At 71.6% G+C, this 56317-nt stretch carries 50 protein-coding genes, 1 tRNA gene and 2 pseudogenes (2 of these 53 running past the window's edge); 32 read left to right on the top strand and 21 right to left on the bottom strand.

Annotated features, from left to right (window positions below; translation table 11 throughout):
• Together pabB and A8W25_RS15305 are read right to left on the bottom strand one after the other, a co-directional pair.
• A protein-coding gene (gene pabB / locus A8W25_RS15310; RefSeq protein WP_067161783.1) for an aminodeoxychorismate synthase component I crosses the window boundary here: on the bottom strand, positions 1 to 59 show its 5' end (the start). It extends 2047 nt beyond the left edge of the window; the window shows 59 of its 2106 coding nt (coding positions 1-59); its start codon is at positions 57 to 59; its stop codon lies off the left edge, out of view.
• Complete coding sequence (locus A8W25_RS15305; protein ID WP_067161780.1) at positions 56 to 763, bottom strand: 50S ribosomal protein L11 methyltransferase; 708 nt, start codon at positions 761 to 763, stop codon at positions 56 to 58. The genes pabB and A8W25_RS15305 overlap by 4 nt, the downstream gene beginning before the upstream one ends.
• A 137-nt stretch (positions 764 to 900) precedes the next feature.
• On the opposite strand from A8W25_RS15305, the gene A8W25_RS15300 reads away from it, so the two are divergent.
• Complete coding sequence (locus A8W25_RS15300; protein WP_067164091.1) at positions 901 to 2868, top strand: helix-turn-helix domain-containing protein; 1968 nt, start codon at positions 901 to 903, stop codon at positions 2866 to 2868.
• On the opposite strand, the gene A8W25_RS15295 is transcribed toward A8W25_RS15300, so the two are convergent.
• Complete coding sequence (locus A8W25_RS15295) at positions 2847 to 4019, bottom strand: transposase (RefSeq protein WP_067161778.1); 1173 nt, start codon at positions 4017 to 4019, stop codon at positions 2847 to 2849. The two genes, A8W25_RS15300 and A8W25_RS15295, sit on opposite strands and share 22 nt — an antisense overlap.
• Positions 4020 to 4536: 517 nt before the next feature.
• On the opposite strand from A8W25_RS15295, the gene A8W25_RS15290 reads away from it, so the two are divergent.
• The 11 genes from A8W25_RS15290 to A8W25_RS15240 all read left to right on the top strand — a co-directional run bounded on the left by A8W25_RS15290 (position 4537) and on the right by A8W25_RS15240 (position 15720).
• A complete protein-coding gene (locus tag A8W25_RS15290; protein WP_067161775.1) occupies positions 4537 to 5709 on the top strand; it encodes a 3-deoxy-7-phosphoheptulonate synthase in 1173 nt (390 codons plus the stop codon).
• A gap of 75 nt (positions 5710 to 5784) precedes the next feature.
• Positions 5785 to 6444, top strand: a complete 660-nt coding sequence (locus A8W25_RS15285) for an isochorismatase family protein (protein ID WP_067161773.1) — start codon at positions 5785 to 5787, stop codon at positions 6442 to 6444.
• Positions 6441 to 8387 (top strand): anthranilate synthase family protein, encoded by a 1947-nt coding sequence (locus A8W25_RS15280; RefSeq protein WP_067161770.1) that lies wholly within the window; start codon positions 6441 to 6443, stop codon positions 8385 to 8387. The genes A8W25_RS15285 and A8W25_RS15280 overlap by 4 nt, the downstream gene beginning before the upstream one ends.
• Complete coding sequence (locus tag A8W25_RS15275) at positions 8384 to 9481, top strand: chorismate synthase (RefSeq protein ID WP_079126103.1); 1098 nt, start codon at positions 8384 to 8386, stop codon at positions 9479 to 9481. The genes A8W25_RS15280 and A8W25_RS15275 overlap by 4 nt, the downstream gene beginning before the upstream one ends.
• On the top strand, positions 9478 to 11055 hold the full coding sequence (murJ, locus tag A8W25_RS15270; RefSeq protein WP_067161767.1) for a murein biosynthesis integral membrane protein MurJ: 1578 nt from the start codon (positions 9478 to 9480) through the stop codon (positions 11053 to 11055). Before A8W25_RS15275 ends, murJ (A8W25_RS15270) begins: the two co-directional genes overlap by 4 nt.
• A gap of 30 nt (positions 11056 to 11085) precedes the next feature.
• Complete coding sequence (locus A8W25_RS15265; protein ID WP_067161764.1) at positions 11086 to 11865, top strand: exodeoxyribonuclease III; 780 nt, start codon at positions 11086 to 11088, stop codon at positions 11863 to 11865.
• Positions 11866 to 11938: 73 nt separating this feature from the next.
• Positions 11939 to 12373 (top strand): DUF6278 family protein, encoded by a 435-nt coding sequence (locus tag A8W25_RS15260; RefSeq protein ID WP_067161761.1) that lies wholly within the window; start codon positions 11939 to 11941, stop codon positions 12371 to 12373.
• Between the two features lie 156 nt (positions 12374 to 12529).
• Positions 12530 to 13273, top strand: coding sequence for an amino acid ABC transporter ATP-binding protein (locus A8W25_RS15255; protein ID WP_067161758.1), 744 nt, complete (start codon positions 12530 to 12532; stop codon positions 13271 to 13273).
• A gap of 19 nt (positions 13274 to 13292) precedes the next feature.
• Complete coding sequence (locus A8W25_RS15250) at positions 13293 to 14198, top strand: glutamate ABC transporter substrate-binding protein (RefSeq protein ID WP_067161755.1); 906 nt, start codon at positions 13293 to 13295, stop codon at positions 14196 to 14198.
• A gap of 8 nt (positions 14199 to 14206) precedes the next feature.
• Complete coding sequence (locus tag A8W25_RS15245; RefSeq protein ID WP_067161754.1) at positions 14207 to 14851, top strand: amino acid ABC transporter permease; 645 nt, start codon at positions 14207 to 14209, stop codon at positions 14849 to 14851.
• On the top strand, positions 14848 to 15720 hold the full coding sequence (locus A8W25_RS15240; RefSeq protein ID WP_067161751.1) for an amino acid ABC transporter permease: 873 nt from the start codon (positions 14848 to 14850) through the stop codon (positions 15718 to 15720). Before A8W25_RS15245 ends, A8W25_RS15240 begins: the two co-directional genes overlap by 4 nt.
• A 34-nt stretch (positions 15721 to 15754) precedes the next feature.
• On the opposite strand, the pseudogene A8W25_RS32400 reads toward A8W25_RS15240, so the two are convergent.
• Both A8W25_RS32400 and A8W25_RS15235 read right to left on the bottom strand, forming a co-directional pair.
• Positions 15755 to 15959 (bottom strand): annotated as a pseudogene (locus A8W25_RS32400) (acyl esterase); the annotation flags it as partial.
• A 17-nt stretch (positions 15960 to 15976) separates the two neighbouring features.
• Positions 15977 to 17200, bottom strand: a complete 1224-nt coding sequence (locus A8W25_RS15235) for a L,D-transpeptidase (RefSeq protein WP_067161749.1) — start codon at positions 17198 to 17200, stop codon at positions 15977 to 15979.
• Positions 17201 to 17422: 222 nt separating this feature from the next.
• Here A8W25_RS15235 and A8W25_RS15230 point away from each other — a divergent pair, with 222 nt between their 5' ends.
• The 6 genes from A8W25_RS15230 to A8W25_RS15205 all read left to right on the top strand — a co-directional run bounded on the left by A8W25_RS15230 (position 17423) and on the right by A8W25_RS15205 (position 24315).
• Positions 17423 to 18586, top strand: coding sequence for a lipid II:glycine glycyltransferase FemX (locus A8W25_RS15230; protein WP_067164089.1), 1164 nt, complete (start codon positions 17423 to 17425; stop codon positions 18584 to 18586).
• Positions 18583 to 20220 (top strand): murein biosynthesis integral membrane protein MurJ, encoded by a 1638-nt coding sequence (gene murJ, locus A8W25_RS15225; protein WP_067161744.1) that lies wholly within the window; start codon positions 18583 to 18585, stop codon positions 20218 to 20220. The genes A8W25_RS15230 and murJ (A8W25_RS15225) overlap by 4 nt, the downstream gene beginning before the upstream one ends.
• Positions 20221 to 20340: 120 nt before the next feature.
• Positions 20341 to 21021, top strand: coding sequence for a response regulator transcription factor (locus A8W25_RS15220; protein ID WP_067161741.1), 681 nt, complete (start codon positions 20341 to 20343; stop codon positions 21019 to 21021).
• A complete protein-coding gene (locus A8W25_RS15215) occupies positions 21018 to 22475 on the top strand; it encodes a sensor histidine kinase (RefSeq protein ID WP_234386466.1) in 1458 nt (485 codons plus the stop codon). The genes A8W25_RS15220 and A8W25_RS15215 overlap by 4 nt, the downstream gene beginning before the upstream one ends.
• Positions 22472 to 22954 carry a hypothetical protein gene (locus A8W25_RS15210; RefSeq protein WP_067161738.1) on the top strand — a complete coding sequence of 161 codons (483 nt, stop codon included), beginning with the start codon at positions 22472 to 22474 and terminating at the stop codon, positions 22952 to 22954. Before A8W25_RS15215 ends, A8W25_RS15210 begins: the two co-directional genes overlap by 4 nt.
• Before the next feature lie 65 nt (positions 22955 to 23019).
• Entirely contained in the window at positions 23020 to 24315 is a 1296-nt protein-coding gene (locus A8W25_RS15205) for a cytochrome P450 (protein WP_067161735.1), read from the top strand.
• On the opposite strand, the gene A8W25_RS15200 is transcribed toward A8W25_RS15205, so the two are convergent.
• Entirely contained in the window at positions 24263 to 24997 is a 735-nt protein-coding gene (locus tag A8W25_RS15200) for a hypothetical protein (RefSeq protein WP_067161732.1), read from the bottom strand. The two genes, A8W25_RS15205 and A8W25_RS15200, sit on opposite strands and share 53 nt — an antisense overlap.
• A 104-nt stretch (positions 24998 to 25101) precedes the next feature.
• Here A8W25_RS15200 and ggt point away from each other — a divergent pair, with 104 nt between their 5' ends.
• Both ggt and A8W25_RS15190 read left to right on the top strand, forming a co-directional pair.
• The gene (gene ggt / locus A8W25_RS15195) at positions 25102 to 26898 is read left to right on the top strand and encodes a gamma-glutamyltransferase (RefSeq protein WP_199831759.1); all 1797 of its coding nucleotides are present in this window, start codon (positions 25102 to 25104) and stop codon (positions 26896 to 26898) included.
• Between the two features lie 170 nt (positions 26899 to 27068).
• Positions 27069 to 27773 (top strand): glycoside hydrolase family 75 protein, encoded by a 705-nt coding sequence (locus A8W25_RS15190; RefSeq protein ID WP_067161729.1) that lies wholly within the window; start codon positions 27069 to 27071, stop codon positions 27771 to 27773.
• 62 nt (positions 27774 to 27835) lie between these two features.
• Here the strand turns inward: A8W25_RS15190 and A8W25_RS15185 are convergent, their stop codons facing one another.
• The 3 genes from A8W25_RS15185 to A8W25_RS15175 form a co-directional block, all read right to left on the bottom strand.
• Positions 27836 to 28492 (bottom strand): DUF4360 domain-containing protein, encoded by a 657-nt coding sequence (locus tag A8W25_RS15185; RefSeq protein WP_067164082.1) that lies wholly within the window; start codon positions 28490 to 28492, stop codon positions 27836 to 27838.
• A gap of 250 nt (positions 28493 to 28742) precedes the next feature.
• Positions 28743 to 29510, bottom strand: a complete 768-nt coding sequence (map, locus tag A8W25_RS15180) for a type I methionyl aminopeptidase (protein WP_067161726.1) — start codon at positions 29508 to 29510, stop codon at positions 28743 to 28745.
• 71 nt (positions 29511 to 29581) lie between these two features.
• Entirely contained in the window at positions 29582 to 30751 is a 1170-nt protein-coding gene (locus tag A8W25_RS15175; RefSeq protein WP_067161723.1) for a thiolase family protein, read from the bottom strand.
• Positions 30752 to 30905: 154 nt separating this feature from the next.
• Here A8W25_RS15175 and A8W25_RS15170 point away from each other — a divergent pair, with 154 nt between their 5' ends.
• From A8W25_RS15170 to A8W25_RS15160, 3 genes are all read left to right on the top strand, one after another.
• Positions 30906 to 32048 carry a P1 family peptidase gene (locus tag A8W25_RS15170; protein WP_158942555.1) on the top strand — a complete coding sequence of 381 codons (1143 nt, stop codon included), beginning with the start codon at positions 30906 to 30908 and terminating at the stop codon, positions 32046 to 32048.
• A 102-nt stretch (positions 32049 to 32150) separates the two neighbouring features.
• Positions 32151 to 33431, top strand: coding sequence for a L,D-transpeptidase (locus tag A8W25_RS15165; protein WP_079126100.1), 1281 nt, complete (start codon positions 32151 to 32153; stop codon positions 33429 to 33431).
• A 167-nt stretch (positions 33432 to 33598) separates the two neighbouring features.
• Positions 33599 to 34360 carry a DUF6227 family protein gene (locus A8W25_RS15160; protein ID WP_234386465.1) on the top strand — a complete coding sequence of 254 codons (762 nt, stop codon included), beginning with the start codon at positions 33599 to 33601 and terminating at the stop codon, positions 34358 to 34360.
• Between the two features lie 87 nt (positions 34361 to 34447).
• On the opposite strand, the gene A8W25_RS15155 is transcribed toward A8W25_RS15160, so the two are convergent.
• Entirely contained in the window at positions 34448 to 35986 is a 1539-nt protein-coding gene (locus A8W25_RS15155) for an MFS transporter (RefSeq protein ID WP_067161717.1), read from the bottom strand.
• A 62-nt stretch (positions 35987 to 36048) separates the two neighbouring features.
• Here A8W25_RS15155 and A8W25_RS15150 point away from each other — a divergent pair.
• Together A8W25_RS15150 and A8W25_RS15145 are read left to right on the top strand one after the other, a co-directional pair.
• Positions 36049 to 36468, top strand: a pseudogene (locus A8W25_RS15150) (helix-turn-helix transcriptional regulator); the annotation flags it as partial.
• A 171-nt stretch (positions 36469 to 36639) separates the two neighbouring features.
• Positions 36640 to 36713, top strand: a tRNA-Met gene (locus tag A8W25_RS15145).
• Positions 36714 to 36778: 65 nt separating this feature from the next.
• On the opposite strand, the gene A8W25_RS15140 is transcribed toward A8W25_RS15145, so the two are convergent.
• From A8W25_RS15140 to A8W25_RS15125, 4 genes are all read right to left on the bottom strand, one after another.
• Positions 36779 to 37534 carry a dienelactone hydrolase family protein gene (locus tag A8W25_RS15140; RefSeq protein ID WP_067161714.1) on the bottom strand — a complete coding sequence of 252 codons (756 nt, stop codon included), beginning with the start codon at positions 37532 to 37534 and terminating at the stop codon, positions 36779 to 36781.
• A gap of 273 nt (positions 37535 to 37807) precedes the next feature.
• A complete protein-coding gene (locus A8W25_RS33445; RefSeq protein WP_067161711.1) occupies positions 37808 to 38713 on the bottom strand; it encodes a hypothetical protein in 906 nt (301 codons plus the stop codon).
• Between the two features lie 116 nt (positions 38714 to 38829).
• Positions 38830 to 40236 carry a 3-carboxy-cis,cis-muconate cycloisomerase gene (pcaB, locus tag A8W25_RS15130; protein WP_067161709.1) on the bottom strand — a complete coding sequence of 469 codons (1407 nt, stop codon included), beginning with the start codon at positions 40234 to 40236 and terminating at the stop codon, positions 38830 to 38832.
• Positions 40233 to 42200 (bottom strand): FAD/NAD(P)-binding protein, encoded by a 1968-nt coding sequence (locus A8W25_RS15125; protein ID WP_067161706.1) that lies wholly within the window; start codon positions 42198 to 42200, stop codon positions 40233 to 40235. Before A8W25_RS15125 ends, pcaB begins: the two co-directional genes overlap by 4 nt.
• 356 nt (positions 42201 to 42556) lie before the next feature.
• On the opposite strand from A8W25_RS15125, the gene A8W25_RS15120 reads away from it, so the two are divergent.
• Complete coding sequence (locus tag A8W25_RS15120) at positions 42557 to 43339, top strand: maleate cis-trans isomerase (RefSeq protein WP_067161704.1); 783 nt, start codon at positions 42557 to 42559, stop codon at positions 43337 to 43339.
• Between the two features lie 85 nt (positions 43340 to 43424).
• Here A8W25_RS15120 and A8W25_RS15115 read toward each other — a convergent pair whose 3' ends face one another.
• The gene (locus A8W25_RS15115) at positions 43425 to 44399 is read right to left on the bottom strand and encodes an NADP-dependent oxidoreductase (RefSeq protein ID WP_067161701.1); all 975 of its coding nucleotides are present in this window, start codon (positions 44397 to 44399) and stop codon (positions 43425 to 43427) included.
• A gap of 147 nt (positions 44400 to 44546) precedes the next feature.
• On the opposite strand from A8W25_RS15115, the gene A8W25_RS15110 reads away from it, so the two are divergent.
• Positions 44547 to 44912, top strand: a complete 366-nt coding sequence (locus A8W25_RS15110; protein ID WP_067161698.1) for a winged helix-turn-helix transcriptional regulator — start codon at positions 44547 to 44549, stop codon at positions 44910 to 44912.
• Between the two features lie 209 nt (positions 44913 to 45121).
• A complete protein-coding gene (locus A8W25_RS15105) occupies positions 45122 to 45586 on the top strand; it encodes a hypothetical protein (protein ID WP_067161696.1) in 465 nt (154 codons plus the stop codon).
• Between the two features lie 23 nt (positions 45587 to 45609).
• Here the strand turns inward: A8W25_RS15105 and A8W25_RS15100 are convergent, their stop codons facing one another.
• Positions 45610 to 46062 carry a winged helix-turn-helix transcriptional regulator gene (locus A8W25_RS15100; protein ID WP_067161693.1) on the bottom strand — a complete coding sequence of 151 codons (453 nt, stop codon included), beginning with the start codon at positions 46060 to 46062 and terminating at the stop codon, positions 45610 to 45612.
• A gap of 62 nt (positions 46063 to 46124) precedes the next feature.
• Here A8W25_RS15100 and A8W25_RS15095 point away from each other — a divergent pair, with 62 nt between their 5' ends.
• Positions 46125 to 46814, top strand: coding sequence for an NAD(P)-dependent oxidoreductase (locus tag A8W25_RS15095; protein ID WP_199831758.1), 690 nt, complete (start codon positions 46125 to 46127; stop codon positions 46812 to 46814).
• Between the two features lie 16 nt (positions 46815 to 46830).
• On the opposite strand, the gene A8W25_RS15090 is transcribed toward A8W25_RS15095, so the two are convergent.
• The 3 genes from A8W25_RS15090 to A8W25_RS15080 form a co-directional block, all read right to left on the bottom strand.
• Complete coding sequence (locus A8W25_RS15090) at positions 46831 to 47331, bottom strand: GNAT family N-acetyltransferase (RefSeq protein WP_067161691.1); 501 nt, start codon at positions 47329 to 47331, stop codon at positions 46831 to 46833.
• 85 nt (positions 47332 to 47416) lie between these two features.
• Positions 47417 to 48673, bottom strand: coding sequence for an ATP-grasp domain-containing protein (locus A8W25_RS15085; RefSeq protein WP_067161688.1), 1257 nt, complete (start codon positions 48671 to 48673; stop codon positions 47417 to 47419).
• Between the two features lie 545 nt (positions 48674 to 49218).
• Positions 49219 to 51486 (bottom strand): (Fe-S)-binding protein, encoded by a 2268-nt coding sequence (locus A8W25_RS15080; RefSeq protein ID WP_067161685.1) that lies wholly within the window; start codon positions 51484 to 51486, stop codon positions 49219 to 49221.
• A 268-nt stretch (positions 51487 to 51754) separates the two neighbouring features.
• Between A8W25_RS15080 and A8W25_RS15075 the strand changes: the two genes are divergently transcribed.
• Both A8W25_RS15075 and A8W25_RS15070 read left to right on the top strand, forming a co-directional pair.
• A complete protein-coding gene (locus A8W25_RS15075) occupies positions 51755 to 52783 on the top strand; it encodes an MraY family glycosyltransferase (RefSeq protein ID WP_067161682.1) in 1029 nt (342 codons plus the stop codon).
• The gene (locus tag A8W25_RS15070) at positions 52780 to 53343 is read left to right on the top strand and encodes an FkbM family methyltransferase (protein ID WP_067161679.1); all 564 of its coding nucleotides are present in this window, start codon (positions 52780 to 52782) and stop codon (positions 53341 to 53343) included. Before A8W25_RS15075 ends, A8W25_RS15070 begins: the two co-directional genes overlap by 4 nt.
• On the opposite strand, the gene A8W25_RS15065 is transcribed toward A8W25_RS15070, so the two are convergent.
• Both A8W25_RS15065 and A8W25_RS15060 read right to left on the bottom strand, forming a co-directional pair.
• The gene (locus A8W25_RS15065) at positions 53340 to 54425 is read right to left on the bottom strand and encodes a branched-chain amino acid aminotransferase (protein ID WP_067161677.1); all 1086 of its coding nucleotides are present in this window, start codon (positions 54423 to 54425) and stop codon (positions 53340 to 53342) included. The genes A8W25_RS15070 and A8W25_RS15065 overlap by 4 nt on opposite strands.
• A 240-nt stretch (positions 54426 to 54665) precedes the next feature.
• Complete coding sequence (locus A8W25_RS15060) at positions 54666 to 55706, bottom strand: 3-isopropylmalate dehydrogenase (protein WP_067161675.1); 1041 nt, start codon at positions 55704 to 55706, stop codon at positions 54666 to 54668.
• Between the two features lie 221 nt (positions 55707 to 55927).
• Between A8W25_RS15060 and A8W25_RS15055 the strand changes: the two genes are divergently transcribed.
• Positions 55928 to 56317, top strand: the beginning of a protein-coding gene (locus A8W25_RS15055) for a purple acid phosphatase family protein (RefSeq protein WP_067161672.1). The gene runs 1182 nt beyond the window's last position; the window shows 390 of its 1572 coding nt (coding positions 1-390); its start codon is at positions 55928 to 55930; its stop codon lies off the right edge, out of view.

Here is a 56317-nt window from a genome sequence, read left to right as displayed (position 1 = left end):
AGATTGAAGGTAAACGAGTCGTAGTTGTCGACGAGCAGGGTGCGTACGGCTTTCTTCATGGCGCGGTTATCCCGTAGAGAATGTGCTCGACGGTCTCGGTGCCCTCGCCGATGCGGCGGCTGCCCAGCACCTGAAGGGCACGGCCGCACTCGGCCGCGATCGCGTGCAGCGCGTCGATGTCCCCGCGGTCGCTGAAGTGGAGCAGCACCCTTCCCCCCTCGGCCGCGAAGGCCGGGGCCTCGGCGAGATAGCGACGGTGGGCGCGGTAGCCCGGGTCCACGTACGCCTGTTCGTGGACGGTCTCGTGGCGGTACGTGGGCGGGGCGAGCACGAACGGGGAGTGCCAGTAGACGGTGTCGTAGCGCTCCTCGGTCCCGAGCGCGTCGAACAGGTCGCTGTGCACGGCGGTCAGCCTGTCCGTGACGCCGTGCCGCCGCGCGTTGAGCGCCGTGTTGCGCACGGCCTGCTCGTTGATGTCCAGGGCCGTCACCGGGTCGCAGCCCGCCAGTGCGGCGCAGATGGCGATCACGCCGGTGCCGCTGCCCACTTCGAGCAGGGAGCCCTGCCAGGAGGCCCGTTCCGGTCCGGTCAGCCCGAGCAGCTCCATGGCCGCGCCGGTCGACGCGGAGAACGGCGGAGCGAACACCCCGTCCAGCAGATCCCACTCGCGCCCGGCCAGCGCGAAGGTGCGCGGCCGGTCCTTGCTCCGCAGCGCCGCACGGCTCCGCTCCAGCGACCGCAGATAGTTCTTGATTTCGGTCATCCCGCCCCCTAATTGTTTCGCGGCGGGCTCCGCTCGGGGCGGTGCCGTCCGCTGGTCAGCAACTTGACCCACCCTACGGAGGAACGTAAGTTCGATGAGGGCTTGCGCCCTGGTTCGAGCCTATGGGGGGCGGCGACATGGTGGATGACAAGGCATTCCTGGATGCCCCGGCACTGGCCGTTCTGGAACTGCTCGCACTCGATTCACCCCCCGGGCACTTTCAGGAGTTGCTCGACCGCGCCCACCGCGAAAACCTGCCCCGGTCGCCGCTGGAGGAACTGGAAAGAGCGACCCGCCTCGCCCTGAAAATCCAGGCCTCCAGTCATCAGCGCCGGCAACGGGAGTCGGTCATGGCCGACTTGGTCAACACCGTTCACGACATGACGATTCCCTACGACCCCGACACGCTGCTCAAGGTCATCACGAGCCGCGCGCGACGGCTCCTCGGGTTCGACATGGCCTACATCAGCCTGCGCAAGCCCGGCGGCGGCTCGTACGTGCACAGTTCGGACGGCGACACCACCTCGCTCAACGTGGGGCTGGTGGTCGAGAAGAGCCGCGGCCTGGGCGAGATGGCGCACGAGACCGGCGCGCCCTACTGGACCTCGGACTACCTCAACGACGACCGGATCCCGCACGGCGACCAGCTCGACGCGGTCGTCCGGGCCGAGGGGCTGCACGCCATCATGGTGGTGCCGATCCGCCAGAGCGGTGTGCCCATAGGGGCGTTGTACGGGGCGGACCGGGTGGTGCGGCACTTCACCCCCGACGAGATCAGCTTCATGCGGTACCTGGCGGACTTCGCCGCGGTCGCCCTGGAGAAGGCCCGGCTGCTCGACCGCTCCCAGAAGGAGATCGCCGAGCTGGAGTCCGCGGGCGTGCGCGCGGACGCCACCATCGCGCGGATGCGGCAGCTGGCCGGGTCCATGGCCTCGCTGGTCGGCCTGGTGCTGGGCGGCGGCGATCTGCACGAGCTGGTGAAGGCCGCCGCGCAGGCGCTCGACGCCGGGCTGGTGGTGAGCGACGCCTGCGGGCACACCCTCGCCTGTGCGGGCGAGCCGCCGGACCTCGACGAGGCGCGCACCCGCGAGGTGGCCCTGGAGACCCATGCAGTGGGCGGCCCGGTGGAGATCGCCGAGAACGTCTGGGCGGCCCCCGTCAGCGCGGGCGAGGAACCCGTCCTGGTGCTGCTGCGGGCCGACCGCGCCCTCACCGAGGACGAGCGGGGCTTCCTGGGCTCGGTGGGGCAGGCGGTGGCGCTGCTGTTCGCGGTGCGGCGCAGCACGGCCGTGGCCGAGGGGCCGCTGCGCGACGAGTACTTCGACGGGCTGCTCACCGGCGTCGCCCAGTCACCGGGCCAACTCGCCCGCCAGGCACATCAGTTGGGCATCGACGCGGACGCCCCGCACGTCGTGGTGGTGGTCCGGCCGGAGGGCGCGGAGCACGGCAAGGCGGTGGTGTGGTGCTCCTCGTACGCCTATCGCGGCTCCGGCCTGATGAAGGTGCACGAGGGCGACATCGTGCTGCTGCTGCCCGGCACCGACGCCTCGGCCGTCGCCCGCGCGGTGTCCGGTGAGCTGTCGCCGCTGCTCGCCGAGCCCGTCACGGTGGCCTCGGCGGGTCCCGCCGCCTCGCTCGCCTCGGTGGCCCAGGTGTACCAGGAGGCGCTGCGCTGCTTCGACGCGCTGATCGCGCTCGACGGCGTCGGCAGCGCCGCCTCCATCGACGACCTGGGCTTCCTGGGGCTGCTGCTCTCCGACGACCACGACGTCGACGGGTTCGTCGCCTCCGTCGTCGGGCCGGTGCTCGACCACGACGCCGAGCGGATGACGCACCTGGTGCCGACGATGGAGGCGTACTTCGCCGCGGGCAGCAGCCCGACCCGCGCGGCAGGCGGGCTGCACGTCCACCCCAACACGGTGACCCGCCGCCTGGAGCGGATCACCGAGCTGCTCGGCCCCGGCTGGCAGCAGCCCGAGCGCGCCACCGAGGCGCAGCTGGCGCTGCGGCTGCTGCGCGCCCGGGAGGTGCTGCGCCGCCGGCGCGAGGCGGTCCTCGGCCGGCGGGAGGCCGCCGCCGGCCCTCAGGACACCTTGGGGAAGTAGCCCTCCTCCTGGCGGCGGCCCGCGGTCAGGGCCTCCAGGGCGTGGGCCGCCGAGGCCAGCGTCATATGGCAGTGCCAGCCCCGCAGGGACCGCCCCTCGAAGTCCCGCAGCCCCGCCCGGTCCCCGTGGTCCGCGAGGTCCCGGCCGACCCGGTCGGCCAGCCGGGTCAGGCTCAGCAGGGTGGACGTGGGCACGCTGCCCATGTTGGTGAGCCACAGCTGGGTGGGCGCGCGGTGCTGCTCCTCCCACTCCCCGAGCAGCGCGAGCCCGCCCTCGCGGGCGTCCCGGAGCACGTGGGTCCCGCCCGGCAGCCCGACCCGCACCTTGACCGCGGCGGCGTGCCGTACGCCCGAGGGCGCGCTCGGGTCGAACCTGCCGACGCGCTGGCGGCGCCCCTTGACCGAGTCGAGGATGCGCTGCACCGGCAGCGGGCCCGTGCCGAACCGGGCCAGCGCGGGCTCCTCCACGGTGAACCGGGCCCCGGCGCCCACCCGCGCGAGCACCGGCACCCCGGCCGCGCCGAACCGCCGTACCAGCGCCTCCGGGTCGCGCACCGGCAGATCGAGCACCACGGGCAGCAGCGGGGCGCCGTGCAGTCCCGCGAACTCCAGGGCCGCGGTGGTGGCGCACTCCTCGGGCGACTCGACGGTGTGGTCGGAGTACCTTCCGCCGGAGGCGCCGGAGGGCGTACCCTCCTCCTCGCCCCGCTGCTCGGGCAGCACCAGCCGCCAGTTCACCGGCGCCGCGGCCTCCTCCGAGGCGCACCACACGCCGAAGGCCTGCTGGCCGTGGAACATCTGGTTGCGGTAGAGGTCGAAGCTGCGGCCCACGCCCACCGAGTGGCGGCCGGACTTGGGTATCGACATCTGCCGCACCACCCAGGCCTGCGGCGAGATGACCTGGCCGAGCCAGCACGCCAGCGCCTCGCGCACCGGCTGCCATTCCCAGGTGGAGTTGCAGATGAAGTGGTGGAGGGTCTGTTCCAGGGTGGGATCGCCCAGGCAGGCCGCCACGTTCCTGATCGAGCGGCGCCCCTTCGCCGTGAGCAGCCCGCGCAGATACTGCTCCCCCTTGTGCCGCTGGTCCCGCCTGGGAAGGGACGCGAACAGCGCGTTGCTCATGTCCCTGAGCATGAACTCACGCTCGTACATGACCGCAGGTGAAGTGCGCTGTGACGGCACGGCGCGGCGACTGGGTACAGACCTGATACTGCCAGCGGGAACGCTCACAGAAACCCCCTAAAATCTCTGAGCGGCTCGTTGGAGCCACCTCTTCGAGAATGGCCGGGACTCGACGTGAGAGGCGAGGTGCAGGGGGCACCCCATCGCGCCCCCGCGTGGGTGGCTCGTCACTGCGGCCCCGCCCGCGCCCCCGTTCACGGGGGGCCGCCACGGGGTACCGTGCCGCCCGATGGTGGCTGCGCCACCGCGCTCCCGGTGGGTGCGGGCGCAGGGGGCGCGCGCAAGCCACCGGGGCCCGGCGCGGCCGGATCCCGTCGGCGGCGCCGGACCGACACTCCGTCAAGTCCGGCCCAGATTCCGCCCGCATTTCACGGAGTCCCGCAAACCGGCTTCGGTTTTCCTCCCGCCGTCGGCGAGAGTCGGCGTCCAGCCGCTTCCTGATCCGCCCTTCGGGTGAGCGGTGCCACGCCACCCTGGGAGGTATCAGGTGCACAGCGTCCACACGTTCCTCCGCTCGTTGCCCGCAGTGCAGCAACCGGACTGGGACGGCCACGCGGAACTCGTACGGGTGCGGCAGGAGCTCGCCGCGCTGCCGCCGCTCGTCGAGGCGGACGACGTCGACCAGCTGCGCGCGCGGCTGGCCGAGGTCGCCGCCGGACGGGTCCAGGTCGTCCAGACCGGCGACTGTGCCGAGGACTGGGCGGAGGACAGTCACGGCGACGTGGCCCGCAAGGTCGGGCTGCTCGACATGCTCGCCGGGGTCATGCGGATGACCTCGCACAAGCCCGTGCTGCGCGTCGGCCGCCTGGCCGGCCAGTACGGCAAGCCCCGCTCCCGTCCCACCGAGACGGTCGCCGGGGTCGAACTCCCCGTCTACCGGGGCCATATGGTCAACGCCCCCGAGCCCGACCCCGAGCTGCGCAAGCCCGACCCCACCCGCATGCTGACCGGCTACCGCTCGGCGCGCGGCATCATGGAGCTGCTCGGCTGGAGCGGCCCGGCGCGCGGGGCCCGCCACGAGGCGCCGGTGTGGACCAGCCACGAGGCGCTGCTGCTCGACTACGAGCTGCCGATGGTGCGCCTGCAGGACGACGGCCGGCTGCTGCTGACGTCCACGCACTGGCCGTGGATCGGTGAGCGCACCCGCCAGGTGGACGGCGCCCATGTGGCGCTGCTCGCCGCCGTGGCCAACCCGGTGGCCTGCAAGGTCGGCCCGGGGATGACCTCGGCGGACCTGCTCGCGCTGTGCGAGAAGCTCGACCCCGAGCGGGTGCCCGGGCGCCTCACGCTGATCTCCCGGATGGGCGCGGACACCGTGGGGGAGAAGCTGCCGCCGCTGGTGGCGGCGGTGCGCGCGGCGGGCCACCCGGTGATCTGGCTGACCGACCCGATGCACGGCAACACCGTCAACGGCCCCGAGGGGCTCAAGACGCGGCTGGTGAAGACCGTCGTACGGGAGGTCGTGGAGTTCCACCGCGCGGTCACCACGGCGGGCGGCACCGCCGGCGGCATCCATCTGGAGACCACCCCGGACGACGTCACCGAGTGCGTCACCGACCACGACCGGCTGCACGAGGTCGGCGACAAGTACACGAGCTTCTGCGACCCGCGCCTCAACCCGCGCCAGGCGGTCTCGGTGGCCTCGGCCTGGCTCGGCTGAGGCCGACCAGCGCTCCGTAGGCGCACGCCGCGCACGACTCCGTACACGTACCGGCACAGCGAAAGGACGACCCCCATGGCGGGCCTGCCCTCCATCGACCCGTATCCGATGCCCTCCGAGGGCGACCTGCCCGCCAACACCGCGACCTGGACGGTCGATCCCGACCGGGCGGTGCTGCTCGTCCACGACATGCAGCGCTACTTCCTGCGGCCGTTCCCGGCGGACCAGTCGCCCGGCGGCGCCCTGGTGCGCAACGCCGCGCTGCTGCGCGAGAGCTGCGCCGCGGCCGGGATCCCGGTGGCCTACACCGCGCAGCCCGGCGGGATGAGCGAGCAGGAGCGCGGGCTGCTGAAGGACTTCTGGGGACCGGGCATGCGGGTCGCCCCGGAGGACCGCCAGGTCGTCGACGAGCTCGAACCGGGCGCGGACGACTGGGTGTTCACCAAGTGGCGCTACAGCGCGTTCTTCAAGTCGGACCTGCTGGAGCGGATGCGCGCGGCAGGCCGCGACCAACTGGTCATCTGCGGGGTGTACGCGCACGTGGGCGTGCTGATGTCGGCGGTGGAGGCGTTCACCAACGACATCCAGCCCTTCCTGGTCGCGGACGCGGTCGCGGACTTCTCCGAGCAGTACCACCGCATGGCCCTGAACTACGCGGCCGAGCGCTGTGCCGTGGTCACCACCACCAAGTCGGTCCTCGCCGAGCTCGCCCCCGCGGACGGAGCGGGCCGATGAGCGACGGCCGACTCCCCGCGGACCGGGACCTGCTGGGCCGGGTGCTGGAGCAGGGCCCCGCCGCGTACGCCCTGCTGCACCGGCCCGAGACCGTGGACCGCGACGTCCTCGAAGTGCTCCTCGGCGAGGTCTCGGCCGTCGACGCGCTGGCGGAGATACCCGTGCCCGAGTCGCCCGCCGGGCCGGGCGCCCGCCACGAGGTGCTGGCGGTCGTCCCGTACCGGCAGATCTCCGAGCGCGGCTTCACCAGCACCGACGACGGCGAGCCGCTGCTCGTGATGTCGGTGGCCGAACAGGGCGAACTGCCGCTCGCCGAGGCCCTGCGACGGCTGCCGAACGAGCCGGTCACCCTCACCGACGGCCGCTTCGACGTGAACGACGACAGCTACGCGCAGATCGTGCGCGAGGTCATCGAGCACGAGATCGGCAACGGCGAGGGCGCCAACTTCGTCATCAAGCGCGCCTTCGTCGCGGACATCACGCCCTACACCCCGCACAGCGCCCTGTCGTTCTTCCGGCGCCTGGTCGAGCGGGAGTCCGGCGCGTACTGGACGTTCCTGGTGCACACCGGCGGGCGCACCTTCGTCGGCGCCAGCCCCGAGCGCCATGTCAGCCTGCACGGCGGCACCGCCGTGATGAACCCCATCAGCGGCACCTACCGCTACCCGGCGGCGGGTCCCGACCTGCCCGGGGTGATGGCGTTCCTGGCCGACCGCAAGGAGGCCGACGAGCTCTACATGGTCGTCGACGAAGAGCTCAAGATGATGGCGCGGATCTGCGAGGGCGGCGGCCGGGTCGTCGGCCCGTACCTCAAGGAGATGGGCCGCCTCGCGCACACCGAGTACTTCATCGAGGGCCGCACCGACCACGACGTACGCGACATCCTGCGCGAGACGATGTTCGCCCCCACCGTCACCGGCAGCCCGCTGGAGAGCGCCTGCAAGGTGATCACCCGGTACGAGCCGGAGGGGCGCGGCTACTACAGCGGAGTCATGGCCCTGATCGGCCGCGACGAGCACGGCGGGCGCACCATGGACTCCGCCATCCTCATCCGCACCACCGACATCAGCGACGAGGGGCGGCTCAGCATCGGCGTCGGCGCCACCCTGGTGCGCCACTCCGACCCGGTCAGCGAGGTCGCCGAGACCCGGGCGAAGGCGGCGGGCCTCCTCGCCGCCCTGGACGCGGGCACCACCGGCGCGCCCGGCGCGGGCGCCGTCGAGCGGTTCGCCGGGCACCCGCAGGTGCGCGAGGCGCTGGAACGGCGCAACGACCGCATCGCCCACTTCTGGCTGCGCGACCCCGCCGAGCGGTCCGCACCGGTGGAGGAGCTCGCCGGACGCCGGGTGCTGATCGTCGACGCGGAGGACACCTTCACCTCGATGATCGGCCATGAACTGGCCTCGCTGGGCGTGCAGGTGACGGTCCGTCGGTTCGACGAGCCGTACGACATCGACAGCCACGACCTGGTCGTCATGGGCCCCGGCCCGGGCGACCCCCGGGAGACCGGCCACCCCAAGATCGCGCATCTGCGGGCCACGGTGACCCGGCTCCTCGACGAGCGGCGCCCGTTCGTCGCCGTCTGCCTCAGCCACCAGGTCCTCTCCACGCTCCTCGGCCTCGGCCTGGCCCGCCGCGACACCCCCAACCAGGGTGTCCAGAAGGAGATCGACCTGTTCGGCGCGTACGAGCGGGTCGGCTTCTACAACACGTTCGCCGCCCGCAGCGCCGACGACAAGCTCACCCACCCCGACCACGGCGTCATCGAGATCAGCCGCGACCCGGACACGGGCGAGGTGCACGCGCTGCGCGGGCCGGGCTTCGCCTCGATGCAGTTCCACGCCGAGTCGGTGCTCACCGAGGACGGCGTACGGATCCTCGCCGAGGCACTCACCGGCGTCGTCCGCTCCTGTGTGGGACCGCTTGCGGGTGAGGTGCGTTGAGCAGGCTGCGCTGGCTGACGGCGGGGGAGTCGCACGGCCCCGCACTGGTGGCCACGCTGGAGGGCCTTCCCGCCGGTGTGCCGGTCACCACGGAGCTGGTGGCGGACCAGCTGGCCCGGCGGCGCCTGGGGTACGGCAGGGGCGCGCGGATGAAGTTCGAGCGCGACGAGGTCACCTTCCTGGGCGGCGTCCGCCACGGCCTCTCCATGGGCTCGCCGATCGCGATCATGGTGGGCAACACGGAGTGGCCCAAGTGGGAACAGGTGATGTCGGCCGATCCGGTGGACCCGGAGGTGCTGGCCGATCTGGCCCGCAACGCGCCGCTGACCCGGCCCCGGCCGGGGCACGCGGATCTGAGGGTCGGCGATGTGCTCGCCACCGAGGTGGACTCGCTGGGCAGCGCCGTCGCCGAGCGGCTGCGGGCGCGCGGCTGGCGGCGGTGCGGCGGGGACGGCGACGACGCCGACGCCCAGCCCCGCTATGTCTTCCAGGTCCCGCTGGCCGGGCGGAGCCCCGAGCAGCTGTGGTCCGGGCTCAACCAGGAGTGGCGCCGCAATGTGCGCACCGCCAAGAAGGCGGGCGTCGAGATCGTCACCGCGGGCGCGGCCGACCTGCCCGAGTTCTACCGGCTGCTGAGGATCACCGAGGAGCGCGACGGCTTCCGGCTCGGCCGGTCCCTCGCGTACTACGAGCGCCAGTACGCGGCGCTCAACGCCGAGCAGCCCGGCCGGATGCGCCTCTATCTGGCCGTCCACGGCGGCGAGGTGCTGGCCGCCCACACCATGATCACCGTCGGGCGGCGGGTCTGGTACCAGACCGGCGCCTCCGCCGACCACCGCCGCGAGGTGCGGCCCAGCAACGCCCTGCAGTGGCAGATGATGCTCGATGCGCATGCCCTCGGCGCCGAGGTGTACGACATGCGCGGGGTACCCTCCACTCTTGATCCACAGGATCGTCCGTTCGGTCTGCTGCGCTGGAAGCTCGGTACCGGGGGACAGGTGGTCGAGACACTGGGGGAGTGGGAGACACCGATGAGCGGCACCACCAACCACGCGCTGTACCGCGCGTTCCAGGCCTATCTGGCCCGCCGGTGACGGCCCCCGCCAGAACGGCTCCCCGGCACGCCGCCAAGCCGTCCGTCGCGCGCAGCGGCGCGCTCATGGCCGCGGGGTCGATCGTCTCGCGGGCCACCGGCTTCGTCCGGTCGTCGGTGGTGGCGGCCGCGCTCGGCGTCGGGCTCGTCGGCGACGGTTTCGCCGTCGCCAACACCGTCCCCACGATCCTCTACACCCTGCTCATCGGCGGCACGCTCAACGCGGTCTTCGTGCCCGAGCTGATCCGCGCCGCCAAGGAGCACAGCGACGGCGGCGCCGCCTACACCGACCGGCTGCTCACCGCGTGCACCGCCGCCCTGGTGGCCCTCACCGGCCTCGCGGTGCTCGCCGCGCCGCGGATCGTCGACCTCTACACCGACTACACCGGCGACCAGCGCGACCTCACGGTCGCCTTCGCCCGCTACTGCCTGCCGCAGATCCTGTTCTACGGCCTGTTCACGCTCTTCGGGCAGGTGCTCAACGCACGCGACCGGTTCGGCGCGATGATGTGGACGCCGGTCCTCAACAACCTCGTCGTCATCGCGGTGTTCGGCCTCTATCTGGTGAGCGCCGGGACCTCCGGCTCCACCCTGAGCGCCACCGACACCCGGATCCTGGGCTGGGGCACCACCGCCGGGATAGCCGTCCAGGCGCTCGCCCTGGTCCCGGCGCTGAGCTCGGCCCGGTTCCGCTGGCGGCCGCGGTTCGACTGGCGCGGCAGCGGCATCACCCGCCCGCTGCGCTCGGCGGGCTGGCTGATGCTGCTCGTCCTGACCAACCAGCTCGCGTACTGGGTCGTGACCCGGCTCTCCACCACCGCCGGGCAGCGCGCCCTCGACGAGGGCGCCAGTGGTGGCGCGGGCTACACCGCGTACACCAACGCGTACATGCTCTGGGTGGTGCCGCACGGCATCGTCACCGTCTCGCTGCTCACCGCGCTGATGCCCCGGATGAGCCGGGCGGCGGCCGACGAGGACCGGGCGGCGGTGCGGCGCGACCTCTCCTACGGGCTGCGCACCAGCGCCGCGATGATCGTCCCGGCCGCCTGCGCCCTGCTCGCGCTCGCGCCCTGGCTGATGGGCGTGGTCTTCGGGTACGGCAGGACGAGCCCCGACGACGTGGCGGTGATGGCGGGGATGCTGATGGCGTTCGCGCCCGGACTCATCGCCTTCTCCGGGCAGTACGTGCTCTCGCGCGGGTTCTACGCGCTCGGCGACACCCGCACCCCCTTCGTCCTCAACCTGGTGATCGCCGGGTGCAACGCGGGCCTTTCCGCCCTCGCCTATGTGCTGCTGCCCGCGCGCTGGGCGGTGACCGGGATGGCCGGGGCGTACTCGCTCGCCCTGTTCGCCGGATGGGCGGTCACCGCGTACACCCTCCACCGCAGGCTGGGCGGCGGCGGGCTGCTGCGCTCGCCCACGCTCGCCGTCCACGTCCGGCTGCTGCTCGGCTGCGTCCCGGCGGCGCTGCTCGGCCACGCGGCGGCCCGTGCGGCCGACGGCCTCGGCGACTTCGCCGCGGCCGGGGCGGGAGCGGCCGTACTGCTGGTGACGGCGGCCCTGTGCCGCCGGTGACTGTCGGCCCCCGCCGTTAGGCTGTCTCGCATGCGCATCGCGACCTGGAACGTCAACTCGATCACCGCCCGGCTGCCCCGCCTCCTGGCCTGGCTGGAGAGCACCGGCACGGATGTGCTGTGCATCCAGGAGACCAAGACCACCCTGGAGGGCTTCCCCGCCGCCGAGCTCCGCGAGCTGGGCTACGAGTCGGCGGTCCACGCGACGGGGAGGTGGAACGGAGTGGCGCTGGTCTCCCGGGTGGGCCTGGAGGACGTGGTCCTCGGTCTGCCCGGCGACCCCGGCTTCGAGGAGACCCTGGAGCCCCGCGCCGTCTCGGCGACCTGCGGCGGAGTGCGCCTGTGGTCGGTGTACGTGCCGAACGGCCGCGAGGTCGGCCACGGCCACTACGCGTACAAGCTGGCCTGGTTCGAGGCGTTGAAGGCGGCCGTCGCCCAGGACGCGGCGGGGGAGCGGCCGTTCGCGGTGCTCGGCGACTTCAACGTCGCCCCGACCGACGAGGACGTGTTCGACGTGGCGTTCTTCGAGGGCCAGACCCATGTCACCCCGGCCGAGCGGGCCGCGCTCGCCGCGCTGCGCGAGGCGGGCCTCTCCGACGTGGTGCCCCGCCCCCTGAAGTACGACCGGCCGTATACGTACTGGGACTACCGCCAGCTGTCCTTCCCCAAGAACCGGGGCATGCGCATCGACCTGGTGTACGGCAACGAGCCGTTCGCCAAGGCCGTCAAGGACAGTTATGTGGACCGCGAGGAGCGCAAGGGCAAGGGCGCCTCCGACCACGCGCCGGTCGTCGTCGACCTGGAGATCTGAGACGGGAGATCTGAGAATCGCACCCCGCGTGCCCTGTGGTGCGCGGCTCTGTGCGAATGGGACGCTTGACGCCATGAACATCCTGGACAACTGGCGCAAGCGGCACGGCTCGCAGCGGACGGCGGCCCTCGCCGAGGCGGTGCAGACCGATCCGGAGGGTGTGGGCGAGCTGCTGGCGGAGTGCGAGCTGCTCCGGGTCAGGGCGCAGCAGGCCGGGCTCGAACTGGACGACAGCCCGGCCTCGTTGGCGGCGCTCGACCAGCTGCCGCCGCGCTGGCGGGACGACCCGGAGGAACTGCCCTGGCTGGGCAACGACGCGGGCCTGTATCTGGGCACCGTGCTGGTGCGGACGGTCGAGGGCGCCTCCTGGCAGGTGTGGCCGGGCGGGCAGCCGGTGGTGCGGCTCGCCTCGGGGCGCGAAGTCGACGTGGTGGGCGCCGGCGTCGAGTGGGCGGCGAGCGGCACGCCCGAGCTCTCGCAGGTGTACGCGGAGGCCTCCGAGGTCTGACCGTCGCGCACACGGAAGTCAACGTGGCGTTGACCCAACCCGCCGGTAACCCAAAATACGGTTTATGTCCTGTTCGTGCGTGTCGAAGTGAAGTCCCTTTCCGGGCTGGATAGTTTGCGCTGACCTCGACACAGCGATGAGTGGGCAGGACAGCGTATGGCCGTCGATCCGTTGATCGAGCTGCGTGACGTCAACAAGTACTACGGGAAGTTGCACGTCCTCCAGGACATCAACCTCACCGTCGGACGCGGGGAGGTGGTGGTCGTCATCGGCCCGTCCGGCTCGGGCAAGTCGACGCTCTGCCGGACGATGAACCGCCTGGAGACGATCGAGTCGGGCGCGATCTCCATCGACGGCAGGCCGCTGCCGGAGGAGGGCAAGGGGCTCGCCGCGCTGCGCGCCGAAGTCGGCATGGTCTTCCAGTCCTTCAACCTCTTCGCTCACCGGACCGTCCTCGCCAACGTCTCCCTCGCCCAGATCAAGGTCCGGGGACGCAAGAAGGAGGAGGCCGACCAGCGCTCGCGCGAGCTCCTCGACCGGGTCGGCCTCGCCTCCCAGGCCGACAAGCTGCCCGCACAGCTCTCCGGCGGCCAGCAGCAGCGCGTCGCCATCGCCCGCGCCCTCGCCATGAGCCCCAAGGTCATGCTCTTCGACGAGCCCACCTCCGCGCTCGACCCGGAGATGATCAACGAGGTGCTCGAAGTCATGCAGCAGCTGGCGCGCGACGGTATGACCATGGTCGTCGTCACCCATGAGATGGGCTTCGCCCGCTCCGCCGCCAACCGCGTCGTGTTCATGGCCGACGGAAAGATCGTCGAGGACCGCACTCCCGACGAGTTCTTCACCAACCCGCACAGCGAGCGTGCCAAGGACTTCCTCTCCAAGATCCTCAAGCACTGAACGGGGAGTGGACGCAACCATGACGCGTACGCGACGCGCGCTGGCCGCCCTCGCACTGCTCCTGGCCGCCGCCGGGTGCGGCAAGTCGGGCAGCCCGCCGGTCAAGGGCCCGCAGCCCGACCAACTGCCCCACTACCGGGTCATGACGGGCTTCACGCTGCCCGACTCACCGGTGTGGCGGCGGGCGAAGAACCGCGGCCACCTGGTCGTCGGCGCCAAGGAGGACCAGCCCTACATGGGCGAGAAGGACCCGGCCACCGGCGTCTACTCCGGCTTCGACATCGAGATCGCCAAGATGATGTCCGCCTCGCTCGGCTTCGACCCCAAGTCCGTCGAGTTCAGGACGATCGCCTCCGCCAACCGCGAGACCGCCCTGCAGAACGGCCAGGTCGACTACTACGTCGGCACCTACACCATCAACGACAACCGCAAGAAACTGGTCGGCTTCGCCGGGCCCTACTACCTGGCCGGCCAGGGCCTGCTCGTGCGCACCGACGAGGACGACATCGACGGGCCGCAGGACCTGAACGGCAAACGCGTCTGCTCGGCCGCGGGCTCCACCCCGTACCAGCGCATCCAGAAGGACTACCCGAAGGCCGAACTCGTCGCGTACGACACGTACTCCGTCTGTGTGGACAACCTGCTCACCTTCCAGGTGGCCGCCGTCACCACCGACGACACCATCCTCAGCGGGTACGCGGCCAAGGTGCCCGACGAGCTCAAGGTCGTCGGCAAGCCATTCTCCAAGGAGCCGTACGGCGTCGGTGTGCCGCGCGGCGACAACGCCCTGCGCTTCGCCCTGGACGACGCCATCGAGACCCACGAGAAGAACGGCGACTGGCAGAAGGCGTACGACGCGACGCTCGGTCTGTCGGGACGCAAGGCCGCGCCCGCTCCGCCCATCGACCGCTACCCGGCGAGCTGAGGCCCCGCATGGACGTACTGACCAAGAACTTCTCGCTGTACGGCAAGGGCTTCCTCGGCACCGTCGAGCTCACCGTCTACGCCTCGGCCGTGGCCCTGGTGCTCGGCTTCCTGATGGCCTCGTTCCGGGTCTCGCCGGTGGGCTCGTTCCGGGCGCTGGGCACCGTGTGGGTGAACGTGCTGCGCAACACCCCGCTCACGCTGCTGTTCTTCGCGGTGCTGCTCGGGCTGCCGCGCTTCGGCCTGGTGCTCCCCTTCAAGCTGTTCGCGGTGATCGCGCTGGGCTGCTACACCTCCGCGTTCATCTGCGAGGCGTTGCGCTCGGGCATCAACACCGTGCCCACCGGCCAGGGCGAGGCGGCCCGCAGCCTGGGGATGACCTTCGGCCAGACGCTGTCCGGCGTGGTGCTGCCGCAGGCCTTCCGCTCGGTCATCCCGCCGGTCGGCTCCACCCTCATCGCGCTGGCCAAGAACTCCGCCATCGCGGGCGCGTTCAGCGTCACCGAGCTGCTCGGCACGTACAAGACGCTCAACGAGCTCGGCTACGACATCGTCTGGACCTTCATCTGGATCGCCGTCGGCTATCTGATCATCACGCTCACCATCAGCGCCGTCTTCAACCTCCTGGAGAAGTACTGGGGAGTCGCCCGATGACCGCACAACTGGCCAGAGAGGCCACCGCCCTCTACGACATCCCCGGCCCGAAGACCCGGCAGCGGCATCTGCTCTACGGGGTCGGCTCCACGTTTCTGATCCTCGCCCTGCTGGGCTGGATCATCTATCTGCTGTTCGACACCGACCAGTTCACCGTCACCAAGTGGCGGCCCTTCGAGTACGAGGGGATCCAGCGGCTGCTGCTGCGCGGGCTCGGCAACACGCTCAAGGCCTTCGGGTTCGCGGCTCTGTTCTCGCTGGTGCTCGGCGCGGTCCTGGCGACCGGGCGGCTCTCGGACCACCGGGCGGTCCGCTGGCTCGCCACGCTGGTGGTCGAGTTCTTCCGCGCCATGCCCGTCCTGGTCATGATCTTCTTCATCTTCGTGGCGCTGAAGGTGCAGCCGTTGCCGGCGCTGGTGGCCGGACTGACGCTCTACAACGGCTCGGTGCTCGCCGAGGTGTTCCGCTCCGGCGTCAACTCCGTGGAACGCGGCCAGAAGGAGGCGGCATTCTCGCTCGGGATGCGCAAGACGCAGGTCATGACGTACGTGCTGGTCCCCCAGGGGATCCGGGCGATGCTGCCGACCATCATCAGCCAGCTGGTGGTCGCGCTGAAGGACACCTCGCTGGGCTATCTGATCACCTATGAGGAGTTCCTGCACGCGGGGAAGCTCATCGCTTCGAATCTCGACTACGATTTGCCGTTCATCCCCGTGGTGATGGTGATCTCGCCGATCTACATCGGGATGTGCATGCTGCTCTCCTGGTTCGCCACCTGGATGGCCAGGAGACAGAAGCGCAATCCCAAGACGGAGGCCGTGGACGTCGCCCCGGCCGAACCAGGGACGCTGCTGCCTGGAGTGCAGTAGCAAGGGGGCAAGCCCTCCCGGCAGCAGCCGGTGATCACTCCTCGCGGAGAGGGACCGTCAGATACGACGGGTCTGACGCGGGCGAGGAGAAGGTCAGCTGCGCGCCGGTCGGGTTGCGCTCGTTGTAGAGCGGGTCGACGGTGTCCACGGAAGGTGTAGGGGGCGTTGCTGACCGGCTTGCCGAGGCCGAGCGGGCCCTCGTCGTACAGATATGCGACGAGGGTGCCGCTCTCCTTGGTGGTGCACCGGTGGGGCTCTAGCCCGCGGTGGTGGAAGCCCCGCTCAGGGCGCTCTTGGCCTGCCACTGCTGCCAGCTGAGGTTCCACTCGCCGTAGCCGTTGTTGAGCGCCTGGGTGCCCTTGGCGTCGTCGCCGGTGATCTCGAACGGGTCGCCGGGCTGCACCATGCCGTACAGCTCCTTGGCGTTGGCGTCGCTCATGCCGATGCAGCCGGAGCTGTGGTTGGTGTTGCCGAAGTAGTCGGCGTTCCAGGGCGCGGCGTGCGCGTACATCCCGGACCAGGTGAGGCGCATCGAGTAGTCGACCATCTTGTTGTAGGCGTCGCCGAGCCCGACCGTCTCGGAGTTCATGTTGATCGTGCCCTCCTTCGCCATCAGGACGGCCTTGCCGCGCCAGGACGCCTTGTCGCCGCCGGGCGTGCCCCCCGACACCGGGATGTCCTTGACCACGGCGCCGTCGCGGTACAGCTTGAGGTGGTGGTTGTCGAGGCTGACCTTGACGACCTGGTTCTTGCCGATGGTCACGTTGGTCGTGTAGTCGCGCACGAACCAGCCGCTGCCCGAGTCGACGCCGTTGAGGTCCGCGTTGAGCGTGACCTTGGTCCCGCTCTTCCAGTACTCCTTGGGCCGCCAGTCGACACGGGACTTGCCCGAGTAGTCCTCCATCCAGCCCCAGGACCCCTCGGTGTTGTTCGAGGTGGTCACCTTGAGCTGCTTCTCCACCGCCGCCTTGTCCTTGACCGGGTGGTCGAAGACGATCGACAGCGGCTGGCCGACGCCGACCGTGGAGTTCTTGCCGGGGACCAGGGTCAGCTTGTTCACCTTGTCCGCGGCGGCGGTCGCGAAGCCGGCCTTGGCGGTGGAGCCCTTGTCGTCCTTCGCCTCCACGGCGTACGTGGTGCCGGGCGCGGCGTTGCGGTCCGAGGTCCAGGTCCTGCCGTCGGCGGCTATCTTCCCCGCCAGCTTCCCGCCCTTGGCGTCGGTGACCGTGACCTGCTGGAGCTTGCCCCCGGCCAGGGTCACCTTCACGGGCTCGCCGGCCTTCGCCTGCTGCCCCGTCAGGTTCACCGAGATCTCGGCCTTCTTGGCGGATGCGATGTCGGCGCCCCCCTTGCCGTCACCGGAGCCGCCCGAGCCACCGGAGCAGGCGGTGAGCGCCGCGGCGAGGACCGCGGTGCCGGCGATGACGGCGTTACGGACCGGGCGGCGGCGGAGCGGGGTGTGACGGCGTATGCGGCTCAACTGGAAAACCTCCGTAGCAATGCTTCTCCGTAGGAGAGAGTCGGTCACTCGACTCTAGGTTGCACAAAGCGCGGGAAATCTCCGGGATTCGATTGTGACGACGACCGCAGAGGAACTGTCACCGTCCGGTCACATCCGTCGCGCGGCCCGGTCATGGTCCGCTGTGAGCATCCTGTGCATCCCCGTGGAACCGATGACGGGGCGTACTTGGAGGTCACCCACGTGTCCGCACTGCTAGTGACCGGCGATCGCGACCGCGACCAGGACCTGCGGGTGCGCGGTCTCTCCGTCGCCGAGTACCGGTCCTTCCTCGCGGGCCGCTCCGGCGCGAGTTTTCTGCAGCACCCCTCATGGGCCGAGGTGAAGGACCAGTGGTCTGCGGAACGGGTCGGCTGGCACCTTGACACGGGTGAGCTGAAGGGCGCGGCGCTCGTGCTCTACCGGCAGTTCCCGGGCACCCGGAAGTACTTCGCCTATCTTCCCGAGGGGCCGGTCGCGGACTGGGCGGACCCCGAAATCGACCGCTGGATGGGGCCGTTGCTGCGCCATCTGCGCCGGGCCGGCGCCTTCGCCGTACGCATCGGGCCCTCGCCCGCCTACCGGCGCTGGGACGCGGCCCTGCTGAAGTCCGCGACCGGTACCGGCCGCAGGGTCGGCGATGTGCTCGCCACCGAGGTGGACTCGCTGGGCAGCGCCGTCGCCGAGCGGCTGCGGGCGCGCGGCTGGCGGCGGTGCGGCGGGGACGGCGACGACGCCGACGCCCAGCCCCGCTATGTCTTCCAGGTCCCGCTGGCCGGGCGGAGCCCCGAGCAGCTGTGGTCCGGGCTCAACCAGGAGTGGCGCCGCAATGTGCGCACCGCCAAGAAGGCGGGCGTCGAGATCGTCACCGCGGGCGCGGCCGACCTGCCCGAGTTCTACCGGCTGCTGAGGATCACCGAGGAGCGCGACGGCTTCCGGCTCGGCCGGTCCCTCGCGTACTACGAGCGCCAGTACGCGGCGCTCAACGCCGAGCAGCCCGGCCGGATGCGCCTCTATCTGGCCGTCCACGGCGGCGAGGTGCTGGCCGCCCACACCATGATCACCGTCGGGCGGCGGGTCTGGTACCAGACCGGCGCCTCCGCCGACCACCGCCGCGAGGTGCGGCCCAGCAACGCCCTGCAGTGGCAGATGATGCTCGATGCGCATGCCCTCGGCGCCGAGGTGTACGACATGCGCGGGGTACCCTCCACTCTTGATCCACAGGATCGTCCGTTCGGTCTGCTGCGCTGGAAGCTCGGTACCGGGGGACAGGTGGTCGAGACACTGGGGGAGTGGGAGACACCGATGAGCGGCACCACCAACCACGCGCTGTACCGCGCGTTCCAGGCCTATCTGGCCCGCCGGTGACGGCCCCCGCCAGAACGGCTCCCCGGCACGCCGCCAAGCCGTCCGTCGCGCGCAGCGGCGCGCTCATGGCCGCGGGGTCGATCGTCTCGCGGGCCACCGGCTTCGTCCGGTCGTCGGTGGTGGCGGCCGCGCTCGGCGTCGGGCTCGTCGGCGACGGTTTCGCCGTCGCCAACACCGTCCCCACGATCCTCTACACCCTGCTCATCGGCGGCACGCTCAACGCGGTCTTCGTGCCCGAGCTGATCCGCGCCGCCAAGGAGCACAGCGACGGCGGCGCCGCCTACACCGACCGGCTGCTCACCGCGTGCACCGCCGCCCTGGTGGCCCTCACCGGCCTCGCGGTGCTCGCCGCGCCGCGGATCGTCGACCTCTACACCGACTACACCGGCGACCAGCGCGACCTCACGGTCGCCTTCGCCCGCTACTGCCTGCCGCAGATCCTGTTCTACGGCCTGTTCACGCTCTTCGGGCAGGTGCTCAACGCACGCGACCGGTTCGGCGCGATGATGTGGACGCCGGTCCTCAACAACCTCGTCGTCATCGCGGTGTTCGGCCTCTATCTGGTGAGCGCCGGGACCTCCGGCTCCACCCTGAGCGCCACCGACACCCGGATCCTGGGCTGGGGCACCACCGCCGGGATAGCCGTCCAGGCGCTCGCCCTGGTCCCGGCGCTGAGCTCGGCCCGGTTCCGCTGGCGGCCGCGGTTCGACTGGCGCGGCAGCGGCATCACCCGCCCGCTGCGCTCGGCGGGCTGGCTGATGCTGCTCGTCCTGACCAACCAGCTCGCGTACTGGGTCGTGACCCGGCTCTCCACCACCGCCGGGCAGCGCGCCCTCGACGAGGGCGCCAGTGGTGGCGCGGGCTACACCGCGTACACCAACGCGTACATGCTCTGGGTGGTGCCGCACGGCATCGTCACCGTCTCGCTGCTCACCGCGCTGATGCCCCGGATGAGCCGGGCGGCGGCCGACGAGGACCGGGCGGCGGTGCGGCGCGACCTCTCCTACGGGCTGCGCACCAGCGCCGCGATGATCGTCCCGGCCGCCTGCGCCCTGCTCGCGCTCGCGCCCTGGCTGATGGGCGTGGTCTTCGGGTACGGCAGGACGAGCCCCGACGACGTGGCGGTGATGGCGGGGATGCTGATGGCGTTCGCGCCCGGACTCATCGCCTTCTCCGGGCAGTACGTGCTCTCGCGCGGGTTCTACGCGCTCGGCGACACCCGCACCCCCTTCGTCCTCAACCTGGTGATCGCCGGGTGCAACGCGGGCCTTTCCGCCCTCGCCTATGTGCTGCTGCCCGCGCGCTGGGCGGTGACCGGGATGGCCGGGGCGTACTCGCTCGCCCTGTTCGCCGGATGGGCGGTCACCGCGTACACCCTCCACCGCAGGCTGGGCGGCGGCGGGCTGCTGCGCTCGCCCACGCTCGCCGTCCACGTCCGGCTGCTGCTCGGCTGCGTCCCGGCGGCGCTGCTCGGCCACGCGGCGGCCCGTGCGGCCGACGGCCTCGGCGACTTCGCCGCGGCCGGGGCGGGAGCGGCCGTACTGCTGGTGACGGTCGCGCTGCTGGCACGGCCGCTGCGGCTCGACGGGATCAACGACGTGCTCGGCAAGCTCCGGGGCGGCCGGAACCGCTGAGGGCGGCGGGCCGTCGGGGATACCGACGCCCGCGAGGCCGCGGATGTCCGGGTTGACCGGGGCATCCGCGGCATTCAAGACATATCCGAGACCCCTGAGACTCCTGGGATACTGACGCTCATGCCACGTCTGCTGCTCATCGAGGACGACCCCTCCGTACGGGAAGGGGTCGAGCTCGGGCTGCGCCGGCGCGGCCACGAGGTGCGGGCGGCCGAGACCGGGGAGGCGGGGCTCGCGGCGCTCAAGACCTTCCAGCCCGAACTGGTCCTGCTGGACCTGATGCTGCCCGGCATCAACGGCGTCCAGGTCTGCCGCCGCATCCGCGAGACCAGCCAGCTGCCGATCATCATGCTCACCGCGCGCGGCGACGACTTCGACGTGGTGGTGGGACTGGAGGCGGGCGCCGACGACTACATCGTCAAACCCGCCCGTACCGAGGTCATCGAGGCCCGCATCCGGGCCGTGCTGCGACGGCTGAGCGACCCCGGGCGGCCCGGCCTGGAGTTCCACGGCGAACTCGCCCTCGACCGGGCCGGGCTCACCGCCGCCAAGTCGGGCGAGCGCCTGGCGCTCGCCCCCTCCGAGCTCAAGCTGCTGCTGCACCTGTCCGCCCATGCCGAGCAGGTCTTCAGCCGCCAGCAGCTCCTGGAGTCGGTGTGGGAGCACAGCTACCACGGCGACGCGAGGCTCGTCGACGCCTGCGTACGGCGGCTGCGGAACAAGATCGAGGACGTCGCGGGCAGCCCGCGCTACATCCAGACCGTCCGCGGCTTCGGCTACCGCTTCGGCCCGCTGCGGTGATACGCGCGCTCAAGCGGCTCGGCCGCATCGGTCTGCGCGCCCGCCTGGTGGCCGCCTTCCTGCTGGTCACCGCGATCGCGGCGGGCACCACCGCCACCCTCATCTACCAGGAGGCCCGCTCGGCCATCCTCAAGCAGGCCCAGGACACCGCCGTCGACCAGCTGCGCGACCAGGTCGGCGCCCAGACGGTCAAACTGCCGATGACCCGCACCTCCCTGCGTGAACTCAGCCTCGCCCTGGGCCGTCAGGGCAAGCCGCACCCCTGGTACGTCTACGCCGAGTACGGCACCCTCCGCGCCTCCAACGTCAGCCAGCCCACCTCGGCCATCCTCACCGACGACCTGCGCCGACGCGCCCGCGCCAACGCGCACGGCTCCTTCCAGCGGGTGGTCAAGGACGGCCGCCCCTGGCTGACCATGGGTATGCCGGTGATGCTCGGGGTGGAGGGGATACAGCCCGCGCAGCCCACCGGGATCACGGTGTTCGCCGTGATGCCGCTGACCACCGAGGAGGAGAACGTCCAGGCGATGGTCAACGCCGCCCGGGACGGCGCGCTGCCCGCGCTCGCCATCGCCCTGGTGCCCGCGCTGCTCGCCGCCCGCAGTGTGCTGCGGCCGGTCCGCGATCTGCGCCGGGCCGCCAGCAGCATGGGCAAGGGGCGCCTGGACACCCGTATCGAGGTGAAGGGGTCGGACGAACTCGCCGATCTGGCCTGGACGTTCAACGAATCGGCCGAGGCGCTGGAGCGGTCCGTCGAGGAGCTCCAGAAGGCCGAGGCCAGGGCCCGCCGATTCGCCTCCGACGTCTCGCACGAGCTGCGCACCCCGCTCGCCGGGATGCTCGCCGTCACCGAGGTCCTCGACGAGGACGCCGCCCGGCTCGACCCCGACACGGCGGCGGCCGTCCGGCTGATCTCGACCGAGACGGACAAGCTCGCCACCCTCGTCGACGACCTGATGGAGATCTCCCGCTTCGATGCCAAGGCCGCCGAGCTCCACCTCGACGAGGTCGACGCGGCCGAGACCATCGCCAAGACCCTCCAGCGCAGACGCTGGCAGGAGCAGGTGGCCGTCGACCTGCCGGAGGGGATCCGGGCGATGCTCGACCCCAGGCGCTTCGACGTCATCGTCGCCAACCTCGTCGGCAACGCGCTGCGGCACGGCACCGCGCCGGTCCGGGTGGCGCTGCGCGCCGACGGCGACCGGCTGGTGACCGAGGTGTCCGACGGCGGCCCCGGGATCGCCCCGGCCGTGCTGCCGCACATCTTCGACCGGTTCTACAAGGCAGACGCCGCCCGTACCCGCTCCGCGGGCAGCGGGCTCGGGCTCGCGATCACCCTGGAGAACGTACGGCTGCACGGCGGCACCGTCCGCGCCGCCAACGGGCCCTCGGGCGGGGCGGTGTTCACCGTCGAACTCCCGTTGCGGCCGCCGGGCGAGGAGGCGCCGTCATGAGGGGAACCCGGATCGCCGCGCTGTGCGCCGCCCTGCTCCTCGCGTCCGGGTGCGGCATCCGCTCGACCGACGTGGTCGAGGTGGGCGACCCGGCGTTCGCCAAGGTGGTGCCGACCGGCGACGAGGCCACCACCCTGTACTTCAAGGGGCCCGGCGGGCTGCTGCCGGTGGTCCGGTCCGGCGGCCACAAGGAGTCGATGCTGGGCGACTCCCTCATCCGGCTCCTGATCGGCCCCAGCGACGCGGAGAAGGACGCGGGACTCACCAGCGAACTGCCCAACTACTACGGCGGGCTCGCCATCGGCAGGGAGGGCGAGAAGGTGACGGTCCGCCTGGAGCGCGCCGTGCTGGACTTCCCGCCGCTCGCCCGCCAGCAGCTGGCGTGCACGGCCGCGCACGCGGTGCCCAAGGGCCAGGCGGTCAAGGTGACGGTGTTCGGCACCGACGGACGGCTGGACCTGCCAGGCTGCCCCTTCTGACGCTCGGGTTCCGCTTGCCGGCGGGCGGTCTTGTCGGCGGCGCCCGTTGGCGTCACCTTGGTGCGATGAGTGATCTGCCGGACGTCTTCGACCCGCGCCGGTACGCCGCCGGGCCGCCCCACGACGACTACCGGGAGCTGCGCGAGCGGCACCCGGTGGCCTGGCAGGAGGAGTACGAGGTCCTCGGCTGGCCCGCCGGACCCGGCTTCTGGGCGGTCACCCGCCACGCCGACGTCGTACGGGTGCTGAAGGACCCGGTCACCTACTCCTCCGCGCTCGGCGCCACCCAGATCCGCGACCCCGACCCCGACGACCTGCCGTTCATCCGGCGCATGATGCTCAACCAGGACCCTTCCCCGAGCTCTCCACCGGGGCCGGGCAGGGGCGGCCACCACGACCACGGCAGGCTGCGGCGCCTGGTGAGCCGCGCCTTCACACCCGGCCGCACCGACCGGTTCGCGGCGGCGGTACGGACCCGGGCGCGCACCCTGCTCGGCGCGGCCCGCGACGGCGCCGAGGACGGGGTGTCCGACCTGGTCACCGAGGTCACCGACGACTACGCGCTGCTCAACCTCGCGGATCTGCTCGGGGTACCCGGCAGCGACCGGGGGCTGCTGCTCGAATGGACCGAGCGGGTCATCGGCTACCAGGACCCGGACGAGCCGCCGGTGCTCGGCCCCGACGGGCGGCCGGTCAACCCGCGCTCGCCCGCGATGCTGCGCGAGATGTTCGCGTATGCCCAGGAGCTCGCCGCCTACAAGCGGCGCGAGCCGGCCGACGACATCATGACCGCGCTGGCCCACGGCGAACTGGGCGACGCCGAGCTGGAGATGTTCTTCTTCCTGCTGACCGTGGCGGGCAACGACACCGTGCGCGCGGCGGCGCCCGGCGGCTTCCTGGCGCTGGCCGGGGACCCGGGCGCCCAACGCGCCCTGCGCGACGGGGAGGCGGGCGTGGACAGCGCCGTCGAGGAGCTGCTGCGGTGGCACCCGCCCGTCCTCACCTTCCGCCGCACCGCCGTGACGGACACCGTCCTGGCGGGGCAGCGGGTGCGCTCGGGCGACAAGGTCGTCGTCTTCCACGCCTCGGCCAACCACGACGAGCGCGTCTTCGCGCACCCCCACCGCCTGGACCTCACCCGCGCGCCCAACCCCCACGTCTCCTTCGGCGACGGCCCGCACGTCTGCCTCGGCGCGCACTTCGCCCGGCTCCAGCTGCGCGTCCTGCACGAGGAGGCGCTGCGGCTGCTGCCCCCCTATACGCTCGCCGGGCCGCCGCGCAGGCTGGTCTCCCACTTCGTCAACGGGATCAAGTCGCTGCCGCTGGAGCCGTCGGGGCCGGGGCGAGGGCGGCGCGGGTGACATCGGCGACGACCTCCACCACGTCCGGCCCGTACGCGAGGGAGTTGACGACCTTCAGGAGCAGACAGAACGTGCCGGTGCCGTGCTTGCGGGCCAGTTTCTCGTGGTTGCGGGCGAGATAGCGGGTGGCCGCCTGGTTGGTGATGGCGCGCTGCCCGCAGAAGAGGAAGACGGGCCGCTGCCCCTGGCCGGCGGTGACCCGCGCGAGTATGACGTACTCGGTGACCCCGCCCTCCACCAGGTACTGCTCGCCGCCGATGGTGAACGCGCCCCGCTCCGGGACCGGTTCGGTGTCCACGTTCATGGTGACGCCGGGCAGCAGCGCGGACAGATGCGCGGCCATACGGCGGTTGGAGTAGGGGCCGCCGAGACAGAACTCGGTGCGCACGCCGAAGCCCTGCTGGGTGGCGTCGTGCTGGACGATCCGGGCGTGCGCCCCGCAGTCCTTGATGAGCGAGGCGAGTTCGAGGAGCGCGAACACGTCGAACCGGTGCACCGCCCCCTCCGCGCCCGCGTCCCGGTTGACGACGAGCAGGCACTCGGAGTGGGTCGGCAGCCCGAAGAAGCCCTGCTTGCGCCGGAGCCGGCGCTTCCAGAGGTAGGTGCGGGTGAGCCAGCCCAGCGTGGCGCTGATGCCCGCGGCCACCATGCCAAGGACGATATTGCGTACGTCGTCGTTCATGGGCGCGCATGTTAGCGGGAGTGCGACGCGGTGTTCGAGACGGTCCTGACGCGACGGCGGGAGCGGCGCTACGCTGCGCGGACATTCGCACCCAGGAGGTACGCATGCGTCGCTCCGCCGTCCGCAGTCTCTCGTTACTGGCCGTCGCCGCGGCCGTGGCGACCTCGGTCGCGGCCGCCCCGCCGAGCACCGCGCCCCCGCCCGCCAAGACGCCCGAGGCGGTGGGGTACGGCGGCGCCGTCGCCAGCGTCGACGTGGACGCCACCGCCGCCGGTATCGAGGTGCTCCGGCACGGCGGCAACGCGGTGGACGCGGCCGTCGCCACGGCCGCCGCCCTCGGCGTCACCGAGCCGTACTCGTCGGGCATCGGCGGCGGCGGATTCTTCGTCTACTACGACGCCGGGTCCCGCACCGTGCACACCATCGACGGCCGCGAGACCGCGCCGCACTCCGCGACCTCCTCCCTGTTCCTGGAGGACGGCAAGCCGCTCCCGTTCCCGGACGCGGTGACCAGCGGACTCAGCGTCGGCACCCCCGGCACCCCGGCCACCTGGGACGCCGCCGTCGACGCCTGGGGGACCAAGCCGCTCAGCCGGCTGCTGGGGCCCGCCGAGCGGATCGCCCGCGAGGGCTTCACCGTCGACGACACCTTCCGCCAGCAGACCGCCGACAACCAGGCGCGGTTCGCCGACTTCCCGGACACGGCCCGGCTCTTCCTGCCGGGCGGACAGCTCCCGGTGGTCGGCTCGAAGCTCACCAACCCCGATCTCGCGCGCACCTACGAGGAGTTGGGGCGCAAGGGCGTCGACGCGGTCTACCGCGGCGACCTGGGTCGCGACATCGTACGGACGGTCCGCAAGCCCCCGGTGGCGCCCGGCTCCCGCCGCGTCGCGCGCCCCGGCGACCTCACCGAGAAGGACCTGCGGTCGTACGCGGTCGAACGGCGGGCCCCGACGAAGGTGGACTACCGGGGCCTGAAGGTCTACGGCATGGCGCCCTCGTCCTCGGGCGGCACCACGGTCGGCGAGGCGCTCAACATCCTGGAGCACACCGACCTGTCGAAGGCGTCCGAGGTCCAGTATCTGCACCACTACATCGAGGCGACCCGGGTGGCGTTCGCCGACCGGGGCCGCTGGGTGGGCGACCCGGCCTTCGAGGACGTACCGACCAAGGGCCTGCTCTCGCAGAGGTTCGCGGACTCGCGCGCCTGCCTCATCAGCGACACCAAGGCGCTGACCAGCCCGCTGGCGCCCGGCGACCCCCGCCACCCGGCGCCGTGCGCCACCTTGGGCCAGGCCTCGCCCACCACGTACGAGGGCGAGAACACCACGCATCTGACGGTGGCCGACAAGTGGGGCAACATCGTCTCGTACACGCTCACCATCGAGCAGACCGGCGGCAGCGGCATCACGGTCCCCGGCCGGGGCTTCCTGCTGAACAACGAGCTCACCGACTTCTCGTTCGCCCCGGCGAGCCCGGCCGTCCACGACCCGAACCTGCCGGGGCCGGGCAAGCGGCCGCGCTCCTCGATGTCGCCGACGATCGTGCTCGACGGGCGCGGCAGGCCGGTGATGGCACTCGGCTCGCCGGGCGGCGCGACCATCATCACCACGGTGCTCCAGTCGCTCGTCGGGCACCTCGACCGGGGCCTGTCGCTGGTCGACGCCATCGCCGCGCCGCGCGCCAGCCAGCGCAACGCGGCGAAGACCGAGCTGGAACCCGGGCTCTACGACAGTCCACTCCGGGCCCAACTGGAGGCACTGGGGCAGGCGTTCACGCTCAACCCCGTGATCGGGGCGGCGACCGGAGTGGAACGGCTGGACGACGGCCGCTGGGTGGCGGCGGCCGAGAAGGTCCGGCGCGGCGGCGGCTCGGCGATGGTGGTGCGCCCAGCTGGGTGACACTTCGTCAGAATCCGTCCGCCGGGCGGGTGAAGCGGGCGCGGCCCTCGTCCTTCACGGGACGGGGGCCGCGTTTCATTTGATGTGACCGGAGTTGACGCGCTCATGCAAACGGGGCAGATTGCTTCGAGTCAGGTAAGGAAACTTTCCTAACAGGAGGGTCCCCCCACGTGCGTACGCGAAAGCTCGCCCTCGCCGCCGCCTCCGGTGCCGCCCTGCTCGCCACCGCGGCCCTGCCCGCCACCGCCTCGAACGCGACCCGCGCCGCCGCCCCCACCCGTGCCGAGGAGGGCTCGGTCGGCGCGGCCGATCTGCTGGCCAAGGTGACGACCTGTGCGCAGATCTCCAGCGGCAAGTACAGGACCGACAACGAGACCTCCGCGACCGTCCCGGTCTGCGGCAAGAACGGCGCCGTGTTCTGGAAGGCCGACCTCGACGTCGACTGCGACGGCCAGACCACCAGCGCCTGCAACCGGGGCACCGACCCGTGGTTCCAGGGCGACACCGCCTTCCACCAGTCCAACGGCAAGCCCCTGAACGCCGAGAAGCTGCCCTATGTCGTCGTGCCGAGCTCCAGCTCGATCTGGAACTACGCGTCGGCCGGGATAAAGGGCGGTGGTGTGGTCGCCGTCGTCTACCACGGCAAGGTCGCGTACGCGGTGGTCGGCGACACCGGCCCCTCCAGGATCATCGGTGAGGCGTCCTACGCCACCGCCAAGGCGCTCGGGATAAACCCCGACCCGGCCACCGGCGGTGCCGAGTCCGGCGTCACGTACATCCTCTTCAAGAACTCGCAGGCGAAGCCGATCGAGAGCCACAGCGCGGCGGTCTCGCTCGGCGACGAGCTCGCCAGGCAGTTCATCGCCGACAACTGACAGCGGTGGGCCGCCCGGCACGGGCCGCCCGGCACGGGCCGGGCGGCCCGGGTGCGCGCTCGCTACTTCGGCGGGCACACCTTCCACGAGAAGTGGTACGTGGTCGTGATGCTGGCGTCGGTCGAGTCCATCGTGATGAAGCTGGTGGTGTTGACCGTGTCGGAGGTGCCGGCTCCGGCCCGCAGCTCGGTGTTGATGTTCAGATAGCGCTCCTCCCCGCAGGCCTTGTAGACGATGGCGGCGACGTCGGTGGTGTCGTTGGTCTGCCAGTCGTCCTCGAACGGCCCTTTGAACGGGTGGGTGATGTAGGCCGTCTGCGACATGCCCTGGAAGTAGTAGTTGGCCCGCTCCTGCGCGGTCGCGCCCTTCTCCAGATGGGCGAAGCCGCGGTAGTCGGCCGAGGCGATCCCGTAGGTGAAGCCCTGCGGTACGTGGACGTTCAGCGCGAGCTGGCAGTTCTTTCTGATGTCGGTCGGCGAGGCACCCTTGCCGACCTGGGCCAGGTAGTGGCTGTACGTGACGGTGAACGCGGTGTTGTCGGGGGAGACCGCGATGGCCGCGGTGTTCGCCGGGCACCCCGAGCCGTTGACGGTCACGAGGTCGATCACGATCTTGTCGGGCGGTGGGGTGCCCCAGCCGCCGGGGGTGTGGGCGGACGCGCTGAGCGGGGCGGCCAGAAGGACGGCTGATGCGCCGCCGATGGCCAGTGCGTTGAACATGACGCTCCCTTCGGTCATGTCGCCAGCCCGGTTCTCCTGTGGGGGGTTGGCGGGACCATGACAGCAGAACGTCACGTTCCGGGACAGGTACGGACCAGCCACGGTGCGCCGCTCTCGCGGCGAGTAGGGTGGCCCGTTCTTGGCGGCGGGATTCGGCCGTGCGCCGCGCCCCTGGGGGGCGGTTGTTCGGCTGCGGGTGCGTCGTGGCTCGTCGCGCAGTTCCCCGCGCCCCCAGAGAGGTGCGGCCTGCTCAGGGTCGCGTGAGGATGCGGGGACCCTTGTCTGTTATCGCCACCGTGTGTTCCGCGTGGGCCGCCCGCACGCCGGTGACCGTGCGCAGGGTCCAGCCGTCGGGGGCCGGGAAGTAGTCGTCCGTGCCGTCCGCGATCAGCATCGGCTCGATCGCGAGCACCATGCCGTGCCGCAGCGTCATGCCCCGGCCCGGGCGGCCCTCGTTGGGCACCCCCGGGTCCTCGTGCATATGGCGGCCGATGCCGTGGCCGCCGAAGCCGTCCGGGATGCCGTAGCCCGCGCCCCGGCACACCTTGCCGATCGCGTGCGCGATGTCGCCGATGCGGTTGCCCACGACCGCCGCCGCGATGCCCGCTTCCAGCGCCTCGTACGCCGTCGAGACCAGCCGGACGTCCTCGGCCCGCGCCCGGCCGACCGTGAAGCTGATCGCCGAGTCCCCGGCCCAGCCGTCCAGGACCGCCCCGAAGTCGACGCTCACCAGGTCGCCGTCGCGCAGCCGGTAGGTGTCCGGGATGCCGTGCACGATGGCGTCGTTGACGGAGACGCAGGCGACCGCCGGGAAGGGGACCGGCGCGAAGTCCGGGTGGTAGCCGAGGAAGGGCGAGGACGCGCCCGCCGCCCGCAGCACCTCGTGGGCCACCGTATCGAGTTCCAGCAGGCTGACGCCGACGCCCGCCGCGTCCCGGGCCGCGGCGAGCGCCCGCGCGACCACCCGCCCGGCCTCGCGCATCGCGTCCATCTGTATGTCCGTCTTGATCTCCACCATTCCAATTACTATACCGGTCGGGTGGAGTGCTCATGCAGGCGGCCGTACGGGTGACGCTCGCTGAGGCGACGTCAGAGGGCTTCCAGGACGGTCGCGTTGGCGAGCCCTCCCGCCTCGCACATGGTCTGGAGGGCGTAGCGCGCCCCACGCTGCCGCATCGCGTGCACCAGCGTCGTCATCAGCCGGGTGCCGCTGGCGCCCAGCGGGTGGCCGAGCGCGATCGCGCCGCCGTGCACGTTGACCTTCGCGAGGTCGGCGCCGGTCTCCTGCTGCCAGGCCAGCACCACGCTCGCGAAGGCCTCGTTGACCTCGAACAGGTCGATGTCGCGGAGGCCCAGCCCCGCCTTGCGCAGCACCTTCTCGGTGGCGGGGATGACCCCGGTGAGCATCAGGACCGGGTCCGAGCCCGTCACCGCGAAGCTGTGCAGCCGGGCGAGCGGTCGCAGTCCGAGCCGCGCCGCGGTCTCGCTGGAGGTGATCAGTACGGCCGAGGCGCCGTCGTTGGTGGGGCTGCTGTTGCCCGCCGTCACCGACCAGTCGATCTGCGGGAAGCGCTCGGCGAAGCCCGGGTCCACGAACGACGGCTTCAGCCCGGCGAGGATCTCCGGCGTCGTCGTGGGGCGCACGGACTCGTCCCGCGTCAGCCCGGCGATCGGTGCGGTCTCGGCGTCGAACAGTCCGGCGCCCCAGGCCGCGGCGGCCTTGTGGTGCGAGGCGGTGGCGAACTCGTCCATCCGCTCCCGCCCGATCGACCACTTCGCCGCGATCAGCTCGGCGCTGATGCCCTGCGGGACGAGGCCCTCCGGGAAGCGGGCGGCCAGCCCCGGGCCGAACGGGTCCTTGCCGGCCGGCACGTTGGACCACATCGGCACCCGGCTCATCGACTCGACCCCGCAGGCCACGACCAGGTCGTACGCCCCCGAGAGCACGCCCTGGGCGGCGAAGTGGACGGCCTGCTGCGAGGAGCCGCACTGGCGGTCCACGGTCGTCGCCGGAACGCTGTCCGGGAACCCGGCGGAGAGCCATGCGTACCGGGTGGTGTTCATGGCCTGTTCGCCGACCTGGTCGACGGTGCCGCCGATCACGTCGTCGACCAGTGCCGGGTCGACACCGCTGCGCTCGACGAGGGTGCGCAGGGTGTGGGCGAGCAGTTCGACGGGGTGCGTCCGGGAGAGCGCCCCGCCCGGCTTCCCCTTTCCTATCGGGGTACGGACGGCTTCCACGATCACGGCGTCACGCATCGCGTGCTCCTCGGCTCTGCTCGGGTGCTGCTCGGGGCCTACCCGCGCTACTCGTGAGTAGGTTGGAAAACTGGATTCACTGTAGCCCGGCAGAGGGAGGAATCCAAGGGTTGGAAAATCCAATGCACTGCCGTTCCTGGCTTACCGTGGAGCCATGACGTCGCAGAAGAACTCCCGGCCCTGCTCGATCGCCGACGCGCTCGCGGTCGTGGGGGAGAAGTACGCGCTGCTAGTCCTGCGCGAGGTCTTCTTCGGAGTGCACCGCTTCGACGCGATCGCCCGGAACGTGGGCGCCCCCCGCGACATCCTCACCGCCCGGCTGCGCCGGCTCGTCGACGCGGGCGTCCTGGAGAAGGTGCTCTACAACGAGCGGCCGGCGCGGTACGAGTACCGGGCGACCAAGGCGGGGCAGGAGCTGCGGCCGGTGCTCCTGATGCTGATGCGCTGGGGCGACCGGCATCTCGCGGATGTGCCGCCCACGGTGTGGCAGCACTCCTGCGGGGCCGATCTGGACCCGGCGATCACGTGCCGCGCCTGTGGCGAGGAGGTCCATCGGCGCGATGTGACGCCGCGGTTCCAGGTGGCGGGGTGGAGTGCGGAGGGGCACCAGGTCGTGCCGGTCGTCCCGGCCGCCTGCGTCTTCGACCTCGGGCGCGGTGGCGACTGGCGCGCCCGCCCGGACGCGGCCACCGGCCGGGCTGCCTGCGAGGCCGCGGGCACCGAGGTCGCCCAGGGCGGCGTGGGCGCCGGGACCGGGGCGGTCGCGGGCGGCCTCAAGGGCGGGGTCGGCACCGCGAGCGCGACCCTGCCCTGCGGCGCCACCGTCGGCGCCCTGGTCGTCGTCAACGCCGCGGGGTCGGTGTTCGACCCCACCACCGGCGCCCTGTACGGGGTGCCGGGGCGCGTCGCGTACCCCGAACCGGACGTCCACGAGGCGGCCTCCAGGCGCCTGGAGGAGACCCGGGCCGGCTCCGGGCTGCCGCCCCTGAACACCACGCTCGCGGTCGTCGCCACCGACGCGCCGCTCACCCGGCCGCAGGCCCAGAAGCTCGCGGGCACCTCGCACGACGGGCTGGCCCGCGCGATCCGGCCGGTGCATCTGATGCACGACGGCGACACCGTCTTCGCCCTCGCCACCGGAAGCGGCGAGCCGCCGTCGCCGGTCGACCTCAACGCCGTGCTGGCGGCGGGCGCGGATGTGGTGGCCCGGGCGATCACCCGGGCGGTGCTCGCCGCCGAAGGGGTGGACGGGCCCGGGGGGACATTCCCGTCCTACCGGGACCTGTACGGAAGTTGAGGCCCGGCACCTGCCGTCATGTGGCGTGAGTCACGATCCGCGTCCGCAACCATTCGGCTCATGTGAATGCTCTGTGCACGTACTGGAGTAAGGCCCGCACAGATGGAGCAGCCCGTGACCTCGCCCGACACCGCCGCGCAGCCGCAGTCCCGCACCCCGCAGCAACTGCGCGTCCGGCGCAGGGCGTTCGCCGCCGCCTCCGCGCTGCTGCTCGGCGCCCTGACGCTGACCGCCTGCGGCGGCAGCGCGTCCGGCTCCGACAAGGGCGACGGCAAGGGCAAGGGCGGCGACTCGGCCGCCGCCGCGGACATCTCCACGCTGAAGATCACCATCTCGGCGAAGAACGGCTCCACCAACGCGAGCATCAACAGCACCGCCGTCACCGCCCAGGGCGGCAGGCTGAGCCAGGTCACCATGACCGAGACGCAGTCCGGCAAGGCGGTGGCCGGCGCGCTCGCCGCCGACGGGCTGTCCTGGAAGCCCACCGGGAAGGTGGAGCGCGGCACCCAGTACAAGATCATGGCGACCGGCAAGGACGACAAGGGCCGGGCCGCGACCGAGAACTCGGCCTTCACCACGGTCTCCTCGAAGGACAGCTTCATCGGCACCTACACCCCGGACAACGGCGCGACCGTCGGCGTGGGCATGCCGGTCTCGTTCGACTTCAACAAGCCCATCACCGACAAGAAGGCCGTCCAGTCGCACATCACGGTCAGCTCCAGCAGCGGCCAGCAGGTGGTCGGCCACTGGTTCGGCAGCCAGCGCCTCGACTTCCGGCCGCAGGAGTACTGGAAGGCCGGGTCCAAGGTGACGATGAAGATCGAGCTGGACGGGGTGCAGGGGGGCAAGGGTATCTCCGGTGTGCAGTCCAAGACCGTGACCTTCACCATCGGCCGCAACCAGGTCTCCACGGTCGACGCCGGGACGCAGCAGATGACCGTGCGGCAGGACGGCAGGACCGTCAAGACCATCCCGGTCTCGACGGGCAGCGCCGAACACACCACGTACAACGGGCAGATGGTGATCTCCGAGAAGTTCACCGAGACGCGGATGAACAGCGCGACGGTCGACTTCGGCGGCGAGTACGACATCAAGGACGTGCCGCACGCCATGCGCCTGTCCCAGTCGGGGACCTTCCTGCACGGCAACTACTGGTACAAGGGCGACCCGTTCGGCAACGCGGGAACAAGCCACGGCTGCGTGGGTCTCCGGGACGTCCGGGGCGCCCAGGGGGACACCCCCGCCAAGTGGTTCTTCGATCACTCGCTGATCGGTGACGTGGTGACCGTCAAGGGCTCGCCGGACAAGACGATCGCGCCCGACAACGGCCTGAACGGCTGGAACATGGCGTGGTCCGAGTGGCAGGCGGGCAGCGCCGTCTGACGGCCCGGCGGAGCGCGGCCCGGCGCACCGCCCCGGGCCGGCTCCCCCGCCGTTCCAAGCCGTTCCAAGCCGATGAGAATGTTTCGGCCATGCCCGCTGCGCGAAGCGCGCACAGGGGCTACGTTGAGCACCCTCTACGTGACGAACAGCTACGGCGGGGAGACGCCTTGGTGCCCAACGAGTGCGAGTACGAGACGGCCGAGGAGCATGTCACCGGTCTGCTCGGTCGCGCGCTGAACTCGTTCGATCTGCCGGACGAGCTGGTGGAGAGCCTCGGCTCGGCCCTCGCGCACACCACTTCGCTGCACTCGTCGCTGCACGCCTCGGGCGGTCCCGGCCGCCCCCGGCTCAGCCGCGAGACCTTCCGCCACACCTATCTCCTCCTCGACGGCGCCACGGTCACCCTCTGGGAGGTCACACACGGCCGGGGCAACGAGGTGTACGCGGACGAGGAGAGCGCTCTGGTGGCCGCGGCCCGGCTGCGCGAGCGGGTCCTGCCCGATCTCGCGCCCGGGTTCGCGGCGGACGACCTGGACCCGGGCCTCAGCGATCTGGAAGTCCTCAGCGGGCTGGCGCCGGTGGAGCGCGCCGGGACGGGCAGGACGTACGAGGCGGACGACTCGGCCGACCATGCGCGGCGGCTGCTGCGCCGCGCCGAGAACCCGGACCGGCCCGGCGCGAGCGTGGCCCGCCTGCTGCGCGGGGCCCTCGCCCACCGCATCACCCGGGCCCTGGGCGGCCACGGCGGGGCGGCCGGGCGCGGCGGGGTCATCCTGTACGAGCACGCGTTCCTGCTCCTCGACGGGGTCGAGCTGAGCCTGTGGGAGGTCGAGCACACGGCGACGCCGGACGGCAGCCATATGTGCGAGGTGTACGCGGCGGAGCAGTCGGCGCGGGCCGCGATGGAGCGCCGGGCGCGGGTCTCCTGACCCCTCTGGGACACAAAGACGCCGGGCGGGACGGAGAGAACTCCGTCCCGCCCGGCGTCGTGCGGTGCTATCGGCTCGGGCGACGCCTCACGGCGTCAGGGCCGGCTCCTTGGTGACCTCGTCGGACGGGAGGTCGTCCGCCGCGCCTTCCAGGTGCTGCTTCGGCTTGGCCGGCAGCAGGAACATCGCGACGAAGATCACCGCGCAGACACCCGACACGACCCACAGCGAGCGCTGGAAGGCGTCCGAGAAGGCCGGGCCGATCTCGGCGAACTGGAGGTCGTCGTCGATCGAGCCGAAGAAGACGACCGAGACCAGGCCGAGGCCCAGCGCGTTGCCCATCTGCATCACGGTGTTGATCAGGCCGGACGCCGAACCCGCGTGCTCCTTCGGGACCTCGGAGAGGACCGCGTCGGTGAGCGGGGCGACGATCAGGCCCATGCCGATACCGAGCACCACCAGGGGCAGCGCCATCTGCCAGGACTTGATGTCCATGCCGAAGTGGTCCGCCTCCCAGCTGTAGAGCAGCATGCCGACGAGGGTCACCAGCGCACCCGCCTGGAGGACCTTGCGGCCGAACCTGGGCACCAGCGACTGGACGGACATGCCGGCCGCGGCCGACATGGCGATGGAGAACGGGATACCGGTCAGACCGGCCCGCAGCGCGCTCCAGCCCAGGCCTATCTGCATGTACAGCGTCCACACCAGGAAGAAGATGCCCATCGCGAGGCCGAACGTCAGCTGCACCGCGATGCCCGCCGCGAAGCTCTTCACCCGGAACAGCGAGAGCTCCACCAGCGGCGAGCCGTCCTTGCGCGCCTTGAACCGCTCGTACGCCACGAGCGCGGCGAAGACGACCAGGCTGCCGGCCATCGAGAGGTGGCCCCACAGCGGCCAGCCCAGCTCACGGCCGCGGGTCAGCGGGTAGAGCAGCATCAGCAGGCCGAGGGTGACCAGGGCGACGCCCACCAGGTCGAGCTTGAGCGCCTTGGGCGCCTTGGACTCGGTGATGAACTTGGCGCCCAGGATCAGACCCGCGATGCCGACCGGCAGGTTGATCAGGAAGATCGGACGCCACTCCAGGCCGAACAGGTTCCACTCGGTCAGCAGCGCACCCAGGATCGGGCCGCCGACCGCGCCCAGGCCGATGACCGCGCCGAACATGCCGAACACCTTGCCGCGCTCCTCCGCCGGGAAGGTCGCGTGGATGATCGAGAGCACCTGAGGCACCATCAGGGACGCCATGGCGCCCTGGAGGATGCGGGAGGCGACCAGCATCTCCGGGTTGCCCGCGAAGCCGCAGAGCGCCGAGGCGATGGTGAAGCCGGTCATGCCTATGAGGAAGAGCGTCTTGCGGCCGTGGATGTCGCCGAGACGGCCACCGGTGATCAGACCGGCGGCGAAGGCCAGGGCATACCCCGCGGTGATCCACTGGATCGAGGCGAAGGTCGCCCCGGTGTCCTTCTGGATCGAGGGAATCGCTACGTTGACGATCGTGACGTCGACCAGGTCCATGAAGGCCGCGGTCATCACGATGGCCAGGGCGAACCACCGTCGGCGGTCGTTCGCGGCGGCCGCTGTGCCGGGGGCCGCGGCTTCTGGGGGATGGGGTGTGGTGGAGGTCATGGAAAGAAGTTAGACCTTATGTAGGTCAGACCGCGTCCTAATTTTGCCGCATCCTGGATCTCATGACGGACACCCCGGCTCGGCTCCTCCAGCTCCTGTCCCTGCTCCAGACGCCCCGAGAGTGGCCCGGCGGCGAGCTCGCGGAGCGCCTGAGCGTCTCGCGGCGCACGGTCCGCCGGGACGTCGACCGGCTGCGCGACCTCGGCTACCCGGTCCAGGCGACGCTGGGCGCGGAGGGCGGGTACCGCCTGGTGGCCGGGAAGGCGATGCCCCCGCTGGTCCTCGACGACGAGGAGGCGGTGGCCATCGCGGTCGGGCTGCGGGCGGGCGCGGGGCACGCGGTCGACGGGGTGGAGGAGGCGTCGGTGCGGGCACTGGCCAAGCTGGAGCAGGTGCTGCCGTCCCGGCTGCGGCACCGGGTCTCCTCCCTGCAGGCCGCGACGATGCCGCTGGTGGGGCCGTGGCGGGGCGACGGTGCGAGCGGCGGTGGTGTGCGCGGGCGGTGGAGCTCGGACCGGCCGAGGTGGCGGAGCGGGCGGCGCGGCTGCGGGAGGCGCTGCACCAGGAGCTGACGGCGTAGGCGCCGCGCAAGCGGGGGTGCGCCAATCGGGTTTGCGCTGGTCGGCGGGGTGACGTACTGTTGTGTTCACCGACGCGGGGTGGAGCAGCTCGGTAGCTCGCTGGGCTCATAACCCAGAGGTCGCAGGTTCAAATCCTGTCCCCGCTACTGTGTGAAGCGGCCCGCATCCTTGAGGATGCGGGCCGCTTCGTCGTGTGTGCGTCCGCAGGCGGTCAGAGCGTGCGGTTCAGCAGGGCGAGCAGGGCGTCCCAGTGACGGGCGTCCCCGGCCGCGTCGTACGCGGCGGTGTCGGCCTGGGTGAAGCCGTGCTGGGCTCCCTGGTAGACCTCGGCCTCGTGGCGGACCCCGGCCGCCGAGAGCGCCTTGTTGAGGCGTTCGATCTGCTCGGCGGGCATGCCCGGGTCCTGGTCGGCGTGGCCGAAGTACAGCTCCGCGGTGATGTGTTCGGCGAGCAGGTGGGGGCTGTCGGGGGCGTCGGTGGCCATCCGGCCGCCGTGGAAGCCGGCCGCCGCCGCGACCCGCTCCGGGAAGGATCCGGCGGTACGCAGGGCGAGGCCCGCGCCCATGCAGTAGCCGGTGACGCCCACCGGTCCGTCCGTGGTCAGCGGGGAGTCGGCCAGCCAGCGCAGATACGCGTCCGCGTCACGTACGACCAGTTCGGGGGTGAGGGCGAATATGTGCGGGCCGATGGTGTCGAAGAGGTCCGGCCGCTGCTCCGGGTCGATGAACTCGGGCAGCTCGACGATCGGCGCCCGGCCCGCGCGGTAGAAGACGTTGGGGACCAGGACGGTGTAGCCGGCCGCCGCGATGCGGTCGGCCATCCCGTTGAGGTGGGGGCGGAGCCCGAAGGCGTCCATGTAGAGCAGGACCGCGGGGTGCGGGGTGTTGTCGTCGGGGTGGACGAGATAGGCGTCGGCGGTGCCGTCCTGCGTGGGGATGTCCACGGAGGTTGCGAGCACTGTGGTCATGAACGTCTCTCTTCTCGTTCGTTCTTACACGTGGGACACGTCGACAGCGTGTCACAACCACCCGAACGCGAAGATCCTTTTCTTGCCGTTCCGCACCGGTTGGACAGATCCGACGTACGGCGTTTTCCGGCCGTTTCCCGTTCCGCAGGCCGGATTTGAGCCGATCGGCCCCTCGAACGCGTCGGGCCCGCCGGTGCGGCTGCGGCGGTGTGGCTGCCGCGCACCGTCCCGACGGGCCCTGCCCGGCCCGGAGTTGGCCGGTACCCAACGGCGTCAGGTCAGCACGACGACCTTGTGCATGCCCTCGGCGACGTGCGGACGCCCGGTCTTGTCGTCCGGCACGAAGCAGAGCAGCACGTACGTGCCCGGGGGCAGGTGGTGGGTCTCAAGGAGCGCGGTGCGGCCCGGGGAGATGACGCCGAGGCCGAGGGACGGGCCGGTGAACGGCGGCTGCCCGGAGCCGTTGCCACCGAAGAACTTCTGGATCTGGGCGTCGGTGGTGCCGGGCTTGACGGGCTGGAGCGCCATCTCGTGGAGCTCGTCCGAGGCGTTGTGGACGAGCACGTTGTCCGTGGCCCGGTGGAGGCCGTTGACGTCGAAGCGGGGACCGCCCGAGGTCTCGTGGGTGATCACGATGCTGTCGGGGAAGTCCGCGAGGTCTCCGGCCGACTCACCGCGCAGGTTGAGCATGCGGGTGACCGGGTGGGCCGGGTCCTTCAGGAACGCGGTGAAGTCCAGGAGGACGACGGGACCCGCCCCGACCGGGGTGGTGAAGGTCTCCGAGACGGACGGGGTGACCTGGGCGCCGCCGAGCGCGTCCGCCTCGTCACGCACCGCGGAGATGCCCTGCGCCGCAGCGGCGGGCTTCATGCTGACGGCCTTGCCCAGGTCGGCGAGCACCTTGCGTACGGTGACACCGCGGTGCGGCCGGAAGGCCTGGAGGAAATGGCCGTTCGGGTCGTCGGTCCTCACATGGAAGGCGACCAGGCCGGCCTGTGCGGTCTCGGGTGCGTGGATGCCCGAGGCCCCGATCTTCACCTCGACGACGTTGCGGTCGTGGTCGCCGTGCTCCCCGCGGGCGGTGGCGTCGGCGGTGGCGGCGCCACCGAGGGCGGTGGCGAAGGCCAGGGCGGCGGCGGCCGCCGCCCTGGTCCCGTTGTGCAGCAGTGCGGTACGCATGGATCTCCTGTCGTCGCGTGACCCCCGGTCACAGGGCAGCACCTTCGGCGCCGGGTGACCGTCAGCCACGCAGACGGCGGGTCCGTTCGGGGGATCCCCGGGCGGGCGGCGCCCGCTCAGTGCGGCTCGCGCACCGCCCGGTCCACGAGGGCCGCCGCGCCACCGGTGTACCGGGCCGGGTCGCACAGCTCGGCCAGTTCCCCGGGGGTGAAGTGGCCGCGCAGCTCGTCCGACTCGGCGAGCACGTCCGCGAGCGGGCGGCCGGAGTGCTGGGCCGTGTGCGAGGCCCGGGTCAGCGCCTGCTTGGCCTCGGCCTTGCCCAGCCTCGGTGCCAGTACGGCGGCGATCCGCTCGGAGACGATCTGGCCACCGGTCAGCGCCAGGTTCTCGGCCATCCGCTCCGGCCGCACTTCGAGCCCCTCGGCCAGTTCGACCAGGGTGTGGGTGGCGCCCCCGGTGAGCCGCAGACACTCGCGCAGCAGCTGCCACTCGGCGTGCCAGGCCCCGGCGGAGCGCTCGTCCTCGGAGAGCATGCACTGGGTGACGCCCGCCGCCAGGACGGGCACCTGCAGTGCCGCGCTGCGCAGCAGGGTCGCCAGGACCGGGTTGCGCTTGTGCGGCATGGCCGAGGAGCTGCCGCGCCCGGTGACCGCGGGCTCGGCGACCTCCCCGACCTCGGTGCGCGTCAGCGACTGCACATCCACCGCGATCTTGCCGAGTGCGGCGGCCGTGAAGGCCAGGGCGGCCGCGAGGTCCACGACGGGCGTGCGCAGGGTGTGCCAGGGCAGCTCGGCCGTGGCCAGGCCCATCTCCCGCGCGAAGGCCTCGGTGAGCCGTACCGTGTACTCGCCCGGGTCCAGCGGCCCCTCGCCGTCGAGGCGCGCGTACTCCAGATATCCGGCGACCGTTCCCGCCGCCCCGCCGAGGGAGACCGGCAGCCCGCCCTCCAGGACACGCGCCAGGCGCAGGTCGGCGTCGAGCAGCAGCTTGCGCCAGCCCGCCGCCTTCAGGCCGAACGTGGTGGGGACGGCGTGCAGGGCCAGGGTGCGGCCCGCCATGGCGGTGTCGCGGTGCCGCCGGGCGAGCCCGGCCAGGGCGTCGGCGGACCTGGCCAGGTCGGCGCGCATCAGCCGCAGCGCCCGCTGGGCCACCAGCATCGCGCCGGTGTCGAAGATGTCCTGGCTGGTGGAGCCGCGGTGCACGTAGTTCGCGGCCGCCGGGTCGACGGCGGCGACGCGCCGGCTGAGCGCCTGCACCAGGCCCACCACCGGGTTGGCGGTCTCCCGCGCGGCCAGCGCCAGCTCCCTCAGATCGAGGTGCTCGGCGCGGGCCTCGGCGCCGATGACCTCGGCGACCCGCTGCGGCAGGGTGCCGAGCCGGGCCTGCGCCCGGGCCAGCGCGGCCTCGGCGTCGAGCATCGCCCGCAGCCACGCCAGATCGCCGACGGCCTCCTCGACGGGGGTGCCGGCGCGGACCGGCGAGAGCAGACCGGAGTCGAGCAGGCTGTCGCGGTGGCTGGTCATACGAGGGCTCCTTGCGCACGGTCCGCGGCGGCGGCCGGGGCCGTGGGACGGGGGGCGAGTGCCAGGACAGCGCGGGCGATGGCGTCGGAGTCGGCCAGGGTCACCGAGTCCACCCCCGGCCGGATCCCGGCCGCGGTCACCCAGTGCACGGCCTCGGTGGGCACACCGTAGGCGAACCGGCGCGGGTGCGCCCGGCCCCTGGAGTCGCGGACGCGGTAGGGCCGCTCGGCGACGGCGAGACCGCCGGTCTCGTACCCGGCCCCGCCCGCGATCGGCACCCGGTGGTGCACGGCCTGCCCGGTGGCGACCAGATGCTGGAGCAGCGGGTCGGCGGCGCGCCGCAGATCCGCCTCGGGCAGCCGCGCCTCGATCAGCACGTGGGCCCGCAGGGGCGGTCCGGGAACGGCCCGGGACTGGGCGACGAAGGCGTGGTTGACCGTGTCGATGCGTATCTCGGTCTGCGGGCCGGTGAGTTCGAGGACGCCCGCCTCGATGAGCGCGATCATCTCCTCGATGCGCGAGGTGGGCGGGCCGATGGAGAGGAAGGCGTTCAACGGCGTGTACCAGCCGTCGAGTTCGTCGCGGTGCGAGTCCCCGCGCAGACCGCTGTGGTCGACCGCGAGCCGGATCTCGTTGCGCAGATCGCGCAGGACGTCCAGGGCGGACTTGAGGGGGCCGCTGAGGTTGCCCTGTCTGGCTTCGCGCACGTCGTCGCGCAGATACCGGAGCAGCCAGTCGCGGAACGCGTCCCGGTCGCCGAACTCCTCACCTTCGTACGGGCGCGACAGCCGCTCCCAGCTCCAGCGCTCCGCCTCGGGTATACCGGCCGCGTCGAGCAGCGCGCTCCGGCCCTCGGCGCTCTCGCACGCCAGGAAGCCGTCGACCAGGGCCGTGCGCTCGGGGTCGCGGCCGTGGGCGGTGAGCCAGGTGCCGTAGTAGACGCTCTCCACCTCGCGGGTGATCAGCGGCCATAACTCCTCGCGCAGTCCGATCCGTTCCCCGCCGTCGGCACGCTTGCGCAGCGTCTCGACGTGCTCGGGGGTGAGCAGGCGAGGGTAGTAGCGCTCCGAGGCGCCCTTCTCGTTCTCGCCGCGCGCGTGGTACGGAACGCCTCGGCGGGACATGGCGTACATCACCGGCTCCTGCCCCGAGGGCCGGTAGACCAGACGGCCGTCGACGCGCTCGAAGGAACCGCCGCGTCCCTGGGTGAGCAGGGTCATGTGGTCGAAGAAGTTGAGGCCGAGGCCGCGCAGCAGGACCGGCTCGCCCGGCTCGACGACGCTGAGGTCGAGGTCGGCGGGGTTGGCGGGCTGGAGGTAGCGCAGACCGTGGACCCGGGCGAGGCTGGCGGTCCGCTCCTCGTGGGCGGTGGGCCGCACCGGAACGTGGCCCTGGGCGAGGACGACGGCGTCCAGACCGCTGAGCCAGGTGCCGTCGGAGAGACCGACGGCCTGCTCGCAGTCGGCCTCTCCGTGGCTGTCCGCGAGGGCGACGGCACGCGCGCGGTGGATCTCGATCGTGACGTGCGCGGGGGCGCGCCGGACCACCTGCTGGAACATCGCGGAGAGGTAGCTGCCGTAGAAGGCGCGGCTGGGGTAGGTGTTCGGCCCCAGGTCGCGGGCCTCGGCGAGGGTCTGCTCGTCGTGACCGGCGTGCCCGCCGGAGGCGGCCAGCTCCCTGGCCCACTCCTCCAGGGTGGGGCCGGGCTCGATGGGCCCCTCGATGCGCGAGGCGTCGTCGGTGTGCACGGTGATCTGGGACGCCACCGTGTTCATCAGCAGCAGCCGGGACTGGTCGGTGCGCCACACCGCACCGGAGCCCGGCTCGCACGGCTCGACCACGTGCACGGTGACCGCCGGGTGCGTCGGCTGCGCCCGCTCGTTGGCGCACAGCCGCTCCAGCACCGAGAGACCGCGTGGTCCGGCGCCGACCAAGCACACCGTCCTGGAAACGCCACTCCTCATACCCACACACTCCTGTCGTCCTGCCCGGTGCCTTCGGGGGCGGTGAGGACCGACTTCCGGCGGAACCGGCTGGTTCGACGCCGCTTGTCGCTCCTCACAGCGGGACGATAGCCATGGTGAGGTTGTTGGAGCCAAGGACCCCGATCAACTGCGGCATGGTGCACAGGTGTTGGTCGTGCGGCGCTCAACTCGCGGGAGAGGGAGAACGCGCAGGTCACAGCGGCTATCCCGGACATACCCGGATGGCGTCGGCATGTCGCGCGGGTGGCCGCGAGCCCGCACGATGGACAAGCGGAAGCAGGCAGTCCATAGCAGGGCCGCCCGTGCGGACCCTTCCGCCCGGAGGTGCGGGAGCGATGTGGCGACCTGACGGCTGGGACGTACGGGTGCGCATCGGCGTGCTCACCCCTCACGCCGATGTGGGCCCCGAGTCGGAGTTCCGCGCGATGGCGCCGCCCGACGTGGGCGTGCACGCCGCCCGGGTGCCGTTCGGCGGGATGCGGCACGGCGGCGCCATGGATCCCACGATCCCGCTCGCCCCCGTGCGGGCCTTCGCCGAGCCGCCGTACGTCGACGAGGCCGCCGCCCAGCTGGCCACCGCGCCCCTGGCGGCCCTCGCCTACGCCTTCACCAGCTCCGCGTACGTCATCGGCGCGGACGGCGAGGCGGCGATGCTCACCCGTCTCGCGGCCCGCGCCCACGGCCTGCCGGTGGTGGCCACCTGCGCCTCGACGGTGGAGGCCCTGCGCCTCCTGGGCGCCACCCGGCTCAGCCTGGTGGACCCGCCGTGGTTCGACACCGAGCTCAACGGCCTCGGCCGCGCCTATTACGAGGCCGCCGGCTTCGAGGTGTGCTTCTCCGCGCCCTGCGGCCTGCCCAGCGGGCAGGCTCTGATCCGGCCGGGCGAACTGCACGACTGGGTGGCCGCCCATGTCCCCGAGGAGGCGGAAGCCGTCGTCGTGGGAGGCAACGGATTCCGGGCCGTGGGGATGGTGGAGAACCTCGAACTCACCCTCGGGCGCCCGGTACTGACGGCAAATCAGGTACTACTGTGGGCGGCACTGCGCGCGGCCGACAGCGGCACCGCCGCGATCACGGGGTACGGGCGGCTGTTCGCCCTGGACACCCCGTCCTTGTAGGTGTGCGACCCTTCGCGACCTTCTCGGACAAGACCGTCTCGTACGAGAGGGGCGACCGGGGCCGCACCACCTCACCGCTCCGAGGTCACTCGGCCACCCGCAGGACGATCTTGCCCCGGGTGCGGCCCGAGGCCTGCCGCCGGTGGGCCTCGGCGACCTCCTCCAGCGGCAGCACCGCCGCCACCTCGACCTTGATCGCTTCGGCGTCGATCAGACCGGCCAGGGTGGTCAGGGCCGTACCGTCCGGCTCCACCAGGTACGGCGTGGCCCGCACACCGGCCGCGGCGGCCCGCTCGGCGAGCTCGCCGGACACACCGGAGGGGACGGCGACGAGAAGGCCGCCCGGGCGCAGCACGGCGAGGGAGCGCGTGCTGGTGCTGTCGATCTCGTCACCGACGAGGTCGACGACCACGTCGAGGCCGGACAGCTGCTCCTCGAAGGGGGCGGCGGTGTAGTCGACGACCTCGTCGGCGCCGAGCTCCCGCAGCCAGGCGTGCTTGCCCGCGCTGGCCGTGGCGATGACGTGGGCCCCGAGGTGCTTGGCGATCTGGACGGCGAAGTGACCCACGCCACCCGCGGCGGCGTGGATCAGCACGCGCTGCCCGGGGCGCACGTCGGCGGTGTCCACCAGGATCTGCCAGGCGGTGAGCGCGGCGAGCGGGACGGCCGCGGCCTCGTCGTGGTTCAGGGTCACGGGCTTGCGGGCGAACTGCCGGGCGGGAGCCGTGACGTACTCGGCGTAGCCGCCGGCGGCGCGGGGGAACCAGGGCATGCCGTACACCTCGTCGCCCACCTCCAGGGTGTGCACGCCGAAGCCGACCTCCTCGACCACTCCGGCGACGTCCCACCCGAGGACGAACGGCGGCTCGCCGAGGACCCCGGCCATGCCGTGGCCCTCGCGCGTCTTGACGTCGACCGGGTTGACCCCGGCGGAGACGACGCGCACCAGGACCTCCGTCGGCAGCGGCACGGGGCGCGGGGCCTCGGTGACCCGCAGGACCTCGGGGCCGCCGAAGGCGGACTGGGTGACGGCGCGCATCGTGGGCGTGGGGTGGGACATGACTGACTCCTCGGTTGCGGGGCCGACTGCACCCGCGCGGTGAACGGTGCGCCAAAACTATGGGAGGGGTAGTAGTAACCTGCAAGGGCACCTACTATCTTTTGGATAGTATCGACTCGATCGCGCCCCCACGCGGAGGAACCGCCCATGAGCAGGAACTGCGACACCGGCAGCCACGACAAGCACGACGTCTACGCGGCCCTGTGCCCCTGCCGCAATCTGCTCGAACTGCTGGCCAACAAGTGGAGCGCGCTGGCGATCGGCGCCATGGAGGACGGCCCCGTACGGTTCGGGGCACTGCAGCGTGTGCTCCAGGGCGTCAGCCCCAAGGTCCTCACCCAGACACTGCGCCGCCTGGAGGAGGCGGGACTGGTGTCCCGGACGGTCTACCCCGCCGTACCCCCGCATGTCGAGTACGCCCTGACCGAGCTGGGCCACAGCGCCGCCGAGCCGCTGGCGCACATGCGCGACTGGGCGGAGCGGAACGTGGATCTGCTGTACGCCGGGCAGTGAACGCCGCCGCCCGAAGGTGACTCGTGTAGGGATCACTAGCCCAGGGCAACCCTGACAGCTCCTTCTGCCCTTTCAGGTCGAAGAGGGACGCAAAACGCGTCACCCGGGCCCGGAGCGGGTCCTTCCGGTGCGCCCGGGGTGTCAGAGTCCGAGGGCGGCGCCCACACCGGGCGCCGATGGATGAGCTACCTGACCCAAGGAGTTTTCTCGTGGGGAAGAGAGTCACCACCCTGCTGGCCACCGCCACCCTCGCCACCATGGCCCTCGTCGGGCAGGCGAGCGCGACACCCTCGCACCACACGCCGTCCACCACCACGGCCAAGTCGCCGGCGGCGCGGGGCGATTCCAACCAGACGCGGTATGCGCCGTTCACCCTCAACCACAACCAGTCGGTCAGCTCCGACACGGCCCGGCTGATCATGCAGTCCGACGGCAACCTGGTCATCTACGACGAGTTCAACCGGGCCCGCTGGGCCTCGAACACCGTCGGCCAGGGCTGGACCGCCCGCTTCCAGACGGACGGCAACTTCGTCGTCTACACCCGCTCCAACCGCCCGGTGTGGGCCTCCAACACCGACGGCCGCCCCGGCTCGCGCCTCGTCGTCCAGGACGACGGCAACGTGGTCATCTACGACGGCAGCCGCGCCGTGTGGGCGTCGGGCACCAACCACTGACGACGCATCGCGGCAAACCCTGATCAGCTCTGTTCCGGCAGGCCGGGCACGCGCGGGCCCGGCCTCGCCGACCTGCGTTCCCACCCGCCCGCCCAGCGGGCCGTGTACTCCTCGCGCGCCTGGGCGACCTGGGTCAGATGCGTCCGGGACCACTCACAGGTGGCGTCGAGCGGGGCGATCAACGAACGGCCGAGCAGGGTGAGTTCATACTCCACCCGAGGCGGGTTCTCGTCGTACACGGTACGGGTGAGGAAGCCGTCCCGCTCCATCGCGCGCAGGGTCTCCGTCAGCACCTTCGGGGTGATCCAGTGCAGCGGAACCCGCAGTTCGGAGAATCTGCGCGGGCCGTCCTCCAGACAGCGCAGGACCACCCCGGTCCACTTGTCGCCGACGCGGAAGGGCACCGGACCACCCTCGCATTCGGGCCTCTCGAAGAGGTCGGCGGGCAGGGGCGCGGGGGTGGGACGGTCGATCATGGAGCCGACGCTAGCCCAGTATCTTTGCAGTAACCAGGGGGGCCGGCCCTAGCGTTCCGGTCATGACGACGAACGCGCGTTCCGCGCACTCCGCGAACCCCTCCGACTCCCCCAAGCGCATCGCCGTGTTCGGCGCGGGCGGCCGGGTGGGCCGGGCCGTGGTGGCCGAGGCGGTGGCCCGCGGCCACGCCGTGACGGCCGTGGTGCGCGACCCGGCGAAGTATCCCGGCCTCGGCTCCGACGCCGTGACCGTGGTACGCGGCGACGCCACCGACGCCGCCTCCGTGAAGGACGCGGCGGCCGGTCACGACGCGGCCGTGAACGCCTCGGTGCGGCTTGACATGCCCTCCGAGGAGTACTTCGTCTCCGCCGCCGAAGCCCTGGTCGACGGTCTCACCGCGGCCGGGGTGGGCCGGCTCGTGGTACTGGGCATCGCCACGACGCTGGAGACGGCGCCGGGTGTGCGGATCATGGACGCACCGGAGTTCCCGGAGCAGTACCGGGTGTTCTCCCAGGGGCACGTGGCCGAGTTCGCGACGCTGGGCGCGGCCGGGCCCGAGCTCGACTGGCTGATGGTGGTACCGCCCCTCGACCTGGACGCGCGGGCCCCGCGCACCGGCCGCTACCGCACGGCCCTCGGCACGGTCCTCGACGGCCCGGGGCACATCGCGCACCCCGATCTGGCACTCGCCGTGCTGGACGAGATCGAGGTGCCGGGGCACAGCCGGGTGCAGCTGGCCGTGGCGGACTGACCCGCCTCCGCGAGGGTCACAGGTCGTCCGTCCACTCCACCGCGTAGTACTTCAGCCACTCGTCCTGCGCGACCAGGCTCATTCCCGCCGCGCTCATCACCCGCTGGGAAGCGATGTTGTCGTGGGCCGTGTCGCCCTTGACGCGGGTGATGCCCTGCTCGCGGGCGAACAGCAGCAGGGCGCGCAGCGCTTCGGTGGCGTATCCGTTGCCCTGGACCGAAGGCACCAGGCCGTAGCCGATCGTGACGGTCCCGTCGAGGTCGGGGGCGCCGTGGAAGCCGAGGCCGCCGATGGCGCGGCCGTCCTCGCGGCGCCGGATCTCGTACGTCCCGAACGGCTGCGGGTCCCGACCGCCCTCGCATGTCTCCAGGTAACGCCGGGCACCGGCGGTGTCGGCCTCGGTGGGGTACCCGGGCGCCCAACCGGCGTTCCCGCCCGGCTCGTCCGCGGTCAGCGCCAGGGCTTCCTCGACGCTCATCGGGTGCAGGACGAGCCGTGCTGTTACGAGACATTCCATAACCGGTGGGATATCACCGGGTATGGCGCGCCGCAATCGGATTGTCCCAGCCGGGTTCCCTCGGGCCGGGTGACGCCCTTGCTCGCTACAGGAGTTCGCCGTGCGCGGCGGGTACACGGGTGAGGAAGGCGAGTCCGTCGATCGCCTCCCTGGCGAGGGCGACGGCTTCCTCGGCGGTGCCGGCGTGGGCCCGGGCCCAGGCCAGCCGGGAGAAGCTGTTCTGAAGGCCGTTCAGTTCGGTGCCCGGTGTGCCCAGCACGTTCAGCGTTACCGCGGCGGGACGCCCGGCCTCGGCGCCGGAGACCTCGACGAGGGTTCCCCGGTCGGGCGCGCCCGCGAACCAGATGGCCTCGCTGCGCCGGGTGCGCTCCGGGTCGTCCAGGGTGGCGCGGATGCCGGGCAGCACCTTCTCGCCGAGGACCTGCTGGAGCTGCGACTCGATCAGGTCCACCCCCGTCGCGTCGGTCACCATGTTCCAGAGTTCGTCGCCGCCGGTGCGCAGATGCGTCTCGATGACGCGCGGCCCGCGCTCGGTGAGGATGACCTCGGTGTGGGTGGGCCCGAACTCGACGCCCAGCGCCTCCAGCGTCGCGACGACGTGCCGGGTGACGGCCTCCGTCTGCGCGGGCTCCAGCGGCGCGGGCATCACATGACCCAGCTCCACCAGGCTGACGGGATCGGAGTACTTGCGGGTCACGGTGACGACGACGTGCTCTCCGCGCTCCGAGAACGCCTCCACGCTGTACTGGGCACCCACGAGGAACTCCTCGACGGTGGCCCGCGGATCGGCGCCCGTACCGCTGGCGCGCTCCAGGGCCGACTCGGCCTCGGCGGCCCCGGCGACGATGGAGACACCCTTGCTGGCCGCGCCCGTGAGCGGTTTGACCACACAGGGGTAGCCGTGCGCCTCGGCGAAGGACCGCAGCTGGGCGGGGCTCTCGACGACCGCGGAGGCCGTGGCCTCGACACCGGTCTCGGCGAGCCGCCGCCTCATCGCGTACTTGTTCATGACGAGTTCGACGATCTCGGGGGTGTGCGTGTCGAGACCGAGGACCTGGGCGACCAGGGCCGCCTGCGGCCGGCAGTCGTCGTAGAAGGACCCGATCCGGGTCACCGGCTCGACGGCGTCGACGGCCCGGGCCATCGCGATCCACTCCTCGTCGGAGGCCTCGGGGCTCAGGACGACGATCCGGCTGTGCTCCTCGGTGTCGTCCATCTTCGCGAGGTGTTCGGGCCAGCAGAGGACGGACGTGGTGACCTTCTGTCCGGCCGTCTCGCCGAACGCGCGCATGCGGGCCGGTATGTCGTATCCGACGCCGAACACCAACACGTGCTCCGTCACGGCAACCCCTCTCCTCGGTGATCTTTTCCGTAGCAATATCAACTGTCAAGGTCCGTACGCCACTTCACGCACGGGGAAGCGGCGGCAAGGGGAAATCGCGCCAAGGCGGGGCCGAGAACGCCTTGTTGCCCCACGCGGTGATCACATATGGTCTCGTGGCGCCCGTGGCACGGTATACGACCACGGCGGACGCACCCGGTTCACGCCGCCGCACGGGGGCCGGGTGGTGGGCGGACGCGGAGTCGCAGCCCGTCACGCCCCACAGGGCGGCGGCGACCAGCGCGGCCACTCCTGCCACGGCTCTACGGGTACGCACCGGCCTCATCACGCGCCACAGAATGCCGCATCGTGGGCCAGGGGTTAAGCGCTGGGTAGCCGGGGTGGTGCGCTCTGTGCTGATTTGGTTGAAATTCGCGTTGTGTACCACCGGCGTGGGCAGCGGCGCGGCTGACGGCCGTGCGCCGTACGTAACGCGACAGCGGCCGGTTCTGCCTCGGGGGCAGGACCGGCCGCTGTCGTTGTCGGCTGCGGGCCGTCAGTGGTTGCTACTTGACCGGCTCGGGCTCCGGGGCCGACTCCGCGTCCTCGGACGCCGCCGGGTCCGCCGGCGTCTTCACCGAGTCGAGGAGCAGCTGGGCCACGTCCACCACCTGGACGGACTCCTTCGCCTGGCCGTCGTTCTTCTTGCCGTTGACCGAGTCGGTCAGCATGACCAGGCAGAACGGGCAGGCCGTGGAGACGATGTCGGGGTTGAGGGAGAGGGCCTCGTCGACGCGCTCGTTGTTGATGCGCTTGCCGATCCGCTCCTCCATCCACATCCGCGCGCCACCGGCGCCACAGCAGAAGCCGCGCTCCTTGTGGCGGTGCATCTCCTGCTGACGCAGGCCCGGGACGGCCGACATGATCTCGCGCGGAGGCGTGTAGACCTTGTTGTGACGGCCCAGGTAGCACGGGTCGTGGTAGGTGATCAGGCCCTCCACCGGTGTCACCGGGATCAGCTTGCCCTCGTCGATGAGGTGCTGGAGCAGCTGGGTGTGGTGGATGACCTCGTACTCGCCGCCGAGCTGCGGGTACTCGTTGGCGATCGTGTTGAAGCAGTGCGGGCAGGTCGCGACGATCTTCTTCGACGACTTCGGCTTCTTCGTCGACTCGTCTTCGTCGTCCTCGCCGAACGCCATGTTCAGCATCGCCACGTTCTCCTGGCCGAGCTGCTGGAACAGCGGCTCGTTGCCCAGGCGGCGCGGGGAGTCGCCGGTGCACTTCTCGTCGCCGCCCATGATCGCGAACTTGACGCCCGCCATGTGCAGCAGCTCCGCGAAGGCCTTGGTGGTCTTCTTGGCGCGGTCCTCAAGAGCGCCGGCGCAGCCGACCCAGTAGAGGTAGTCGACCTCGGACAGGTCCTCGACGTCCTTGCCGACGATCGGGACCTCGAAGTCGACCTCCTTGGTCCACTCGACGCGCGCCTTCTTGGCGAGCCCCCAGGGATTGCCCTTCTTCTCCAGGTTCTTGAGCATCGTGCCCGCCTCGGACGGGAACGCGGACTCGATCATCACCTGGTAGCGGCGCATGTCGACGATGTGGTCGATGTGCTCGATGTCGACCGGGCACTGCTCGACACAGGCGCCGCAGGTGGTGCAGGACCACAGGACGTCCGGGTCGATGACGCCGTTCTCCTCGACGGTGCCGATCAGCGGGCGCTCCGCCTCGGCGATGGCCGCCGCGGGGACGTCCTTGAGCTGCTCGGCCGTCGCCTTCTCGTTGCCCTCCATGTCCTTGCCGCCGCCTGCGAGCAGGTACGGGGCCTTGGCGTGCGCGTGGTCGCGCAGCGACATGATCAGGAGCTTCGGGGACAGCGGCTTGCCGGTGTTCCACGCGGGGCACTGCGACTGGCAGCGGCCGCACTCGGTGCAGGTGGAGAAGTCGAGGATGCCCTTCCAGGAGAAGTGCTCGATCTGGGAGACGCCGTACACGTCGTCGTCGCCCGGCTCCTCGAAGTCGATCGCCTTGCCGCCCGACGTCATCGGCTGGAGCGCGCCGAGGGCCGTGGAGCCGTCCGCCTCGCGCTTGAACCAGATGTTGGGGAAGCCGAGGAAGCGGTGCCAGGCCACGCCCATGTCGGTCTTGAGGGAGACCGTGATCATCCAGATGAACGACGCCGCGATCTTGAGACCCGCGACGCCGTAGGTGATGTTCTGGATGGCCGTCAGGCTCAGGCCCTTGAGCGCCAGGATCAGCGGGTACGAGGCGAAGAACCCGGGCTCGTAGCTGTCGACATGGTGCTGGACGCCCTCCAGGGCGCGCAGCGTCATGATGCAGACGCCGACGATGAGGATGATCGTCTCGACGAAGTACGCCTGGCCGGTGTTGGAGCCCGCGAACCGGGACTTGCGGCCCGGCTTGTCGGCCTTGCTCAGCTGGCGGACGGTGATCAGCGTGAGGATGCCGAGCGTCGTCATCAGGCCGAGGAACTCGACGAAGATCTCGTACGGCAGCCAGTCACCGATGATCGGGATCAGCCAGTCGGCCTGGAAGAGCTGGCCGATCGCGTTGACGATCGTCAGCAGCAGCGAGAAGAAGCCCACCGCCACGAACCAGTGCGCGACGCCGACGATGCCCCAGCGGTTCATCCGGGTGTGGCCGAGGAACTCCTTGGCCAACGTCACGGTGCGCTGTACGGGTTCGTCGGTCCGGGTGCCCGCGGGCACCGGCTGGCCGAGCCGCACGAACTGGTAGATCTGCCAGACGGCACGGCCGAACAGCGCTACGCCGACCGCGATTAGGACCAGCGACACAATGATCGCGGCGAGTTGCATGTGGGGGCTCCTCGGGCCTGCCAGGGATTACTAAGCAGTAACTTATCGAGCTCGTCTGAGCGTACCCATTTATGCGGCGGCGCTGTAGCCGCGCACGCGGTGATCTGTGTCGCTCAGGCGGCCCTCAGTGAACGGGGCCGGCGCCGGGGGTGGTGACCGGCGTCGGTGACTGTGTCGGGGACCAGTGTCGGACAGGGTTTCGGCACTTTTGAAATGTCCATCGTGTTATTCAGCCCATACACGGACATAACAATCTAACTTGGTTCGCATGATCTCCGGGCTCACGGCCGCCGTCGCCGCCCTGCTCTGCACCGCTCTGCTGGCCGCGGTGGTCCGCGCGGCCGTCCTGCGCGCCGGGGCCCGGGGCCGGGGTACCCGCGCCGCCCGTACCCCGCACCTCGGCGGGATCGCGGTCGCGGTGGGCACGCTCGCCGCGGTCGGGGCCGGGCCGGTGCTCGGGCTCGCCGCCCTCGGGGACGGGGTGGGGCCGCTGCTCGGCGCCGCCGGGGCCGTGGCACTGCTCGGCCTCGCCGGGGATCTGCGCCCGCTGGGGGCCCGGGTCAGGATCGGGGTGCAGACCGCCGCCGCCACGGTGGTGGTCGCCCTGGCGTCGGGGCTCTCGCCGGGCCCGGGCGCCCTCGCGGTGCTGTGGATCGTGCTCGTCACCAACGCCTTCAGCCTCCTCGACGCCTCCGACGGGGCGATGGGGACGGTGGCCGGGGTGACCGCGCTCGGCCTCGCGGTCTGCGCCATCGCGGACGCGCTGCCGGGGCTGGCCCTGCTGCTGAGCGTCCTCGCCGCCTCGCTCACGGGGTTTCTTCTGCACAACTGGCATCCCGCGCGGATCGTCCTCGGCCACTGCGGCTCGCTCTTCACCGGCTTCCTGCTCGCCTCGGCCGCCGTGCTCGTCCACACCGAGGCCGGCCCGGCCCGGGCCGCCGCCTCGCTGTTCGCCCTGACCGCCGTGGCCCTGGCCGACGCGGTCCTGGTCCTGGTGTCGCGGCGGCGCGCCGGGCGGGCGCTGGCCGACGGGGCGGCCGACCACATCGCGCACCGGCTGCGCCGCGGCGGCCTGACCGTGCAGGGCACGGCGGTGGTCCTCGGGCTCGCCGCGTTCGCCGGGACGGTCACCGCGCTGCTCGTCCACGACGGCCGCCTCGCGCCGCCCGCCGTGCTGCCGCTCGCGCTGGGCGCGGTGATCGCGGTGGTGGTCCTGCTGCGGGTGCCGGTCTACGGCGACGAGGCCCTGCGTACCGAACCGGCCCCCGGGGCCGCCCGCGAAGGAGCACCGGCGTGAGCATCGACCTGCCCGCGGTGCGGGACCGCGCCCGCACCGCCCTGCGCCGCCTCGCCCGCCCCCTCGGCGCGCCCGGCCGGCCCGCCGACGACGACGGGCCGCGTCTGGTGCGGCTGCTGCGGCGGTACGAGATCGACCTCGTGCTCGACGTCGGCGCGCACAGCGGCGCGTACGGCACGATGCTGCGGCGCTGCGGCTACGAGGGGCGGATCGTCTCCTTCGAGCCGCTCCGCGAGCCCCGCGCCGAGCTGCGGCTGCGGGCGGCGGAGGACCCCTTCTGGTCCGTCCTGCCGTACGCGCTCGGCGACCGCGCCGGGCCGCTCACGCTGAACATCGCGGGCGACGCGGGGCTGAGCAGCTCGGCGCTGGCGATGCTGCCCCGGCACCGCTCGGCCGCGCCGCACGCGGCGTACACGGGTACGCGCAGTGTGGAGGCGCAGCGGCTCGACGGCCTGTGGGAGGGGGTCACCGCGCCCGGCGAACGGGTCTTCCTGCGGCTCGCCGTGCAGGGGTACGAGCACGAGGTGCTGCGGGGGGCGGGGGGGCCGAAAACGTGCTAGCCCAGGGGGTGCATCCAGCCATGGGTGTCCGGCGTCGCGCCGGTCTGAAGGTCGAGGAGCGCCTTGCGCAGCCGCATCGTGACCTCCCCCGGCTCCCCATCCCCCTGCGTCCAGTTCGCACGGGCCGACTTCACCGACCCCACCGGCGTGATCACCGCCGCCGTGCCGCAGGCGAAGACCTCGGTCAGCGTCCCCGCCTCGTTGTCCCGCTTCCAGTCCTCCGTGGAGATCCGCCCCTCCTCCGCCGTGTAGCCGAGGTCCCGCGCGATCTTCAGCAGCGAGTCACGGGTGATGCCCGGCAACAGCGACCCGGTCAGCGACGGCGTGACGATGCGGTCCCCGTACACGAAGTACAGGTTCATCCCGCCCATCTCCTCGATCCACCGGTGCTCCACCGCGTCCAGCCAGACCACCTGGTCGCACCCGTGCTCGGCCGCCTCGGCCTGGGCGACCAGGGACGCGGCGTAGTTGCCGCCGGTCTTGGCCGCACCCGTACCGCCCTTGACCGCGCGCACGTACTCCTCGGAGAGCCAGACCGACACCGGCTTCACGCCACCCGGGAAGTACGCCCCGGCGGGCGACGCGATCACGATGAACAGGTACTCGTTCGCCGGGCGCACCCCCAGCCCGACCTCGCTCGCGATCATGAACGGGCGCAGGTAGAGGGAGGCCTCGCCGGAGGACGGGACCCACGCCCTGTCCTGCTGGATCAGCGCGTCGCAGGCGGCGATGAAGAGCTCGGTCGGCACCTCGGGCATCGCCATCCGGCGGGCCGAGGAGCGGAAGCGCTCCGCGTTGGCGTCGGGGCGGAAGGTCGCCACCGTACCGTCGGGCTGGCGGTAGGCCTTCAGGCCCTCGAAGATCGTCTGCGCGTAGTGCAGCGTCATGTTCGCCGGGTCCATCGACAGCGGCGCGTACGGAGTGAGCTCCGCGTCGTGCCACCCGCGGCCCTCGGTCCACTTGGCCGTCACCATGTGGTCGGTGAAGTGGCGGCCGAATCCGGGGCTTGCCAGGATCGCGTCACGCTCCGCGTCCGACAGCGGGTTCGCGGAGGGCTTGAGCTCGATCGTGGGCGTCGTCATGGTTGCGTGTCCTTCACCGGTTGTGTGGGTCGGACCGCGCTCACGCCGCCTTCGCTGCTGCTAGGACGTCCGAGCTTTTCCGCATGCCGCGGTCCCACGTTCGATTATCGCTCGTGCGGGACCGTGACAGAAACGGTGTGATTGCGGCCCAGGGACTGATGGTGGCACCCCGGGGCCGTACAGGAAAAGCCGCCGGGTGCTGGTGCGACCCGGCGGCTACGTTGAGGAAGAGCGCTCGGGTCAGCCCGATACGCGTACGGCGAGCGCGTCGCCGATCTCGTCGGTGGTCCGGGCGGAGCCGTCCCGCGCGGCCAGGTCGGCCTGGACGGCGTCCTCGATCCGGGCCGCCTCGGCCTCGTAACCGAGGTGGCGCAGGAGCAGGGCGACGGAGAGGACCGTGGCCGTCGGGTCGGCCTTGCCCTGGCCCGCGATGTCCGGCGCGGAGCCGTGCACCGGCTCGAACATCGAGGGGAACGCGCCGGTCGGGTTGATGTTGCCGGACGCGGCCAGACCGATGCCGCCGGTCACGGCCGCGGCGAGGTCGGTGAGGATGTCGCCGAAGAGGTTGTCGGTGACGATCACGTCGAAGCGTTCGGGCTGGGTGACGAAGAAGATCGTCGCGGCGTCGACGTGCAGATAGTCGGTGGTGACGTCCGGGTACTCCTTCGCCACCGTGTCGAAGATGTTCTTCCACAGGTGACCGGCGAAGACGAGGACGTTGTTCTTGTGGACCAGCGTCAGCTTCTTGCGCGGCCGCGCCTGGGCGCGGGCGAACGCGTCGCGCACCACGCGCTCCACGCCGTACGCCGTGTTCACGCTGACCTCGGTGGCGACCTCGGCCGGTGTGCCGGTGCGCAGCGAGCCGCCGTTGCCCGTGTAGGGGCCCTCGGTGCCCTCGCGGACGACCACGAAGTCGATGTCGGGACGGCCGGCCAGCGGCGTCGCGGTGTTCGGGAAGAGCTTCGACGGGCGCAGGTTGATGAAGTGGTCGAAGGCGAAGCGCAGCTTCAGCAGCAGACCGCGCTCCAGGACGCCGGACGGCACGCTCGGGTCGCCGATGGCGCCGAGCAGGATCGCGTCATGGGTCCTGAGCGCTTCGAGCTCCGCGTCCGGCAGGGTCTCGCCGGTGCGGTGCCAGCGCCGGGCGCCGAGGTCGTACTCCTTGGTCTCCAGCTTGACGTCCGCTGGAAGGACGGCGTTGAGGACCTTGAGGCCCTGGGCCACCACTTCCTGGCCGATGCCGTCACCGGGGATCACTGCGAGATCGATGCTGCGAGACATGAAAGCACCGTACTCCGCGTCCCATGCATTGACATGTCGAGTCCATCATGCGGACACCGCGAGCAGACCCGCGGGATGGGCCCTACTCCCTCCGGGCGGCCGCCGAATGGCCGCCCGGGGTGATGTACGGGGAGATTCCGGGGAGTTGCATGGGGACCTGTACGTGCCCCGTTCATCCATCGGTGAGATGCGCGTCGTCTCGGGAGAGGACGTTTCCGGCCATGGACATCCCCCGTTTCGGAATACCCGAGAAGCTCGCCGGCCGTATGAGCATGGCCGAGCAGCACGAGTACCTGCGTACGCGGCTGACGCGGCGCGGGGTGCTGCGCACATCCGTGGCGACCGCCGCGATCGCCGGTGCCGGGGTGGGCACCGGACTCACCGGCACGCCCGCCCACGCGGCGCCCGCCGTGCTCACCTCGCGCGGTCCCGAGGTGGACGGTTCGCTGGTGGCGCCGTTCGGGCGGCACCTGGCGTACGGCGCGGACCCGAAGACGCGGATGACGGTCTCCTGGCAGGTGCCGTTCGCGGTGCGGCGTCCGTACATCCGGATCGGGCTGAAGCCCTGGGCGCTCAGCCACCGGATCGGCGCCGAGGTGCGCCACCTCAGC

This window comes from Streptomyces sp. ERV7, from assembly GCF_001653515.1.
GTDB lineage: Bacteria > Actinomycetota > Actinomycetes > Streptomycetales > Streptomycetaceae > Streptomyces.
This window is presented reverse-complemented; position numbering and strand designations above follow the sequence as displayed.

What these genes read in the sequence shown, in the direction of transcription:
- A8W25_RS15305 (WP_067161780.1), bottom strand. Translation starts at nt 763, where the DNA reads ATGACCGAAATCAAGAACTATCTGCGGTCGCTGGAGCGGAGCCGTGCG.
- A8W25_RS15300 (WP_067164091.1), top strand. Translation starts at nt 901, where the DNA reads ATGGTGGATGACAAGGCATTCCTGGATGCCCCGGCACTGGCCGTTCTG.
- A8W25_RS15295 (WP_067161778.1), bottom strand. Translation starts at nt 4,019, where the DNA reads ATGTACGAGCGTGAGTTCATGCTCAGGGACATGAGCAACGCGCTGTTC.
- A8W25_RS15285 (WP_067161773.1), top strand. Translation starts at nt 5,785, where the DNA reads ATGGCGGGCCTGCCCTCCATCGACCCGTATCCGATGCCCTCCGAGGGC.
- A8W25_RS15280 (WP_067161770.1), top strand. Translation starts at nt 6,441, where the DNA reads ATGAGCGACGGCCGACTCCCCGCGGACCGGGACCTGCTGGGCCGGGTG.
- A8W25_RS15265 (WP_067161764.1), top strand. Translation starts at nt 11,086, where the DNA reads ATGCGCATCGCGACCTGGAACGTCAACTCGATCACCGCCCGGCTGCCC.
- A8W25_RS15260 (WP_067161761.1), top strand. Translation starts at nt 11,939, where the DNA reads ATGAACATCCTGGACAACTGGCGCAAGCGGCACGGCTCGCAGCGGACG.
- A8W25_RS15255 (WP_067161758.1), top strand. Translation starts at nt 12,530, where the DNA reads ATGGCCGTCGATCCGTTGATCGAGCTGCGTGACGTCAACAAGTACTAC.
- A8W25_RS15250 (WP_067161755.1), top strand. Translation starts at nt 13,293, where the DNA reads ATGACGCGTACGCGACGCGCGCTGGCCGCCCTCGCACTGCTCCTGGCC.
- A8W25_RS15245 (WP_067161754.1), top strand. Translation starts at nt 14,207, where the DNA reads ATGGACGTACTGACCAAGAACTTCTCGCTGTACGGCAAGGGCTTCCTC.
- A8W25_RS15240 (WP_067161751.1), top strand. Translation starts at nt 14,848, where the DNA reads ATGACCGCACAACTGGCCAGAGAGGCCACCGCCCTCTACGACATCCCC.
- A8W25_RS15220 (WP_067161741.1), top strand. Translation starts at nt 20,341, where the DNA reads ATGCCACGTCTGCTGCTCATCGAGGACGACCCCTCCGTACGGGAAGGG.
- A8W25_RS15210 (WP_067161738.1), top strand. Translation starts at nt 22,472, where the DNA reads ATGAGGGGAACCCGGATCGCCGCGCTGTGCGCCGCCCTGCTCCTCGCG.
- A8W25_RS15205 (WP_067161735.1), top strand. Translation starts at nt 23,020, where the DNA reads ATGAGTGATCTGCCGGACGTCTTCGACCCGCGCCGGTACGCCGCCGGG.
- A8W25_RS15200 (WP_067161732.1), bottom strand. Translation starts at nt 24,997, where the DNA reads ATGAACGACGACGTACGCAATATCGTCCTTGGCATGGTGGCCGCGGGC.
- ggt (WP_199831759.1), top strand. Translation starts at nt 25,102, where the DNA reads ATGCGTCGCTCCGCCGTCCGCAGTCTCTCGTTACTGGCCGTCGCCGCG.
- A8W25_RS15185 (WP_067164082.1), bottom strand. Translation starts at nt 28,492, where the DNA reads ATGTTCAACGCACTGGCCATCGGCGGCGCATCAGCCGTCCTTCTGGCC.
- map (WP_067161726.1), bottom strand. Translation starts at nt 29,510, where the DNA reads ATGGTGGAGATCAAGACGGACATACAGATGGACGCGATGCGCGAGGCC.
- A8W25_RS15175 (WP_067161723.1), bottom strand. Translation starts at nt 30,751, where the DNA reads ATGCGTGACGCCGTGATCGTGGAAGCCGTCCGTACCCCGATAGGAAAG.
- A8W25_RS15170 (WP_158942555.1), top strand. Translation starts at nt 30,906, where the DNA reads ATGACGTCGCAGAAGAACTCCCGGCCCTGCTCGATCGCCGACGCGCTC.
- A8W25_RS15165 (WP_079126100.1), top strand. Translation starts at nt 32,151, where the DNA reads ATGGAGCAGCCCGTGACCTCGCCCGACACCGCCGCGCAGCCGCAGTCC.
- A8W25_RS15155 (WP_067161717.1), bottom strand. Translation starts at nt 35,986, where the DNA reads ATGACCTCCACCACACCCCATCCCCCAGAAGCCGCGGCCCCCGGCACA.
- A8W25_RS15140 (WP_067161714.1), bottom strand. Translation starts at nt 37,534, where the DNA reads ATGACCACAGTGCTCGCAACCTCCGTGGACATCCCCACGCAGGACGGC.
- A8W25_RS33445 (WP_067161711.1), bottom strand. Translation starts at nt 38,713, where the DNA reads ATGCGTACCGCACTGCTGCACAACGGGACCAGGGCGGCGGCCGCCGCC.
- pcaB (WP_067161709.1), bottom strand. Translation starts at nt 40,236, where the DNA reads ATGACCAGCCACCGCGACAGCCTGCTCGACTCCGGTCTGCTCTCGCCG.
- A8W25_RS15125 (WP_067161706.1), bottom strand. Translation starts at nt 42,200, where the DNA reads ATGAGGAGTGGCGTTTCCAGGACGGTGTGCTTGGTCGGCGCCGGACCA.
- A8W25_RS15120 (WP_067161704.1), top strand. Translation starts at nt 42,557, where the DNA reads ATGTGGCGACCTGACGGCTGGGACGTACGGGTGCGCATCGGCGTGCTC.
- A8W25_RS15115 (WP_067161701.1), bottom strand. Translation starts at nt 44,399, where the DNA reads ATGTCCCACCCCACGCCCACGATGCGCGCCGTCACCCAGTCCGCCTTC.
- A8W25_RS15110 (WP_067161698.1), top strand. Translation starts at nt 44,547, where the DNA reads ATGAGCAGGAACTGCGACACCGGCAGCCACGACAAGCACGACGTCTAC.
- A8W25_RS15100 (WP_067161693.1), bottom strand. Translation starts at nt 46,062, where the DNA reads ATGATCGACCGTCCCACCCCCGCGCCCCTGCCCGCCGACCTCTTCGAG.
- A8W25_RS15095 (WP_199831758.1), top strand. Translation starts at nt 46,125, where the DNA reads ATGACGACGAACGCGCGTTCCGCGCACTCCGCGAACCCCTCCGACTCC.
- A8W25_RS15090 (WP_067161691.1), bottom strand. Translation starts at nt 47,331, where the DNA reads ATGGAATGTCTCGTAACAGCACGGCTCGTCCTGCACCCGATGAGCGTC.
- A8W25_RS15080 (WP_067161685.1), bottom strand. Translation starts at nt 51,486, where the DNA reads ATGCAACTCGCCGCGATCATTGTGTCGCTGGTCCTAATCGCGGTCGGC.
- A8W25_RS15075 (WP_067161682.1), top strand. Translation starts at nt 51,755, where the DNA reads ATGATCTCCGGGCTCACGGCCGCCGTCGCCGCCCTGCTCTGCACCGCT.
- A8W25_RS15065 (WP_067161677.1), bottom strand. Translation starts at nt 54,425, where the DNA reads ATGACGACGCCCACGATCGAGCTCAAGCCCTCCGCGAACCCGCTGTCG.
- A8W25_RS15060 (WP_067161675.1), bottom strand. Translation starts at nt 55,706, where the DNA reads ATGTCTCGCAGCATCGATCTCGCAGTGATCCCCGGTGACGGCATCGGC.